Genomic DNA, 56,795 nt, shown 5'->3' with positions numbered 1-56,795 from the left:
TGCCAGCCGAGGCCCATCCGCACCTGGCTGAGGCTGCCCCCACCCTGCTTCTCCAGGCTGATGGCCTGACCCTTGGTCATGTTGACCGACACGCGTTTGCCCCTCTCGTTAGCGTTCCCCGCGCCCGCTGTTCCGGTGCGTGCGGTTGTCGAGCACATTACGCAGCACCGCTGACAGCGCGGAGGTGCGGTCCGGTTTTGTGTCGGTCTTGCAACACACCGGACCGCGCGCCGGACCCCGCACCCGGTCCCCGACCGGACCGTGTCCGGTCAGGCGAGTCCCGCCTCCTTCATCTGGCGCAACTCCTTCTTCAGCTCTCCCACTTCATCACGGAGCCGGGCGGCCACCTCGAACTGCAGCTCGGCGGCTGCGGCGCGCATCCGGTCGGTCATCTCCTCGATGATCGCGGCCAGTTCGGTGGCGGGCCGGTCGCCGAGTTCGACCGTCGAGCCCGCCTTGCCCTTGCCCTTGACGCCGTGCGCGGCGAGCGAGGGGACGGGGGCCTTGGCGCCCTTGCCCTCCTTGCCCTGGCGGTAGCCGCTGCCGAGGAGTTCCTCGGTGTCGATCTCCTCGCGCGCGATGGTCGCGACGATGTCGTTGATCTTCTTCCGGAGCGGCTGCGGGTCGATGCCGTTCTCGGTGTTGTACGCGATCTGCTTCTCGCGGCGCCGGTTGGTCTCGTCGATGGCCTGCTCCATCGCCGGGGTGATCCGGTCCGCGTACATGTGGACCTGGCCCGAGACGTTTCGCGCGGCGCGGCCGATCGTCTGGATCAGGGAGGTCCCGGAGCGCAGGAAGCCCTGCTTGTCGGCGTCGAGGATGGCGACGAGGGACACCTCGGGGAGGTCGAGGCCCTCACGGAGGAGGTTGATGCCGACCAGCACGTCGTACTCGCCGGCGCGCAGTTCGCGCAGCAGCTCGATCCGGCGCAGGGTGTCGACGTCGCTGTGCAGATAGCGCACCTGGATGCCGAGCTCCAGGAAGTAGTCGGTGAGGTCCTCGGCCATCTTCTTGGTGAGGGTGGTGACGAGGACGCGCTCGTCGCGCTCGGTGCGCAGTCTGATCTCGTGGACCAGGTCGTCGATCTGCCCCTCGGTGGGCTTGACGACGACCTCGGGGTCGACGAGCCCGGTGGGGCGGATGATCTGCTCGACGAAGCCGTCGCCGCGCGAGAGCTCGTACGTGCCGGGGGTCGCGGAGAGGTAGACGGTCTGGCCGATGCGCTCCTGGAACTCCTCCCACTTCAGCGGGCGGTTGTCGAGGGCGGACGGAAGCCGGAAGCCGTGGTCGACCAGGGTCCGCTTGCGGGAGGCGTCGCCCTCGTACATGGCGCCGATCTGCGGCACGGTGACGTGCGACTCGTCGATGACGAGCAGGAAGTCCTCGGGGAAGTAGTCGATGAGGGTGTTGGGCGCGGAGCCGGGGTCGCGGCCGTCGAAGTGCATCGAGTAGTTCTCGATGCCGGAGCAGGAGCCGATCTGGCGCATCATCTCCAGGTCGTACGTGGTCCGCATGCGCAGGCGCTGGGACTCCAGGTGCTTGCCCTGCTTGTCGAGCTCGGCGAGGCGGCCCTCCAGCTCGCGCTCGATGTCGTTGACCGCGCGCTCCATCCGCTCGGGGCCGGCGACGTAGTGGCTGGCGGGGAAAACGTACAGCTCGCGGTCCTCGCTGATGACCTCGCCGGTGAGCGGGTGGAGGGTGGAGAGGGCCTCGATCTCGTCGCCGAACATCTCGATGCGGACGGCGAGCTCCTCGTAGACCGGGAAGATCTCGATGGTGTCGCCGCGGACGCGGAAGGTGCCGCGGGTGAACGCCAGGTCGTTCCGCGTGTACTGGATGTCGACGAAGCGGCGGAGCAGCTGGTCGCGGTCGAGCTCCTCGCCGACCTTGAGCGGGACCATCCGGTCCACGTACTCCTGGGGCGTGCCGAGGCCGTAGATGCAGGAGACCGAGGCGACCACGATGACGTCCCTGCGGGTGAGCAGGGAGTTCGTCGCGGAGTGGCGGAGCCGCTCCACCTCCTCGTTGATGGAGGAGTCCTTCTCGATGTACGTGTCCGACTGCGGCACGTACGCCTCGGGCTGGTAGTAGTCGTAGTACGAGACGAAGTACTCGACCGCGTTGTTCGGCAGGAGCTCGCGGAACTCGTTCGCCAGCTGGGCGGCCAGGGTCTTGTTCGGCGCCATCACCAGGGTGGGGCGCTGGAGCTTCTCGATCATCCACGCGGTGGTGGCGGACTTTCCGGTGCCGGTGGCACCGAGGAGCACGACGTCCTTCTCGCCCGCGCGGATACGCCGCTCCAGGTCGGCGATGGCCGCGGGCTGGTCGCCGTTGGGCTGGTACTCACTGACGACCTCGAAGGGCGCCACCGAACGTTCGATCTTGGAAACGGGCCGCATGCAACCACCGTACGACCCGGCACTGACACTCGGGTGGTGATCGGCTCGGCAGCGGCCCTCCGTCACCAGTCCTGGGAGCGGTGGCCGCCCCGCGGGACGCTCCTGCGGGCCCCGCGCCCGGCGGGCCGGGCCGTCCAGTTGGCGGGCTCGCCGTAGGACGGCACGTGGCGCGGGGCGGGCACGCCGGGGCGGTGCGGGGTGCGGGCGGCGGGGCCCTGCCAGTCCGGGTCGCCCATCACGAGCAGTGGGTCGAACATGACGACGACGGCGGCGAGGATGAGGAAGACCGCCGGGCCGATCAGCATCGGCAGCAGCAGCGAGGTGGCGGTGTCGCCGGTGCCCTTGACGGGCTCCGTGCCGTGCAGGTGGACGCTGACCGCCGACATGGCGGTGTAGTGCATACCACTGACGGCGACGCCCATCACCAGGCTCGCACCGAGGCTGGCCAGAAATCCATGTACGGAGACGGCCGCCCAGAGGGCCGTCGTGGCCGCCACGACGGCGATGACCACGGACGTCGCGACGGTGAGCGTGTCGTACTCGACACGCCCCTGCAGACGCATCCCGGCCATGCCCAGGTAGTGCATGGTGGCCACGCCGAGGCCGGTGATGGTGCCGCCGGTGACCAGGGTGAGCGCGGTCGCCCCCCGGTACCCGACGATGAAGATCCCGATGCCGACCATCAGGACGGCGACGCCCAGGCTGGCGAAGGTGATGGGCAGGTCGTAGTGGATGGGCGCCTGCCGGACCGAGAAGCCCATCATGGCGATGAAGTGCATGGTCCAGATGCCGGTGCCGATCGACGTGGCGCCGAGGGCGAGCCAGCCCGCCTTGAAGCTGTCGCGGTGGCGGAGCGATCTCGTGGTGCAGCGCAGGCCGAGGGCGCCGCCCAGGCACGCCATGAGAAAGGCCGCCACCGGAGTGACGAGCCCGTAGCTGAATCCGTCGACCGTGCCCTGCATGAGCGTGTGTCCTCCACCCCTGGTGCCACGTCGTCCGAAAACAGTCGGTACCGCTGGGTAGTACTACCGGGGCGAGATTATGGCGCGCCGGGGGCCACGCGACCATGTGACCGGGGAATTTCCGCTCGTGAGACCTGAGCGAGACCGGTTCGTGATCTTGCGCCTGCTCCTGACCGGCTCCGGGCCGGCCCGCACCTGTCCCGGGCCGCCCGGTGCTACCGGGCCCCGCTGTCGGTGCCGGGTCGTACCGTGGGCGCATGGACATCGAAGCGGGGCCGGAGGGCCGCGGGCGTGCCGTCCCGGTGGAGTGGACGGTCATGGAGTGCCCCATCGGGCCGCTCTTCCTCGCCGCGACCGAGCGGGGGCTCGTGCGGGTCGAGTTCCACGCCGACGCGGCGCGGCGGGACGGGATGCTCGACCGGCTGGCGGCGCAGCTCGGCGCGGAGCCGGTGGAGCGCGCCTCGGGGCTGCTCGCGGGCGCGACAGGCCGGCTCGACCGGTACTTCGCGGGCGAGCCGGGCGATGTCGTCCTGCCCCTGGACTGGAGCCTGACGGCCGGGTTCAACCGGCAGGTGCTGCGCGAGCTGGCGAGCGGTGTGCCGTACGGCACGGTCGTCGGATACGGGGACCTGGCCAGACGCGTGGGGCAGCCGGGGGCGGCGCAGGCGGTCGGCGCGGCGATGGGATCCAATCCCCTGCCGGTCGTGGTGCCCTGCCACCGTGTGGTGGAGAGCGACGGCGGCCTCGGCGGCTTCGGAGGCGGTCTGGAGACCAAGCGGCAGCTGCTCGCGCTCGAAGGCGTGCTGCCGACGCCGCTGTTCTGAGGGGCCTCCCGGACGACGGGCCGGCGGCCTGCGGCATCGCCGGCAGCCGTTCCCATCAGGGGGGACGGCTGGCACACTCACGTAAGTGACCCGCACCCCCGGCGCCCCTGACGCCACCCTGCCCGGCCCCCTATCCGGCCCCGCCCCCGTCACCGACGCCGAGCTCCCCGCGCTGCGCCGGCGGGTCCAGGCCGTGCTGCTCGCCACCCAGATCCTCGGGGGCCTCGGCATCGCCACCGGTGTCGCGCTCGCCGCCGTGCTCGCCAGGGACGTCAGCGGTTCCGAGGCACTGTCCGGTCTCGCGTCGACGGCGACCGTGGCGGGGCCCGCGCTGCTCGCCATGCCGCTGGCCGCCCTGATGGCCTCGCGGGGCCGCCGGGCCGGTCTCGTCCTCGCGTACCTCATCGGCGCGGTCGGCGCCGGGGTCGCCGTGCTCGGGGCGGTCGCCGAGAGCTTCCCCCTGCTGCTCCTCGGCCTCGTCGGCTTCGGCGCCGGGTCCTCGGCCAATCTGGCGGCCCGCTTCGCCGCCGCCGACCTCGCCGAACCGGACCGCAGGGCGCGGGCCATCTCCACCGTCGTATGGGCGACGACGATCGGGGCGGTCCTCGGCCCGAACATCGCCGCGCCGGCCGGGAAGAGCGTGGCGGGTCTGGGGATACCCGCGACCGCGGGCCCCTTCGTCTGGGCAGCCGGAGTCTTCGTGATCGCCGCGGTCGTGGTGGCCGTGCTGCTGCGCCCCGACCCTCTCCTCACCGCCCGCGCGCTCGACGGGACGGGCGCGGGCGAGGCCGCGGAGGAACGCTCCCTGCGGGCCGGGATGCGGGCCGTACGGGAGTCCCCGAGGGCCCGCCTCGCGGTGGTCACCGTCACCGGCTCGCACACCGCGATGGTGTCGATCATGTCGATGACCCCGGTGGCCCTCACCCATCACGGGGCGGACATCCAGCTGATCGGGCTCGTCATCAGCGGCCACATCGCCGGCATGTACGCCTTCTCGCCCCTGATGGGCTGGCTGTCCGACCGGCTGGGGAGGCTCTCGGTGATCGGGCTCGCGGTCGGTCTCATCGGCGTGGCGGCGCTCGTCGCGGGCACGGCGGGGCCCAGCCACGGGCGGACCGCCCTCGGCCTGTTCATCCTCGGCCTGGGCTGGTCGGCGGGTCTGGTGTCCGGCTCGGCGCTGCTCACGGACTCGGTGCCGCAGGCCGCGCGGGCGGCGGTCCAGGGGCTCTCCGACTTCATCATGAACACCGCCGCCGGCGTCGGCGGCCTCGCGGCGGGCCTGATCGTGGCGCAGGCCGGCTACGGGCCGCTGAACGCGATCGCCGCCTGCCTGCTGCTGCCGATGGCGGCGCTCGCGATCCGCGGCTCGCTGCGGAAGGCGTGAGTCTCCGCACGGTCGGTCGGTGCGGCACCCCCGCGGGGTCGTCGGTCCGTGCGGCATCTCCGGCGGTCCGAGCGGACACCGCCGACGGTTCGTGGCGCACCGCTGTCGGTCAGTGCGGCACCGCCGGTGAGGACGCCCCGCTCGCCAGCCGGCGCGGGGTGCCCGTGCCGTCGGCCGGGACCGACCAGACCGCTCCCCCGTAGCCGTACGCGAGGGTGCTCCGGTCCGTCCACAGCGCCTGGTCGTCGATGCCGCGCCGCTCGGCGACCGCGTGTTCGCGCCCGGTGGCCAGCTCGTACACGTAGAGCCGCCAAGGCTCGCTCGGGCCGTCGGAGACGCGCTTCTTGAAGGCGAGGCGGGTGCCGTCCGGGGAGAGCGACGGGCATTCGACGTTCTCCCGCAGGGCCTTGGCGGACCAGTTCCGCATGTCGCCCTCGACGAGATGCGTGCGGCCGCCCGTGGAGACCGTCGCGTAGAAGCGGTTGTCGTCGTCGGCGAAGCTGACGCCCCAGTAGTTGACGTCGGGGGCGTGGTAGCGGCGGCCGCCGAGGGTGAGCGGGATCTGCTCGATGTTCTTCACCAGGTAACCGGTGCGGAGATCGAGGATCGAGGTCCGGGTGGAGAAGGACGACCGCGCGTAGGAGTCGCCGGTCGCGAACATCGTCCAGGCGAGCATGTTGCCGGAGGCCGAGACCCGGGCCCGGCTGGGGGTGCCCGGCAGACCGATCCGGCGCACCTCGCGCAGCCGCCGGTCGAGCACGAGGGCGTACGAGCGCGCCGGGACGCCCGGCCTGCGCTGGAGACAGAGGGCGGTGGGCCCGGCCGCGTGGAAGCGGTCGCAGGAGGGGCCGCCCACCACCCGGCCGCCGGGCGCGGACGCGTCCACGCGCGCGATGCGGCCGCTCGCGGTGTCCCGCGTGTAGAGCGCGTCGGGGGCGCGGTCGAGCGTGAAGCCGGGGTCGGCGGTCCCGGCGACCGCGGCCTCGCGGCCCGAGGCAGCGCGCAGCGTGTAGGCGGTGGCGCCGCCGCCGAGCAGCAGAAGGGCCAGTACGAGGATCCACACGCGCGTACGGGTGGACGGGCGGGCGCCGGTCAGGTCGGACATGGGTCAGTCGCTCCTCTCGGAGGGCTCGGAAGGAGTCGTGGGCAGCAGCCGCGCGGCGCAGCACAGGGCCGCCGTGAGGGCGAGCACGGCCGCGACGAGCGCGGTCTCCGGACCGCTCGCGGTCCAGACGGCGCCGAACACGACGGCGGCACCGACCCGGGCCAGCGCCTGCGCGGTCTGGACGACGGCGAGGCCGCTCGCCTGCCGGCCCTCGGTCAGGAAGGGGCCTGCCAGGGCCATGAGGACGCCGTCGGTGGCGGCGTAGAAGACCCCGAGCAGGAGGAGGACACCCAGGAGCACCACGGGGTCGGGCAGAGGGGCGAGGAGCAGTCCGTAGGCCAGGAGCAGGGCCCCGTGCCCGTACAGGAGCGGTGCTCGCCGTCCGATCCGGTCGGCGAGGCGTCCGGTGGGGACGGCGAGCAGCAGATAGACGGCGGCCGCGCCGAGCGGCAGGAACGGGAACCAGGTCGCGTCGAACGCGAGCCGTCGCTGGAGCAGCAGATAGAGGAAGGCGTCGCCGATGGTGGCGGCGCCGAGGATGCCGGCGCAGATCACGATCCGCCGGTACTCGGGTGAGCGCAGCCCGCCGAGCAGCCCGCCGAGGAACCTCCCTCGCGCCCGTGGCTCCGCGCACTCCCCCCGCGCGCGAGGCACCGCCGGAACGACGGGTGCCTCCCCGTCGCCCCGTGTCCGACCGGGGACGAGCAGCACCCACAGCAGGACGCCGAACGCCCCGACACTGAAGCTGACGGCGAAGACGGCGTCGTACGCGTCGGCCGTCGCCCACAGCAGCGCGAAGGCGGCCAGGGGGCCGAGCAGGGCGCCGGTGGTGTCCATGGCCCTGTGCGTGCCGAAGGCACGGCCCAGGTCCTCGGGCGGGCTGTGCAGGGTGATGAGGGCGTCGCGCGGGGCGGTGCGGACTCCCTTGCCGAGCCGGTCGGCGGTGATCGCGGTCGCGATCCAGCCGGTCGCGCCGCCGGCGAGGAGGAGGCCGATCCGGGAGCAGGCGGACAGGGCGTAGCCGAGCCCGCCGACCTGCTTGTGGCGGCCGCCCCGGTCGGCGGTGGCGCCGCCGAGGAGCCGTACGAGCGCGGTGGCGCCGGTCGAGAGGCCGTCGAGCAGCCCGAACTGGAGGGGGGAGAGGCCGAGTCCGAGGACCAGGTAGAGCGGCAGGACGGCGGTCACCATCTCCGAGGAGATGTCGGTGACCAGGCTGACCGCGCCGAGGGCGAGGACGGTGCCGGGGACGCGCCGCCGGACCCCCGAGGGGGCGGGCGGCGCGTCCGGGCGACCGGTGGTCGCGAGGTACATCAGTGGCAGGTGTAGGTCGGGCCGGAGTCCTTCACCTGGTTGTCGGTGCCGACGTACTGCCAGGTGTAGGTGGTGTCGGTGAGGTCCAGCTTCAGGACGCCGTACGGACCGCTGATCCGCTTCTGGCTGTTGGGCTGGACCGTCTCGATGTCGTAGGGCTCGGCGCCGCCCATGCCGCCGACGATCTCGACGATGCCGTCGGCCGTGGCCCGCCCGTTGGGGTCCTGCGGGGCGAAGCGCTCGTAGTGGTGGTCGTGTCCGTTGAGCACCAGGTCGGCCTTGGCGTTGTAGAGGATCTGCCAGACGGGCTTGGAGACGGGGTCGTTGCCGTGGCCGCCGGAGGAGTACAGCGGGTGGTGGAAGTAGGCGGCGACACAGCCCTTGGTGTTCCGTGCGAGGTCGTCCTTGAGCCACTGGATCTGGGTGGCGTCGTCGAAGGAGTTGGAGTCGAGGGCGACGAAGTGCCAGTTGCCCTGGTCGTAGCTGTAGTACGACTTGCCCTGCGGGTAGGCGATCGACCCGAAGTAGGACTTGTAGCCGGCGAGCGGGCCCGCCGGGTCGTAGGTCTCGTGGTTGCCGGGCACGGGGCGGGTCTTCGCCTTGAAGGCGCCCCAGGACTTGTCGTAGTAGTTGCGGAAGTCGGAGAGGAGGGCGTCGTCGTACTGGTTGTCGCCCATCGTCAGATAGAAGGACGGGGCGATCCGCTGGGCCAGGGCCGCGGTCTTGGGGTGGGCGCAGGAGCTGCTGGAGGCCGTGCACTGGGCGGCGATGTCGCCGGCCGCGACGACGGTGAAGGCGCCGGTGGGCGGCTCCGTGGTGCCGGTGGTGCCGTAGACCTCCACCGAGTAGAGCGAGTAGCCGTACGAGGTGCCGCGGGCGGTCCCGTACACGCGGAGGTAGCGGCCCTGGCCGGTGAGTCCGGTCCAGTCGTCCGTGGCGCCGTTGCCCGCGGTCTCGTTGGCGAGGCGGGTCCAGGTGGTGCCGTCGGCGGAGATCTCGATGCGGTAGGCCTTGGCGTACGCGGCCTCCCAGACGAGCTTGACGCGGGAGACGGTGGCCGAGGGGCCGAGGTCGACGCGGATCCACTGGGGGTCGACGCCTTCGGCGCTGGCCCAGCGGGTGGTGGAGACGCCGTCGAAGGCCTTCTCCGGGCCGAAGGTGCTGTCCTCGACGGAGGAGGAGGTGGCCGGTCGGCCCTGGGAGATCAGGACGTCGGCGGCGGCTCCGGCCCGGTCCGGGAGGGCGAGCAGGAGCCCGCCGACGAGCAGCAGCACGGCGGCGAGGACGAAGGGGAGAGGGGTGGTGGTGCGGCGTGGTGGGGCGGAGGCGTTCAGGCGCATACCTGGGCTCCCTGGCCTGGGGGTCGGCGAGAGCTGGACACCGGTGCGGCGCACCACGGACCTGCCGCGCGGCAGTGGCCGGGGCGCCCGTGCCGTGGGGTACGGGCACGGGCGGCCGGCCGGGTGGCGATTCGGGGCGCCACGCGGCGGGGTGGTGCTCGGCGGCCGGGTCAGAGCTCTCACTGAGCGCGTCACGCCCCTTGGGGTGGGGCGCCGCGCCAAGCCGCTGCCGGGGATGCTAGCCGATAGGAAGGTTTCCTACCAGACCTCGGTGCGCGGCTGCCCAGCGTGACTTCAGAGGCTGATGTGGTACGCCTTGCGCAGGGTTTCGTGCACGGTCCAGGTCGTCCTGTCGCCCTCCCGCAGCACACAGGCGTCGCCGGGCCCGATCTCCAGGGTGGCCCCGCCCTCGACGGCGACGGTCGCCCGGCCGGAGACCACCACGAAGAGCTCGTCGGCCTCGGTGTCGGTGACGACGCCGGGCGTGATCTGCCAGATGCCGCGCAGTTGCTTGCCGTCGGCGGACTCCCACAGCACCTTGCCCGTCACCTCGGGCGAACCGGAGACGATCTGGGCGGGGTCGAGCGGCTCCGCCTCGAGCTCCGCGTCGGGGATGTGCACGGCGAAGGAGGGCTGGTCATGTGTCGTCATGGGCGGTGACTGTAGCGGGGGTCCAGGGCCGTTCCGAGGCCGGGACCGGCTGGACGGAAGCCCTCCGTTTCGCCTCCCACCAGGTGTGATGCCCGGAACCCGACGCCACGACGAAATCCGCACGACCCCTTCGGCGCAGCGCCGGACGGGTGGCGCGGCCGCCCCGGACGACCCCGCGGGGCACCCCGTGACGGAATCCGAAGGCGCCCCCACGGTGTGGCCGGAGCTCGCCACCGAGGTTTGCGGGTCCCGTGGTCGCGCCAGGAATGGGACATGTCCACACAGGTGTCCGAAGAGGTACGCGAGGCGCTCCACGAGGGGCGTCCCGTCGTCGCGCTGGAATCGACGATCATCGCCCACGGCCTGCCGCGCCCGCGGAACCTGGCGGTGGCCCTGGAACTGGAGGAGCTGGTGCGGGCCGGGGGCGCCGTCCCCGCCACGATCGCCGTGGTCGACGGCACGGCCAGGGTCGGCCTGGACCGGACGGCCCTGACCCGGATCGCCGAGGACCCGGAGGTACGGAAGCTGGGGCACCGCGACCTCGCCCCGGCCCTGGCGACCGGCGTGACCGGGGCGACGACGGTGTCGGCCACGGCCTGGCTCGCGGACGCGGCCGGCATACGGGTGTTCGCGACCGGAGGCCTCGGCGGTGTCCACCGCGAGTGGACCGACACCCAGGACGAGTCCGCCGACCTGCGGCTGCTCGCCCGTGTCGGCACCACCGTGGTCTGCGCCGGCGTCAAGTCGATCCTCGACGTGCCCGCGACGCTCCAGCGCCTGGAGACGCTCGGCGTGACGGTCGTCGGGTACGGCACCGACCACTTCCCCGGCTTCTATCTCGCCTCCTCGGGCGAGCCGGTCGACTGGACCCTGCGGACCCCGGAGGCGGTGGCCGGGGTGATACGGGCCCAGGACCGACTCGGCGGGCCTCGGGCGGCGCTGATCGTGGCCAATCCGGTGCCGGTGGCGGAGCAGTTGGACCCTGCACTGCACGACCGGGTGCTCGCGGGCGGACTGGCGGCGGCGAAGGAGAAGGGGATCTCCGGGCAGGCGGTGACCCCGTTCCTGCTCGAATACCTGACGGTGCACACGGAAGGGGCATCCCTGGAGGCCAACCTGGCCGCGGTACGGGGCAATGTGCGGCTCGCGGCGAGGATCGCGCGGGCGTACGGCCCGGGCGCGGCGGCCGGCACCGAGGCCGGGCGGGGCTCCGCGACCGCGCCCGGCGCCGGGCCCTCGCACGGATCCGGATCCTCGTCCGGCGCGGGCGGCCGGTGAGCCCGGCGGCGGGTGCGCTGCTCGTCGTCGGGGACGTGGTGACGGACGTCGTCGCCCGGCACCGGACCCCGCTGGCGCCCGCGACGGACACGGCGGCGGAGATACGGACCCTCCCGGGCGGCGCCGGAGCCAACGCGGCCTGCTGGGCGGCGCGTTCCGGATGCCCCGACGTGCGGGTCCTCGGCCGGGTCGGGACGGACGCGGCCGACTGGCACGAGCGGGCGCTGCGGCGCGCGGGCGTGCGTCCCCTGCTCGTCCCGGACGCGGAGGCGGCGACGGCCACCGTGATCGCTCTCGTGGACTCCTCGGCGGAGCGCACCTTCCTCACCGACAGCGGCGCCGCCCTGCGCCTCTCCCCCGACGACTGGTCGGCAGGACTGCTCGACGGCGTGGCCCGGCTGCATCTCTCCGGCTACCTGTTCTTCGCCGCGCCGAGCCGCGAGACCGCACGGCTGGCGCTGCGGGACGCACGGGAGGCGGGAGTGCCGGTGAGTGTGGACCCGGCGTCGGCGGGTTTCCTGGCGGAGCTGGGGGCGGACCGGTTCCTCACGGCGGCGGAGGGCGCGGAGGTCCTGCTGCCCAACGCCGACGAGGCCAGGTCGCTCACCGGGCGCGCCGAACCGGAGTCGGCGGCGGCCGAGTTGAGCCGCCGGTTCCCGCTGGTCGTGGTCACCCTCGGGGCGGCGGGCGCCCTGGTCGCCGAGGACGGCTCGGTGACCGCGCGGGTGACGGCTCCCGCGGTCCGGCCGGTGGACTCGACGGGCGCGGGCGACGCGTTCACCGGCGCCTTCCTGGCGGCGCGGCTCGCGGGCGCGGACCCCGCGAAGGCCGCGGAGGCGGGCTGCCGCGCGGGCGCGGAGGCGGTCACGACGGTCGGCGGCAGACCGCAGACCGGGCCACCGGGCGACTGACACGGGGAGGCTCGCGAGCACACGTGCGGACGGTTTGCCACTCGGGCGTCCCGCCCGCGCGGCGGGCGTGCGTGCCGGGCGCGGCACGGCGGGGCAGGGGCGGGGCAAGGCAGGGCAGGGCACGGCAGGACAGGACAGGACAGGACAGGGAATGGTCAGACAGGCCCTAGCTCCCGAACCCCGTCCAGGCCGGGTGGCGCGGGTCGTCCGCGCGGACGACCACATCCGCCGCGTCGCCGGGGTCGACCTCCGTCTCGTACCGGGCGAAGGCCGGCAGGGTCCAGGCGTCCTCGGTGCGCCGGGCGAGCGCGGCGGCCGAGAGCCGCAGGTGCACGGTGAGGTCGAAGGGGAACCAGTGGCCGAGCAGGAACGGCCCGTGCAGCACGAGCACCCCGCCGGGCGGCAGCGTCACGTACGGGCTGCGGGTCGCGCGGTCCTTCACCGGATCCCAGAGGTCGGGCAGCACCCGCCCGGTGCCGCCGGGCTCCAGCGGCCCGAAGACCTCCCGCCACAGCGCCCCGGTGTCGGTCCACCCGTCGTAGTACGCGTCCGGATCCTGCTTCCCGTACTCGTACCGCAGCGAAGCGGGCCGCAGGAAGCCGCCAGTCCCCGCGACGAGGACGGAACGCCCGCGCGTCCGCAGGGCCCCGGCGAGCTGTTCGGCGAACTCGCCCCCTGGCGCGGCGGGCGGCCCGTCGACGGCGACCTTGAGCCGGCTGCTCCCGTCGGCCGGCACGGCCCCGTCGAGCCGACGGGCGAGCGCCTCCGCCAGCCGTTCCCAGGTGATCGCCTCGTATCGCATCCCGCTCATCCTGCCCGCAGCTCCCCCTGACGTGTAACGGCCGACACCCCCGGCATTACGGTGACCGGGCCGGGCGACGACCGCACGGCCCCGCAGAGAAGAGGATCCGTACCCCATGAGTAGGCGTCAGCAGCCACTGCCCTACGAGACCACGGAGGCGGCATCGCCCTTCGGCCTCGGGTTGCACCATGTACAGCTCGCCCTGCCGCCGGGCGACGAGGAGGTGTGCCGTCGATTCTACGTGGACGTGCTGGGCATGACCGAGATCCGGAAGCCTCCGGTGCTCGCGGCCCGCGGTGGCCTGTGGGTGCGCTCGGACGCGCTGGAGATCCATCTGGGGGTGGAGGAGGACTTCCGGCCGTCCCGCAAGGGACACCCGGGCATCCTGGTCGCCGACATCGACGGCGTGGCCGAGCGGCTGACCGCCCGGGGCGTCGAGGTGACGTGGGACGACAACTTCCCGGGACATCGGCGCTTCTACACCGCCGACTGCCACGGGAACCGGCTCGAGTTCCTCTCCCCCGCGCACTGACGCCGCGCACGACGGCTTGACCTTGTCACTGGCGTCACTGTTCGACCATCAGCGCCATGAACACCACCACACCCGCCAGGGTCGTCGTCGTCACCGGTGCGGGCACCGGCATCGGCCGGGCCGCCGCCCGCGCGTTCGCCCGGCAGGGGGCGACGGTCCTCGCCGTCGGCCGCAGGGCCGAGCCGCTGCGGGAGACCGCCGAGGGGCATCCCGGCATCCACCCGCACGTCGCCGACATCACGGCGGAGGGGGCGGCCGAGGAGATCGTCCGCACCGCCGTGGCCGGCCACGGCCGCCTCGACGTGCTCGTCAACAACGCCGGGATCTCCCGAGGCGGCCCGCTCGGCACCCTCGACCGCTCCGTGATCACCCCGCTCCTGGAGACCAACCTCGTCGCCCCCGTCCTGCTGACGCAGGCCGCCCTCCCCTCGCTGAAGGAGTCGCGGGGCGTCGTGGTGAACGTGACGACGACGATCGGTCAGCGCGGCTGGCCGGCCAACTCCGTCTACCCGGCGACCAAGAGCGCCCTGGAGACACTCACCCGCTGCTGGGCGGTGGAGCTCGCGCCCGACGGCGTCCGGGTGGTGGCGGTCGCCCCCGGTCCGATCGAGACCCCGATCGCGGATCACACGGGTCTCTCCCCCGAGCGGCTGCAGGCCTTGCGGGCCTGGCAGCTCGCGCACGTTCCGCTGGGCCGGATCGGCCGTCCCGAGGAGGTCGCCTGGGCGATCACGTCGCTCGCGGCGCCGGACGCCTCCTTCCTGACCGGCACCGTCCTGCCCGTCGACGGGGGTGCGCTGGTCGCGTGATAGGAGTGGGCGAGGAGGTGGCGTCCTTGCGCATCGGTGAACTGGCCCGGCGGAGCGGGGTGTCGCCGCGCGCCCTGCGCCACTACGAGGCGGCGGGCCTGATCGCGTCGACCCGCGCGGCCAACGGATACCGGGTGTACGGCGAGGGCGTCGTGACGCGCGTGGCGAACATCCGGTACCTCCTGGACGCCGGCCTCACCCTGGACGACGTGTCCGTGTTCCGTTCCTGCCTGGACGGTGACATGCCCTCGGCGCCGCCGTCCGCCCGCGGCCTGGAGATCGCCCGCGAGCGGCTGGCCGTGCTCGACGCGCGGATCGCGGCACAGACCGAAGCCCGGAACAGGCTGGCACGAAGCCTGGGCGTGGTGTCGGACCGGGGCTGATACGCCCCCGGCGGGGTGGACGTGCGCCCGGGGGCGGGCCGACGACCGGAAGCGGCGAACGCCCAGGGCGGGCCGATCCCAGGCCCTGGGACGCGGCCTGGAGATCGCCCACGAGCGGCCGGCCGTGCCGATCCCCGGGGGTCCGGCTACGACCGGGCGGCCCGTACGGGCCGTTCCAGCGCCGCGCGCCCCGTCTCGATCGCCTCGGCGAGCGTCGACTCCCCGCCCGCGAGGGCCCGGCAGGTCGCCACGTCGGTCCGCAGCCGGGCGTCGGGCACCTCGGTCGTACCGGCGCCGTACACCCCGTCCCCGTACGACACGGTCCCGTCGTCCCCGACCCGTACGAAGAACTCGCCCTCGTCCAGGGTCACCTGGATGACCCCGGCGCCCAGCTCGGCGAGCGCCCCGAGGAGCGGGATCGCGTACCAGTGGGCGCGGACGGCGTCGGTGGGCCGCGGTTCGCCCAGGTCGGGCGCCCCCCAGGCGGCGAGGGTGCGCAGCACGGGCAGCAGGTCGCGGCCGCGCGGGGTGAGCTCGTACACGAACGCGGAGGCGGGCGGCGGCAGTCGGCGGCGGGTGACCAGCTCGGCCCCCTCCATGTCCTTGAGACGGCCGGCGAGCATGTCGGTGCTGACGCCCGGGAGATCGGCGTGGAGGTCGGTGTAGCGGCGCGGCCCGGCGAGGAGTTCGCGGACGACGAGCAGGGTCCAGCGGTCGCCGACGAGGTCGAGGGCGCGCGCTGCGGCGCAGTGCTGGTCGTAGCTGCGGCGGCGTGGCTGACGTGGCATGCGACGCAGTCTAGACATGTTGTTGGACTTTCCAAGCTCGAACTTGGTAAAACCAAGCAACACTGATTCCGGGGACTTGGGGAGGTCGGACATGGAGTTCCGGCAGTCGAGCAAGCTGAGCGAGGTCTGTTACGAGATCCGGGGCCCGGTCATCGAGCACGCCAACGCGCTGGAGGAGGCGGGCCACAGCGTCCTGCGCCTCAACACCGGCAACCCGGCGCTCTTCGGCTTCGAGGCGCCCGAGGAGATCGTCCAGGACATGATCCGGATGCTCCCCAAGGCCCACGGGTACACCGACTCGCGCGGCATCCTCTCCGCCCGCCGAGCCGTCGCCCAGCGCTACCAGTCCATGGGCCTGCCGGACGTGGACGTCGACGACATCTTCCTCGGCAACGGCGTGTCCGAGCTGATCTCGATGGCCGTCCAGGCCCTGCTCGAGGACGGCGACGAAGTCCTCGTACCGGCCCCGGACTACCCGCTGTGGACGGCGGTGGTCACGCTCGCGGGCGGCAAGCCCGTGCACTACCTGTGCGACGAGTCCGCCGACTGGTACCCGGACCTCGACGACATGGCGTCGAAGATCACCGACCGCACCAAGGCCATCGTGGTCATCAACCCCAACAACCCCACGGGCGCCGTCTATCCGAAGGAGATCCTGGAGGGCATCTTCGCGCTCGCCCGGCGCCACGGCCTGATGGTCCTCGCCGACGAGATCTACGACCAGATCGTCTACGACGAGGCCGTCCACCACCCGGCCGCCACCCTCGCCCCCGACCTGGTCGTCCTCACCTTCGGCGGGCTCTCCAAGACGTACCGGGTGGCGGGCTTCCGCTCCGGCTGGCTGGTCGTCACCGGCCCGAAGGAGCACGCCAGGAACTACCTGGAGGGCCTCACCATGCTGGCCTCCATGCGGCTCTGTCCCAACGCCCCCGCGCAGTACGCCATCCAGGCCGCGCTCGGCGGCCGGCAGTCGATCCACGAGCTGACCGCGCCCGGCGGCAGGCTGCGCGAACAACGCGACCGGGCCTGGGAGAAGCTCAACGAGATCCCCGGCGTCTCCTGCGTGAAGCCGAAGGGAGCGCTGTACGCCTTCCCGCGCCTCGACCCCGCCGTGCACAAGATCCACGACGACGAGAAGTTCGTCCTCGACCTGCTCCTGCGCGAGAAGATCCAGGTCGTCCAGGGAACCGGCTTCAACTGGCCCCGCCCGGACCACTTCCGCATCCTGACCCTGCCGTACGCCGACGACCTGGACGCCGCGATCAGCCGCATCGGCCGCTTTCTGAGCGGCTACCGGCAGTGACGTGACACCCCCTCGACTGTCATGATCTGAGGGCCTGAAGATCTTCGGGCCGACGGACAGGACGGCAGGACGGGAGGGGGCGCCCGGTCATGGATGTGGCGCTGATAGCGGTGGCGGGGACCCTGTTGGGCGTCATCGCCACACACTGGTTCCAGGGGCGGGCCACCGAGCGCACCGCCTCGCTGGCCCGGACCGAACAGCTCCGCCAGGAGCGGATCGCGACGTACAGCGCCTACGCGGGCGCGGTCGTCGACTACCGGCACAGCCAGAACGACCGCTGGTTCCGGGCTGCCGAGGAGCCGGGCTCCGAGGAGGCGGAGGAGTCCCGGCACGCCTCCTACCGGCAGCGGACAGCCGCCCGGCAGGCCCTCTTCCGCGTGCAGTTGGTGTGCGACGACCCGCAGGTCCGACGGCTGGCCGAGACCGCCTTCGATCAGACCCACTGCATGCACGAGGCGCGGGGAGAGACCGAGCGCGCCCGTCGCTCGGCGGAGGCGAAGGAAGCGCTCGCCGAGTTCATCGCCGCGGCCGCGCCCGGCGTGCGCTGAGCGGGCCCGCACATGGATCTCGTCGCGCCCGTGGTCGTCGAGCCGCTCAGGCGCCGCCGCTGCTCGGAGTGCCTGCAGGGGCCCCTCGATCGGATGATCGTCGAGTTCAACGCCCCGGTCTGCCTCGACTGTGCCGACCTCGGGCATCTCGTCTTCCTGCGGCGGGGCGACACGGCGCTCACCCGCCGGGCCCGCGAGGGCAGCACACTCTGGGCCGTGGTCGTACGCCACAACCGGCGCCGTACCCGGTACGAGCGTCAGGGCCTGCTCGTCGAGGAGGCGGCGCTCGCCGAGGCGGAGCTGTCCTGCCTCGCGGACGCGGAGGCCCGGGCCAGGCGCCGGGCGCGGGACGCCGCACGGCGCGCGGCGCTCGACGTGGAGATCACCGAGGTCCTCAGGGCGGAGATCCTGCGGCTCTTCCCGTCCATCCCGGCGGACCGCGCCACGGAGATCGCCGTCCACGCCTCGGCGAAGGGCAGTGGACGGGTGGGGCGCACGGCGGCGGGCCGCTCGCTCGACCGCGGCGCCGTCACGGCCGCGGTGCGCGCCTCCGTACGCCATGTCGACACGCCGTACGACACCCTGCTGATGCAGGGTGTTCCTCGGCACCAGGCCCGGACGAGATTGGCGCCCGCCATCGAGGCGGTGCTCCGGGCCTGGCGTCGCGACGGCGCGGACGCCGACGGCCGGGGGCGCGGCTGACAGCTCGGGTGTCAGCCCACGTCGGCCCGGCCATGGGAGCGGAACCGTCAGGCCTGGTCCGCGGCGCGGCGGGCGCGACGGTACAGCAGGGCTCCACCGAGCAGCAGCGCGGCGCTCGCGGCGCCGGTGTACCCGATGCTGTCGGAACCGGTGGAGGCCAGCGCGACCGAGCTCGTCTCACCCTGCGGAGCGGGGAGCGGGACGGGCTTCGCCGTCTCGGTCTCGGTCTCCGGCTGCGGAACCGGCACGTTCCGAACGGGGGTCTGCGGGCGCGGCGTCGGCGTCTCGACCGGCGGCGTCGGCTCCGAGGGGCCGTTGACCGACGTGTTGCCGAAGACCGGGTTGAGAATGCCCACCACGTTGACCGAGTTGCCGCTGATGTTCACGGGGAGGTCGACGGGCAGCTGGAGGCCGTTCCCGGAGAGCACGCCGGGAGAGCCCGCGACGTGGGTCTCGGCCGTGGACCCGCCGCCGTTGGCGGAACCGCCGTCGGAGGACCCTCCACCGTGCGAACCGCCTGCCTGCTCTCCGCCGCGCGGGGTGCCGGGCATGTCCTTGTGGGAGCCGCCGCCGTTCTCCGAGCCGTAGCCGTCGGGCTCCTTCTCGGCGGAGCGGTTGGCGCAGCCGTTGCCGAAGGCCGGGTTGAGCAGGCCGACGACGCTGACCGTGTTGCCGCAGACGTTGACCGGCACGTGCACCGGCAGCTGAACCGTATTGCCGGAGCCGACGCCCGGCGAACCGACCGCGGCGCCCTGCGCGCCGGAGTCGGCGTGCGCGGCGCCGGCCGAGAGGGCGATCGCCCCACCCGTGACCAACAGTGTGGCCAGACCACTTCGGCGAATCTGCCTCATGGCTTCCTGCCTTCCGGAGGTGTGCGGGCAAGTGCCCGTACCGGAATCAACGCGACAAACGCACGTGCCGGATCCGGCCGTTGACGGGTTTCACTCCATCGAGTGGGACCCGTTCGAGTGTGGGTCAGCGCCCCAGAAGATCGGTGAGGGCACCGACCGGGTCGTGGTCGGGGGCGCCGCGCGGCCACCAGTCCTCGCGGCCGGCGTCCGACTCGTAGCCGTACCAGAGGCCGTCCCGGCCCAGGCGGAGCTGGAGGGACTCGGTGGAGAGCCGGTTGCGCCAGGGGCGGAAGGCGGGGAAGTCGGCGGCGATCAGGGCCGGTCTGGCCCGGTCGAACGGACCCGCCGGCGGATCCCACGGCTCCTCGAGTACGGCGAGACCGGCGGCACCGCCCTGCCGCCAGGCGGCGACGGCCCGGGCGAGGTCGGTGGGGGTGCGGTCCAGCGCGTACGCCAGATCCCGGTAGAGGGCACGGGTCGAGGCGGTGAGACCGGAACCGGGGTGCGCGGCGGCCAGCCGGACGGCGTCCTGCCACGGCGTGAGCGCGGCGACCGGATCGTGCCCGGTGGTGAGGAACGCATGGGCGCGGACGGCGGCTTCGGAGGCGAGGAGGTCGAGGGCGAGCGGGTCGGGGGCGTCGGGGTCGGGCGGGAACACGGCCGGGCGGCCGGGCCGGTCCGGGGCCGGCAGCGGAGGGGGCAGCGTGAGCCCGGCCCGCTCCGCCGCCTCGAACACCGCGCGGGCGGGAACGGTGGGCATCGGGGGTGCGGCGGCGGTCGTCTCGGCGGCGGACAGGGCGGCGTTGCGCCGGGTCAGCTCGGCAAGCAGCTCCTGCTCCCCGCGGCCCCGCATCAGGAAGAGGACGAAGGGGTCCTCGTCGAGGAGCCGGGCGGCCTGGTAGCAGAGGGCGGCTGCGTGCTTGCAGGGGTAGCCGTCGTCCGGGCAGGAGCAGTCGGGGACGAGGTCGCCCGGTGCGGGCAGCAGTCCGGTGACCGCCTCCAGGGCGTGCGGCACGTCCTTGTCGAGCAGGGCGGCGATGTGGTCGGGACGGGCGGTGGCCTCGTCGAGGAACCGCTCCCAGCCGTCGTCACCGAGGGTCCGCATCCTGATCTCGGTGCGGTACGGGCGGGGCCGGCTGCCGTGGACGTAGGCGACGACCCGGCCGGGGGTGACGGTGATCGCGTCGACATGGCCGCGCCCCGCGTACGCCTTGCCGCGGGCGAGGCGCGCCGGGTCGAGGGCGGTGTCCTCCAGGGCCTCCACCCAGGCGTTGCCCCACCAGGTGGCGGCGAACCGCCCGTCGGGGGCCTCGCGCGGCGCGACCTGCGGGAAGCTGCGGCGGCGGTCGTCGTGGCGGGGCACTGCTCCGCGCGCGCCCCGTGGCGTGGTCACGAGGGCCTCCTCAGGGACACCAGGTCGGCGAGCTCCCGGTCGGTCAGTTCGGTGAGGGCCGCCTCGCCGGAGCCGAGGACGGCGTCGGCCAGGGCCCGCTTGGCGCGGAGCATCTCGCCGATCCGGTCCTCGACGGTGCCTTCGGCGACAAGCCGGTGGACCTGCACCGGCTGGGTCTGCCCGATGCGGTAGGCCCGGTCGGTGGCCTGCTCCTCGACGGCCGGGTTCCACCAGCGGTCGTAGTGGACGACATGGCCGGCCCGGGTCAGGTTGAGGCCGGTGCCCGCGGCCTTGAGGGAGAGCAGGAAGACGGGGACCTCGCCGGCCTGGAAGCGGTCGACCATCCGCTCCCGCTCGGCCACCGGGGTGCCGCCGTGGAGGAGTTGGGCCTGGATGCCGCGCGCGGCCAGATGGTCGGCGAGGAGCCGCGCCATCGTCACGTACTGGGTGAAGACGAGCACCGAGCCGTCCTCGGCGAGGATCGTGTCCAGGAGCTCGTCGAGCAGGGCGAGCTTCCCCGAGCGGCCGGCGAGACGCGCGGTGCCGCTCCCGCGTGGCGCCTCCTCCTTCAGATACTGCGCGGGGTGGTTGCAGATCTGCTTGAGGGAGGTCAGCAGTTTCATGACGAGGCCCCGGCGGGCGATGCCCTCGGCCTCCTCGATCCGCGCCATGGTCTCGCGGACGACCGCCTCGTACAGCGAGGCCTGTTCCCGGGTGAGGGAGACGGGGTGGTCGGATTCGGTCTTGGGCGGCAGCTCGGGAACGATGCCGGGGTCGGACTTGCGGCGGCGCAGCAGGAAGGGCCGGACGAGCCGGGCGAGCCGCTCGACGGCCTCCTCGTGCTCGATCTCCTCGTGGTTCTCGACGGCGCGGGCGTGCCGTGAGCGGAAGGCCTTGAGCGGGCCGAGGAGACCGGGAGTGGTCCAGTCGAGGAGCGCCCAGAGTTCGGAGAGGTTGTTCTCCACGGGGGTGCCGGTGAGGGCGACCCGGGCGGGCGCGGGGATCTCGCGCAGTGCCTTGGCGGTCGCGGAGAACGGGTTCTTGACGTGCTGGGCCTCGTCGGCGACGACCATCCCCCAGTCCCGCCCGGCCAGTTCGGCGGCGCTCGTGCGCAGGGTGCCGTAGGTGGTGAGGACGAATCCGCCCTCGGCGCCGTCGAGGTCGCGCTCGGCGCCGTGGAAACGCCGGACGGGCACGTCGGGGGCGAACTTCCCGACCTCCCGCTGCCAGTTGCCGAGGAGCGACGCCGGGCAGACGACGAGGGTGGGGGCGCTCCGGGCGCGGCGCAGATGGAGGGCGATCAGGGTGACGGTCTTGCCGAGACCCATGTCGTCGGCGAGGCAGCCGCCGAGGCCGAGCGAGGTCATCAGGTCCAGCCAGGCGAGGCCGCGCAGCTGGTAGTCGCGGAGGGTGGCGGTGAGGCCGGGCGGGGCCTGCACGTCCTCGGGTCCGGCGAGGAGCCGGTCGCGGAGCGCGGCGAGCGCCCCCACGGGGACGGCGGGCACGGTCTCGCCGTCCACCTCCGCGGTGCCGGTGAGGGCGACGGCGAGGGCGTCGACCGGTTCGAGCAGGCCGAGTTCCCGCTTGCGTGCCTTGCGGACGAGGTCGGGGTCGACGACGACCCACTGGTCGCGGAGGCGCACGATCGGCCGGTGGGCCTCGGCGAGGTGGTCCATCTCCCGATCGGTGAGCGGGTCGCCGTCGAGGGCCAGCTGCCAGTTGAACCGCAGGAGTTCCTCGCTGTCGAAGAACGCGGTGCCGTCGGTCGCCGAGCCCGGCGCGGCGTGGGTGGCGCTGACGACGGCGGAGGCGCTGAGGGAGCGGGCGAGCTCGCGCGGCCAGTGGACGGCGACCCCTGCGTCGGCGAGCCGGGCGGCGGCCGGGCCGAGGAGCTCGTACAGCTCGTCCTCGGTGACCGCGAGGACGTCGGGCACGTCCCGCTCCAGGAGCCGGGCGAGCGGCGGCCAGACGCGGGCGGCCCGGCGCAGTGCGAGGACCGCGTCGATCCGGGCGCGGGGCCCGAAGTGCTCGCCGTCACCCGCCCAGAGGGCCGTGGCGTCGATGACGAGGGTGGGGTCGGCGAGGCTGTGGACCTGGAGGAGCGCGGCAGCCGCGTGGCGCTCACCGCGGGGAGTGCGGTCGGCATCGTCGGCGTCGGCACCGGAGGCCACGTCGAACAGTTCGAAGGGTGAGAAGTCCAGGCGGAGGGAGACCCGGACGCCCGCGTCCATCCCGGCCGCCGCCTCGGCGGCCCAGGCACGCGCGCGGGGCAGATGCTGGGGCGCACGGGCGGCGAACGGCGCGCCCACCGCGTGGGCGGCGGCCGGGGTCCTGGGCAGGATGTCGGCGACCGCGTCGAGGAAGGCGCGGACGAGCGCCTCGGGATCGGGCAGCCGCAGCGGTCCGCGCCCGGGGACGGGCACGGCGTGCGCCTCGTACGGCAGGGCCGCGGCGACGGCCCGCAGATGGGCGATGTCGTCGGCGTCCAGCGGGCCGGCCCGCCAGGCGTCCAGGTCGTCGGCGGTCAGACCCGGCAGCATGCGGCCGCGGGCCACCAGATGCAGGGCGTGCAGTGCGGCGGCGCCCCAGCCGGCGGTCGCGGGGTGGGCGGCCGGATGGTGGCGGGCCGCGACGAGAAGGGGCAGCGCGGCGTCGACCGGGAGGGCCAGGGCGGGGACGGACCGGCTCCGGGCGCCGCTGCCGTGGCGCCGGGCGACGGTCAGCTCGACGCGCTCCGCGCCGCTCTCCGCCGGGTCCGGCAGCGCACCGCCGTCGGGGGCCCAGAAAGCCACACGGCCCTCTCGGGGCAGGGCGGCCGGCAGGAAGACGGCGGCGCTGGTCGTCCAGGTGTGTGTCACGGCTCCGCGCTCCTTCCCACCGGGGTGACGAGTGTCGACTGGACCTCCGACCTTACGGCGGGGGTCTGACAACGGCCGCCACGCGGGTTCGCCCGTGCGGCCCAGCAACGGATGACACGGGCCACCGGGCGCGCGAGGGTGGCCTGAACCGGGTGCACCCGAGGTGCCGCCGGAACACCGACCCGGACTCCGACAGAAGAGGAACCGCCATGTCCGTTCGCCGGCGTCTCACGACCGTCACCGGGGCCGTGCTGCTCACCTCCGCCGTCGTCGGCTGTTCGAGCGGCCGCACCATGGTCGGCACCCTCTCGTACGAGACGGAGCGCGAGGTCGTGGTGACCGTGACGAGCCCCTCCGTGAACGGCTGCCACCGCCTTCTCGCCCCGAGAGGGGTGACCCGGGTCGAGAACAACACCCTGGTCGACATCAGGCTGTTCCCGACGCCCAACTGCACGGGGCAGCACAACATCTACCTCGCCACCAACACCAGCAACCAGGTCGCGCCGGGCGCCCTGCCGTGGCGCAGCTACAGCGTCATCCACTAGCCGGTTCCCTTCGGCCCGCCACAGGGTCCATCCTGGAAGAGCCCTTCGGGGCTGGGGGACGGGAGAGGGTGACCGTCATGCGTTCCGGGAACGAACCGGCGACCGCGCGCAGCCCCCTGCGCATGCGCTTCTGGCTGGGCCTGTGGGGACTGCTCTGGGCCGCCTTCGGCACGACCGTCTTCTCGCTGCTCGGCCGCCCGGGATGGGCCGCGGCCTGCGGCGTGCTGCTCCTGGTCGTCCTCGTCGACCTGGCGATGGTGGTGCACCACATCCACCAGGGCCCGCACTGGCAGCCGGGCCGGAACATCCCGCCGTACGAGCCGGATCACGGCGGGAGGGGCCGCTGAGCGCTCGCGCTCCTCCGCTCCCGCGCCCCCGCCGCTAGTTCTCCGGGCTCTCCCTGTTCTCCGAGTCGAACCCGGCGGCCTGGAGGTACTCCGGCTTCGGGTCCAGCGCCGCGGCGAGGCGGAAGTGCCGGGTGGCCTGGGCGGTCAGGCCGGAACGCTCGAAGGTGCGGGCGAGGGCGAAGTGCGCGAACGCGTTGTCCGGCTCGCGCTCCAGGACCAGCTCGAACTCCAGCTGCGCGGGTCGCAGCTGTGCGGCCGCGAAGAAGGCACGGGCCCGCAGCAGACGCGCCGCCGTGTTCTCGGGATGGGCGGCGATCACCGAGTCCAGGAGCTTCACGGCGCCACGAGGGTCCCGCGCGGCCAGCAGATGCTCGGCTGCGCGGAAGTCGATGACGTGTGTTTCCGGGTTTCTGTCGGCCACCCTGGCATCCTTCCCCTCGATCCGGTGGTTGAACACCGGACCCGTCACGCTCATTCCGCCGAAGCGCGGCGCTCCAGCTCGTCCCAGACCTTGCGCACCTGCGGTTCGAGCGCGTCGAGCGGCCCGTCGTTGTCGATCACGAGATCCGCGACAGCCAGCCGCTGCGCGCGCGTGGCCTGGGCCGACATCCTGGCCCGCGCCTCGGACTCGGCCATGCCCCGGAGCCGTACGAGCCGGTCGAGCCGGGTCTCCGGGGAGGCGTCCACGACCACGACCAGGTCGTACAGCGGCGCGAGCCCGTTCTCGGTGAGCAGGGGCACGTCGTGGACGACGACGTCCCCCGTGCCGGCCCGGCTCTCCAGCTCCGCCGACCTCGCCCCGACCAGGGGGTGCACGATGGCGTTGAGGGCGGCGAGACGGTCCGCGTCGGCGAACACGAGGGACCCGAGCTTCGGCCGGTCGAGCGTCCCCTCCGGGGTGAGGACGTCCTCCCCGAAGGCCTCCACGACGGCCGCGAGCCCCGGTGTGCCGGGCTCGACGACCTCGCGGGCGATCCGGTCCGCGTCGATCAGCACGGCCCCGTACGAGACGAGCAGCCGTGACACTTCGCTCTTGCCGGCGCCGATCCCGCCGGTCAGGCCCACCTTCAGCATGAGCGGCAGCTTAGGGCCTGCCCCGTGCGGGTCAGGAGTCGCCCTCCCGCTCGGCGAGGAAGCGCTCGAACTCGCGGCCCAGCTCGTCCGCCGAGGGCAGGTCGACGGGCTCGGCGACCAGGCTGCCGCGGGTCTCCGCGCCGGCTGCCGCGTCGTACTGGTGCTCAAGGCCCTGCACGAGCGCGACCAGCTCCTCGTCGCCCTCGCCGATCTGGCGGTCGATCTCGGTCTGGGTGCGACGGGCCTCGGTCCGCAGGGAGTGCGCGACCGCGGGGAGGACCAGGCCGGTGGCGGCCGTCACGGCCTCGAGCGCGGTCAGCGCCGCGTCCGGGTACGGCGAGCGGGCGACGTAGTGCGGGACGTGCGCGGCGACACCGAGGGTGTCGTGGCCGGACTCGGTGAGCCGGTACTCGACGAGGGCCTCGGCGCTGCCGGGGACCTGCGCCTCGTCGAAGGGGCTGCGGTGGCCCGGCATGAGGTCGGTACGGCTGCCGTGCGGCGTGAGGCCGACGGGGCGGGTGTGCGGCACGCCCATGGGGATGCCGTGGAAGTTCACGGAGAGGCGCACGCCGAGGCGCTCGATGATCTGCCGGACGGCGGCGGCGAAGCGCTCCCACTCGACGTCCGGCTCCGGGCCGGAGAGGACGAGGAAGGGGGCGCCGGTGGCGTCCTGCACGAGGCGGACCTCGATGGACGGCGTCTCGTACGCGGTCCAGCGGTCGCGCCGGAAGGTCAGCAGCGGGCGGCGGGCACGGTAGTCCACGAGCCTGTCGTGGTCGAAGCGGGCCACGAGCTGGTGGGGCAGGGTGTCGAGCAGGCCGTCGATGATCTGCTCACCGGTCTCGCCCGCGTCGATGTAGCCGTCGAAGTGGTACAGCATGACCAGCCCGGCCGACTCCTGCGCCAGTGCCAGGTCGACGACGGCCAGGCCCTTGGCGTCCCATTCGTACAAATCCTGGGGATCAAGCACGATTACCGCTCCTCCTCGTGTTCTCTCTGGAAACGTCTCGTGCGGCAGCGCCATTCCCGGACGGTGCGATCTTCCGTACGGGCGTGGCGCTTGGGGCGGGGAGGAGGGGCGCCGAAAGCCCCGGAACATGACCGAGGCCCGCTCCCCCGAAGGGAAGCGGGCCTCGATTCGCTAACGGCTAGCGCTCAGCGGAGAGCCTGTTCAGCTCTGGCCGCCGGCGAGCTTCTCGCGGAGGGCGGCGAGCGCCTCGTCCGACGCCAGGGCGCCGGAGTTGTCGTCCGACTCCGAGGAGTACGAACCACCCGAGATGCCCGCACCGGCGTTGCCACCGGCGGCCGGGGCGGCAGCGCCCTCGGCAGCGGCGGCCTCGTCGGCCTCGCGGGACTTGATGACCTGAGCCTGGTGCTGCTCGAAACGAGCCTGCGCCTCGGCGTACTGGGTCTCCCAGGCCTCGCGCTGGGTCTCGAAGCCCTCGAGCCAGTCGTTGGTCTCGGGGTCGAAGCCCTCGGGGTAGATGTAGTTGCCCTGGTCGTCGTAGGACGCGGCCATGCCGTACAGGGTCGGGTCGAACTCGACCGAGGCCGGGTCGGCACCGAAGGACTCGTTGGCCTGCTTCAGCGAGAGGCTGATGCGACGACGCTCGAGGTCGATGTCGATGACCTTGACGAAGATCTCGTCGTTGACCTGGACGACCTGCTCCGGGATCTCCACGTGGCGCTCGGCCAGCTCGGAGATGTGGACCAGACCCTCGATGCCCTCGTCCACGCGGACGAACGCACCGAACGGAACCAGCTTGGTGACCTTACCCGGGACGACCTGACCGATCTGGTGCGTCCGGGCGAACTGCTGCCACGGGTCCTCCTGCGTCGCCTTCAGCGACAGGGAGACACGCTCGCGGTCCATGTCGACGTCGAGAACCTCGACGGTGACCTCCTGGCCGACCTCGACAACCTCGGAGGGGTGGTCGATGTGCTTCCAGGAAAGCTCGGAGACGTGCACGAGGCCGTCGACGCCACCCAGGTCCACGAAGGCACCGAAGTTGACGATCGAGGACACGACGCCGGAGCGGACCTGACCCTTCTGGAGGGTCGTGAGGAAGGTCTGGCGAACCTCGGACTGGGTCTGCTCCAGCCAGGCACGGCGGGACAGGACCACGTTGTTGCGGTTCTTGTCCAGCTCGATGATCTTCGCCTCGAGCTCCTTGCCCACGTAGGGCTGGAGGTCGCGGACGCGACGCATCTCGACGAGGGAGGCCGGCAGGAAGCCACGGAGGCCGATGTCGAGGATGAGACCACCCTTGACGACCTCGATGACGGTACCGGTGACGATGCCGTCCTCTTCCTTGATCTTCTCGATGGTGCCCCAGGCGCGCTCGTACTGGGCACGCTTCTTCGAGAGGATCAGGCGGCCTTCCTTGTCCTCCTTCTGGAGAACCAGGGCCTCGATCTCGTCGCCGACCTTGACGACCTCGTTCGGGTCGACGTCGTGCTTGATCGAGAGCTCGCGGCTCGGGATGACACCTTCGGTCTTGTAACCGATGTCGAGCAGGACCTCGTCCCGGTCGACCTTCACGATGACGCCGTCGACGATGTCGCCGTCGTTGAAGTACTTGATCGTCTCGTCGATCGCGGCGAGGAAGGCTTCCTCGTTACCGATGTCGTTGACCGCAACCTGCGGGGTGGTGCTGGTGGCGGTGGTCTCGGTGCTGCTCGTCATGTGGGAAAGGGCTCCGGTTACGGACAGAAAGTCGTAGGTACTGCTACGCCGAGAGCCCGTATCGCACCAAGAAGCCGGACAGCCAATGAGGCCCCCTTCCCGCGAACGGGAGGAGCCTCGAAAACCGAGGGGACATACAACAGGTACGAGCGCGGCCTGCTCCGTCTGAGGCGCGCAGGCCCGCAGCGCAACCTTTAGCATACGGGGGCGGCCGGACAGGGTCAATGCGCGAAGCGCGCACCCGGGGCAGATCTACTCAACTCCGGCACCAACTCGTGTCCTTCCACGCCTCATCGGCGGGATCCGCGCACAGCGGCACTGAGCGCAAACTACATCGGCGGGCGAGATGAACCAAGAGTACGAACACGAAGTCCCCTCCGACTCGGCCGAGGAGGAGGCGGAGGCGACCCGGCGTGACGCGGGGGACGCGGAGAGCAGCCGGGCCAGCCGCGGCTGGTGGGACAGGAACGCCGACGAGTACCAGAACGATCACGGATCGTTCCTGGGCGACGACCGGTTCGTCTGGGGTCCGGAGGGCCTCGACGAGGCCGAGGCCGCGCTCCTCGGTCCGCCCGCCTCGCTGAAGGGCCTGGACGTCCTGGAGATCGGGGCGGGCGCCGCGCAGTGCTCCCGCTGGCTGGCGGCGCAGGGGGCCCGGCCGGTGGCCCTCGACCTCTCGCACCGCCAGCTCCAGCACGCGCTGCGGATCGGCGGGGACGTGCCGCTGGTGGAGGCCGACGCCGGTGACCTGCCCTTCAAGGACGGCTCCTTCGACCTGGCGTGCTCGGCGTACGGCGCGGTGCCCTTCGTCGCCGACCCGGTGAAGGTGTTCCGGGAGGTGCGGCGGGTGCTGCGGCCCGGCGGCCGGTGGGTCTTCTCGGTGACACACCCGATCCGCTGGGCCTTCCCGGACGAGCCCGGTCCCGAGGGCCTCTCGATCGCGGCCTCCTATTTCGACCGCACCCCCTATGTGGAGCAGGACGAGCAGGGGCGGGCGGTGTACGTGGAGCACCACCGGACGATCGGCGACCGGGTGCGGGACGTGGTGGCCGGCGGCTTCCGCCTGCTCGACCTGGTCGAGCCGGAATGGCCGGAGTGGAACAGCCAGGAGTGGGGTGGCTGGTCCCCGCTGCGGGGGAACCTGATCCCGGGCACGGCGATCTTCGTCTGCGAGCGCACGGAGTAGCGGCGCCGTTCGTCATATGAACAGGTGGGTCCTGTGGACAACGGGGCCCGCCTTTTTCGCGTCGCGTACGAGACTGAGTGCGTGATCCGAAACGACGCACTCGACCGTCTCCCCGTCCGCCATGCCGTCCCCGAGCTGCTCGCCGCGCTCGACCTGCGCGGCACGGCCGTGTTGTCCGCGCCCCCCGGCACCGGCAAGACGACGCTGGTGCCGCTCGCGCTCGCGGGTCTCATAGGAGAGGGACCGCGGCGGCGGGTCCTGGTGGCCGAGCCGCGGCGGATGGCGGCGCGGGCGGCGGCACGGCGGATGGCGTGGCTGCTCGGGGAGGAGGTCGGCGGCACGGTCGGCTTCTCGGTGCGTGGCGAGCGGCGGAGCGGCTCCTCGACGCGGGTCGAGGTGGTGACCACGGGCATTCTGCTCCAGCGGCTCCAGCGCGATCCGGAGCTGGCGGAGGTCGACGTGGTGCTGCTCGACGAGTGTCACGAGCGGCATCTGGACGCCGACACGGCGATGGCCTTCCTCGTGGACGTGCGGGCCACCCTGCGGCCGGAGCTGAAGCTGATCGCCGCGTCGGCGACGAGCGACGCGGCGGCCTGGGCGGACCTCCTCACGGCCCTGGACGGCGGCGGGCCCGCGCCGGTGGTGTGGAGCAGGGGCGAGGGGCACGGCAGCCGGGTCTTCTTCGAGGCGCCGCCGTCGGGCATCCGGCCGGCCCACGGCACCTGGGTGGATCCGGCGCTGCTGCGGCACGTCGCCGCGACGGTCCGGCTCGCGCTGGAGCGGCACGAGGGAGACGTCCTCTGCTTCCTTCCGGGCACGGGGGAGATCGCGCGGACGGCCGGGATGCTGGCCGATGTCGACGCGGAGGTGCTCCAGCTGCACGGGCGGGCGCCGGCGGCGGTGCAGGACGCGGTGCTGCGCGGGACGGAGCCGGGCGGGCGGCGCCGGGTGGTGCTCGCGACCTCGGTGGCGGAGTCCAGCCTGACGGTGCCGGGGGTGCGCATCGTCGTGGACTCGGGACTGGCCCGTGAGCCGCGCATGGACCACGCCCGCGGTCTTGGCTCGCTGGCGACGGTGACGGTCTCGGAGGCGACGGCGACCCAGCGCACGGGCCGGGCGGGCCGTGAGGCCTTCGGGTTCGTCTACCGCTGCTGGGCGGAGGCGAGTGACGGGGGCAGGCCGCGCTTCCCGTCGCCCGAGATCAAGGTCGCCGACCTGGCGGACTTCGCCCTGAGGGCGGCCTGCTGGGGCGACCCGACGGCGGAGGGGCTCGCGCTGCTCGACGCGCCGCCCGCCGGGGCGATGACGGCGGCCCGGTCGGTCCTCGGCTCGATCGGAGCCGTGGACGAAGCCGGGCGGGCCACCGACCGGGGCGTACGGATGTCCCGGCTCGGTCTCCATCCCCGGCTCGGCCGTGCGCTCCTCGACGGCGCGCCGGAGGTCGGGGTGCGGCGGGCGGCAGAGGTGGTGGCGCTGCTCAGCGAGGAGCCGCCGCGCGACTACGGGGACGACCTGGCGGCGGCCTGGCGCGCCGCCCGGCGGGGCGCCGACGGGTACGGCGCCCGCTGGAAGGCGGAGGCACGCCGGCTGGAGCGGTCGGCGGCGGAGGCGGTGGGCGGCGGCACCTCGGGGGCTTCGAGGGATTCGGGGTCCTCGGCGCCTTCAGGCGCTTCGCGGTCCCCGGCTACTTCGTTCGCTTCGGGAACTTCGCGGACCCCGGCCGGTTCGGGGGCCTCGGGGCACCTCGCCGACGCCGGGACTTCGGCGGGGCCCGCGACCGGGGACGACGCGGTGGCCGGTCTGGTCACGGCGCTCGCCTTTCCCGAGCGGGTGGCGAGGGCGCGGGAGCAGGGCGGCTATCTGATGGTGTCGGGGAGCGGGGCCCGGCTCGGTGAGGGTTCCGGGCTGCGGGCCACCCCGTGGCTGGCCGTGGCGGTGGCGGACCGTACGGCGCGGGACGCGACGGCTCGGGTGCGCCTGGCGGCGGTGGTGGACGAGGACATGGCGCGGCGGGCGGCCGGGCATCTGCGGTCCACCGGCGAGGAGGTCCGCTGGGAGGACGGGGACGTGGTCGCGCGGTCGGTGGACCGGCTCGGCGCGGTCGAGCTGACGGTCCGGCCGTTGGGCGCGAAGGCGGATCCCGCGCTCGTGCGGGAGGCGCTGCTCGACGGGCTGCGCCGCGAGGGGCCGGGGCTGCTGCGGTGGAGCAGGGAGGCCGGGGAGCTGCGCGCCCGGCTCGCCTTCCTGCGCCGCGAGGTGGGGGAACCCTGGCCGGACGTGGCGGACGAGGCGCTGGTCGAGCGGGCCGGGGAGTGGCTGGAGCCGGAGCTGTCCCGGGCCGCGCGGCGTGCCGATCTGGGGCGGATCGACGGCGGCGAGGCCCTGCGGCGGCTGTTGCCCTGGGCGTCGGGCGAGGCGGGCCGCCTGGGGGAGCTGGCGCCGGAGCGGATCGAGGTGCCGAGCGGCTCGCGGATCCGGGTCGAGTACGGCGGTGAGCGGCCGGTGCTCGCGGTGAAGCTCCAGGAGATGTTCGGACTCGCGGAGACTCCTCGGGTGGCGGGGGTCCCGGTGCTCGTCCACCTCCTCTCCCCCGCCGGGCGGCCGGCGGCGGTCACCGCCGACCTGGCGTCGTTCTGGCGGGACGGCTACCGGTCCGTGCGGGCGGAGCTGAGAGGGCGGTACCCGAAGCATCCGTGGCCCGAGGACCCCTCGGTGGCGGAGGCGACCCGGTTCACGAGCGCGCGGCTGAGACGGGAGGGGTGAGCGGGGCGGCGGGTTCCGGTGCCGGGCGGCGGGAGCGGGCCTCCAGCCAGAGCGCGAGGGCGAGGAGGAGCAGTGCGAGGAAGGTCAGGCTCCAGGGGACGTAGGAGACGAGCAGGAGGACCGTGAGGCGGTTGGAGGCGACCATCTCGCCGACGCTCTCGATGTAGTCCTCGCGCATCTTCACATGGCCCTCGAAGACGGTGAGGGTGTCGACGCCCATCAGCGCCCTGGCGTTGCGGAGCTCCTCCTTGTGGATCTCCTCGCCGTTGACGGGGGCGCCGGTGACGGGCTCGATCCAGAACATCCGCTTGGTGGTGTACCAGCGGGTGAGTCCGGATTCGGCGATGACCTCCGGGGGGATCTTGACCGGCATGGATTTGGGCATGGGGACCTTGGTCCAGGGGATGGTCTGCTCGAAGTAGTAGACCTCCATGCCCCGGAAGGTGCGGGTGCCCTTGTAGTGGATGGGGGACGAGGTGCGGGTCTGGGCGTCGAAGTACTGGTAGTCCCGCTTCTCGGTGAGGAAGGGCCATTTGAACTCGATGCCCTCGCGCCGGACCGGGTCGCCGTCGACGGATTCGCCGGTGGCGTTGACGGGGTCCTGGGTGTGGGCGTCGAAGATGTACCGCTCGGGGACCTGGGAGACCATCTTTCCGTCGGGGCCCGTGATGTAGGCGAGGGCGTCCCAGACGACGACGTCGCGCCCGGCGTCGCGTTCGATGCGCCGCGACTCCTCCACGTTGCCCTTGAGGGTCTGGATGATCGTGATCTTGTCGACCTTCTCCGCCTTGAGCGTGGAGTAGTTGAGCAGGGTCGCGGGCTGTGCCTCCAGGACGGTCTCCTGGTACTGGTTCGGCGGGATCTTCGCCAGGCGGGGGAAGGCGTACCAGCGCAGGGTCGGGGCCATCGCGACGCAGAAGACGGCGAGGGCGAGGAGGACGAGGCTGGCTCGGCGGCGCACGGTCGCCCCCTACTTCTTGGGGCCGGGGTCGGCGGTCAGCAGGGGCTTGGGCGAGGTGGGCCCGTCGGGCGGCAGATCGACCACGGAGACGAGGAGGATGAAGAGGAGGACTGGGGCGAGTCCGATGGCGGCGGCGACGAGGGCACGCATGGTCGGCCTCCCGGGGTGCGATCTGATAGGTCGTCAGGGCGGGGGCACCGTAGCAACGCGACCGCGAGATGAGAACACGTTGCACCGCCCTGCCCGGGGATCCCGATGCCGCTCGCGCGCTCCGGCGCCCGGAGGACCGCCCACCCGCCCGGGGAACGCGAAGCGCCGCTCCCCCGCCCGGTGGGGGCGGCGGAGCGGCGCGTGGGGAGGAGAGGGATGCGCGGGCGGGTCAGGCCGAGGGCGAGGGGGAGGCCTCGGGCGAGCCGGTGCCGGAGGAGGTCGGCTCCGGGGTCGGGCTCGGGGTCGCGGTGGGCGCGTCGACCGTCAGCTTGATCTCCGTGACGCCGCCTCCGGGAGCGGTGAGGCGGAGCACGTACTCGCCGGCCTTGTCGCCCGCGAGGATCGCCGGCAGGGAGATCAGGCCGTTCCCGTCCGTCTTCAGGACGAGCGTACGGACCCCGTCCTTGAAGGACGGGCCGTCGACGCTCTCCTTGGTGCCCGTGGAGTCCGCGATCACGGCCGTGACGAGCACGCCCGGGGCGAGCGCGCCCTTGTCGGTGGCCTTCACCTGCACGGACTGGCCGAAGGTGGTGCCGGTGGTCGCCGACAGCGGGTCGCCGCCGACCCGGGCGAGGGCGTCCGCCTGTCGTTCGGTGACGGTCGCGTTGAACACGGTCGCGTCCATGCCTCGGCCCACGACGGTGGCCTTGACCGTGAACGACCCGGTCTTCTCGCCCGCCCGCAGGGTGGGGGCGGCGGCGATACCGGCCGAGCCCGTGGTGACGGTCGCGGTCGTCGCGCCGCCGGAGAAGCGGGTGTCGGTGGTGCCGGTGATCTCGAAGCGGATGCTCACACCGGTGATCGGCGCGCCCGCGGCGTCGAGCGCCGCGACCGTCGGGGCCTTGGCGAAGGCGCTCTCGGTGGTCGCGGTGAGGGGACCGGAGGAGACGACCGCGAGGCGCGCGACCTTGACGGCCGGCGGCACGACCGGCGGTACGGGCGGCTTCGTCGGCGGCGTGACCGGGGGCTTCACCGGCGGGGTGGGCTTCGTCGGCGGCGTGGTGACCTCCGAAGGCCCGCCCGGCTTCGTCGGACCGGGCTTCGGCCCGCCCGTCTCGGACGGCTTCGGGCCGGGGGTCGTCGGGGCCGGCGTGAGAGGCGAGGTGGGGAGGGGGCGGTTGCCCTGACCCCGGCCGTCGCTGCGGTCGACCGGCAGCACACCCGTGCCGTCCGGGACCTGGTGGGTGCCGCGCTGGTAGTACTCGAACCACGAGATGACCGTGTTCAGGTACTCCGTCGAGCGGTTGTAGCTGAGGATCGCGCGGTCGAGGTCGGCCTTGAGCGCGAGGTTGCGGTCGTTGGCGCAGAGATAGAGACCGGCGGCCTGCGCGGCGTCGTAGATGTTGTTGGGGTCCTTCTTCCCGTCGCTGTTCGCGTCCTGGCCCCAGGTGGCCCAGGTGGACGGGATGAACTGCATCGGGCCGACGGCGCGGTCGTGGGTCCTGTCACCGTCATAGACGCCGTCGTCGGTGTCGGTGATTTCGGCGAATCCGTTGCCGTTGAGGGCAGGGCCGACGATCGGCTTCAGCGTCGTTCCGTTGGCGTCGACCCGACCGCCGCTCGCCTGTCCGGACTCGACCTTGCCGATGCCGGCGAGGAGCTGCCAGGGCAGGTTGCAGCCGGGGGCGGTCGAACGGATCGACTGCTCGGCGCGCTGATAGGCGGCGAGCACGGACGCGGGTATGCCGGCCTGGGCGGGCCCGGTGATCACCGGCAGCTGGACGGGCGGCACCCCGGGCTTGTTCGGCGTGTTCAGCGACGGCAGTTCCGTGTAGTACGGCGAGTTGCCGGTGGCGGAGCCGTCGCCGGACGGCGACGCGGTGTCCCCGGCGCCGATGGCCCGGTCCCCGCCGGCGTTGTCGGTGGGCGGTGGGGTCATCTCCGGCGCCTGTGAGGCGGCGAGCGCGGCGACCGCCGCAGCCACCACCGCACCGCTGGTGGCCCCCTTGCGCAGCCTGCGGCCCAAGTGCGCTGACATGTCCGTGGTCCCTTCCCCCTCGACTGAGGTCCCGCGCTCCCCGCGCGAGACCTCTGGCGACCCTATGCCAACTCCGGTCCGCCGGGCACCGGCGCCTGACCGTGTTTCACGCTTTCGCCACCTCTCGGCCGCCTGACGACCTCCCCCGCCGGACACGGAGAGCGACCGGAGCGGGAACCGGCCGGAGGGTCGAACACCTCTTGCACTGCGGCCGATGATGTACTGCGGCCGTCGTCACCGGAACCTGGGGGAAGACCCGTTGCCGTTCACGCTGAGCCATGCCGCTGCCGTGCTGCCCGGACTGCGGCGGACCGGGACCGCGCGCGGACCGCTGGTCGCGTCCGCTCTCGTCGCGGGCTCCTTCGCGCCCGACATGACCTATTTCGCGGCGACGGCCTTTCCCGGTGCGATGGTCTTCGGGGACGTCACCCACTCCCCCGTCGGGATCGTCACGGCCGACGTCCTGATCACCGGAGTGCTGGTGACCCTGTGGCTGACCGTTCGTGAGCCGCTCGTCGCGCTGCTGCCCGCCGGGTGGCGCGGGCGGGTGTACGGGTTCGTCCGGGGCGATGTCTGGCGCGACCGGCACCCGGCCCTGCTCGCCGGGTGGTTCGGGCTCTCCGCCGTCGTCGGCTCGACGACCCATGTCGTGTGGGACTCCTTCACCCATCTCGACCGCTGGGGGACCCGGACGATCCCGTTCCTCGGTGACATCGTGGCCGGGTTCCCCGTCTATCTCTATGCGCAGTACGGGGGTTCGGCGCTGGCGCTCGGGATCCTGGTCTGGTTCACGGCGCGGGCGCTCCGCTCCGCCGCGGGCGTGGAGCTGCCGGCCGGGGTACGGGTCCCGGGCCGACGCGGGCGGCTGCTCGCGGCCGGACTCATCGGCGGCTGCGTCCTCGCCGGGATGGCCCACCGGGTGCTGCGCTGGGCCGCGTACTGGGGCTGGGCCCGGATCGAGACGCCGCTGGACGTCATTCCGACGGCCTGCTTCGGGGCCGGTGCGGGGCTCGCCGTCGGGCTCGTGCTGTACGGGGCGGGGGCACGGTTCCTGGGATCGTCGCCCACCGCGGCGCCGAAGGATCCGGCCACCCCTCCCCCGGCGCCGCGGGGAGAGGACCGCCGCACGTGCGATGTGGAGTCGGGCGCCTGAGCCCAGGACCGGCAGGGGGCGCCGTGGCGCCCCCTGCCGTGGTGCGTCAGTGCGCCGCCGAGTCCCAGTCGTGGCCCACGCCTACCGAGACGTCCAGGGGGGCGCGCAGGTCGGCTGCGGCCGACATCTGTTCGCGGACCAGGGCCTCGACCTGCTCGCGCTCGCCGGGGGCGAGTTCGAGCACGATTTCGTCGTGGACCTGGAGGAGCATCCGGGAGGCGAGACCCGCCTCGGTGAGCGCCCGGTCGACGCCCAGCATGGCGACCTTCACGATGTCGGCCGCCGTGCCCTGGATCGGGGCGTTGAGCGCCATCCGCTCGGCGGCCTCGCGCCGCTGGCGGTTGTCGCTGTTCAGGTCGGGCAGGTAGCGCCGGCGGCCGAGCATGGTCTCGGTGTAGCCGGTGGCGCGGGCCTCGTCGACGACCCGGCGCAGATAGTCCCGCACCCCGCCGAAGCGCTCGAAGTAGGTGTCCATCAGGCCGCGGGCCTCGCCCGGGTCGATGTTCAGCTGCTGCGAGAGGCCGAAGGCGGAGAGGCCGTAGGCAAGGCCGTACGACATGGCCTTGATCTTGCGGCGCATCTCGGCGTCGACGGCGGACCGCTCGACGGAGAAGACCTGGGAGGCGACGGTGGTGTGGAGGTCCTCGCCGGAGGTGAAGGCCTCGATGAGTCCCTCGTCCTCGGAGAGGTGGGCCATGACGCGGAGCTCGATCTGGCTGTAGTCGGCGGTCATGAGGGCCTCGAAGCCCTCTCCGACGACGAAGCCGTGCCGGATGGCGCGGCCCTCGTCCGTCCGTACCGGCACGTTCTGCAGGTTGGGGTCGGTGGAGGAGAGGCGCCCGGTGGCGGCCACCGTCTGGCTGAAGGTGGTGTGGATGCGCCCGTCGGCGGCGATCGTCTTGATCAGGCCCTCGACGGTGGAGCGCAGCCGGGCCTGCTCGCGGTGCCGGAGCATGATCACGGGCAGGTCGTGGTCGGTCTGGCCGGCCAGCCAGGCGAGCGCGTCGGCGTCCGTGGTGTACCCGGTCTTGGTCTTCTTGGTCTTCGGCAGGTTCAGCTCGCCGAAGAAGACCTCCTGGAGCTGCTTGGGCGAGCCGAGGTTGAACTCGTGGCCGACGGAGGCGTGCGCCTCCTTCACGGCCTGCTGCACCGCGCCGGCGAACTGCTGCTCCATGGCCTCCAGGTGGTCGCGGTCGGCGGCGATGCCGTGCCGCTCCAGGCGGGCGAGGAGGGCGGAGGTGGGCAGCTCGACGTCGTGGAGGAGCTCGCGGGCGCCGACCTCGCCGAGCTTCTCCTCGAAGGCAACGGCGAGGTCGAGGACGGCTCGCGCCTGGGTCATGAGGGCCTCGGCCTCGGCGGTGTCGTCGGCGCCGAAGGCGAGCTGGCCGTCGGCCGCGGCCGCGGGGGCGAGCTCGCGGTGGAGGTACTCGACGGAGAGCGCGTCGAGCGCGAAGGAGCGCCGGCCGGGCTTCACGAGGTAGGCGGCGAGGGCGGTGTCCATGGTGACGCCCGCGATGCTCCAGCCGTGCTCGGGGAAGACCCGCATGGCGCTCTTGGCGTTGTGCATGGCCTTCGGCCGGTCGGGGTCGGCGATCCAGGCGGCCCAGGCCTGCTCGTCGGCCTCGTCGAGCGCGCTCGGCTCGAACCACGCGGCGGCGCCGCCGGCGGCGGCGAGGGCGATCTCGCCGACGTTCCCCGTGCCCAGGGCCCAGGTGTCGACGGTGGCGATGCCGAGGGGTTCGGTGCCGTGCTCGGCGAGCCAGGGGGCGAGCTCGCCGGCGCCGAGGACGGTGCCGTCGATCTCGACGCCCGCCTCGGGGGCCGGGGCGGTGTCCTCGGCGGCGCCCGGGTCGACGGCGAGGAGCCGCTCGCGCAGCGAGGGGTTGCGGATCTCCAGGGTGTCGAGGACGAGGGCGACCGCCCCGCGGTCGTACGGCTCGCGGGCGAGGTCGGTGACGCCCTTGGGCAGCTCGACGTCCGTGACCATCGCGGTCAGGCGGCGGTTGAGCTTGACCGACTCCAGGTGGTCGCGGAAGTTCTGCCCGGCCTTGCCCTTGACCTCCTCGGCGCGCTCGACGAGCTCGTCGAAGGAGCCGAACTGGTTGATCCACTTGGCGGCGGTCTTCTCTCCGACGCCGGGGATGCCGGGCAGGTTGTCCGACGGGTCGCCGCGCAGGGCCGCGAAGTCGGGGTACTGCGAGGGCGTGAGGCCGTACTTCTCCTGGACCTTCTCCGGGGTGAAGCGGGTGAGCTCGGAGACGCCCTTGGTCGGGTAGAGCACGGTGGTGTGGTCGGAGACCAGCTGGAAGGAGTCCCGGTCGCCGGTGACGATCAGGACCTCGAAGCCGGCGGCCTCGGCCTGGGTGGCGAGGGTCGCGATGACGTCGTCGGCCTCGAAGCCGTCGACGGCGAACCGCGGCGCGTTCATCGCGTCGAGGAGCTCGCCGATCAGCTCGACCTGCCCCTTGAACTCGTCGGGCGTCTTGGAGCGGTTCGCCTTGTACTCCGGGAACTCCTCGGACCGCCAGGTCTTGCGGGACACGTCGAAGGCGACCGCGAAGTGCGTGGGCGCCTCGTCGCGCAGCGTGTTCGCCAGCATCGAGGCGAACCCGTAGATCGCGTTCGTCGGCTGTCCGGTCGCGGTGGTGAAGTTCTCCGCGGGCAGCGCGAAGAACGCCCGGTACGCGAGCGAGTGCCCGTCCATGAGGAGCAGGCGGGGGCGGGTGTCTGCGGGGTTCTTCGATGCTGTCTCGGCCACATGACGATCCTGCCACGGACGACTGACAATCCCGCCCACTGTTCCCGCCGGCACCGGCGGGGTCCGGGCTGTCACCGCCGCGTGACAGGATCGGAGACGTACGCCGCAGGATTACGCTCAAGGGAGAGCGCGATGGTCAGCAAGCCGCCGGTCGGCGACCCGGTCCAGGACGCACCGCAGGTCACGCCGCCGCAGCACGCCGCCGCCGGGCTGCCCGCCATCGGGCACACCCTGCGGATCGCCCAGGAGCAGATGGGGCTGCGGCGCACCGCGCGGACCCTGCTCAAGGTCAACCAGAAGGACGGCTTCGACTGTCCCGGCTGCGCCTGGCCCGAAGGGGACAAGCGGCATGTGGCGGAGTTCTGCGAGAACGGCGCGAAGGCGGTCGCCGAGGAGGCGACGCTGCGCCGGGTGACCCCGGAGTTCTTCGCCGCGCACCCGCTGGCGGACCTGGCGGACCGCAGCGGGTACTGGCTGGGCCAGCAGGGCCGGATCACCCAGCCGATGCTGCTGCCGGAGGGCGGCGACCGGTACGAGCCGGTGACCTGGGAGCGGGCCTTCGCGATCGTCGCGGAGGAGCTCCGGGCGCTCGGCTCCCCCGACGAGGCGCTCTTCTACACCTCGGGGCGGACCAGCAACGAGGCCGCGTTCCTGCTCCAGCTCTTCGCCCGCGAGTTCGGTACGAACAACCTGCCGGACTGTTCCAACATGTGCCACGAGTCCTCGGGGTCGGCGCTGACGGAGACCATCGGCATCGGCAAGGGCAGTGTCTCCCTGGAGGACCTGCACCGGGCGGACCTGATCATCGTGGCCGGTCAGAACCCGGGGACGAACCATCCGCGCATGCTGTCGGCCCTGGAGAAGGCCAAGGCGGGCGGCGCGAAGATCATCTCCGTCAATCCGCTGCCCGAGGCGGGTCTGGAGCGGTTCAAGAACCCGCAGACCCCGCAGGGCATGCTCAAGGGCGCCGCGCTCAACGATCTCTTCCTCCAGATCCGGATCGGTGGCGACCAGGCTCTCTTCCGGCTCCTGAACAAGCTGGTCCTGGAGACGGCCGGGGCGGTCGACGAGGAGTTCGTACGCGAACACACCCATGGGTACGAGGAGTTCGTGGCGGCGGCCGGGGAGGCCGACTGGGACGAGACTCTCGCCGCGACCGGTCTGGACCGTTCCGAGATCGAGCGGGCCCTGGAGATGGTGCTCGCCTCGGAGCGGACCGTCGTGTGCTGGGCGATGGGTCTCACCCAGCACAAGCACTCGGTGCCGACCATCCGCGAGGTGGTCAACTTCCTTCTCCTGCGCGGCAACATCGGCCGGCCGGGCGCGGGGGTGTGCCCGGTGCGCGGCCATTCGAACGTGCAGGGCGACCGCACGATGGGGATTTTCGAGCGGCCCGCACCCGCCTTCCTCGACGCCCTGGACAAGGAGTTCGGGATCGTCTCGCCACGCCGTCACGGCTTCGACGTGGTCCGGTCGATCCAGGCGCTGCGGGACGGCGAGGCGAAGGTGTTCTTCGCGATGGGCGGCAACTTCGTGGGGGCGACGCCCGACACGGAGGTGACGGAGGCGGCGATGCGCCGGGCCCGGCTGACCGTCCACGTCTCGACGAAGCTGAACCGCTCGCACGCGGTGACGGGCACGCGCGCGTTGATCCTGCCCACCCTGGGCCGTACGGACAAGGACGTGCAGGCGGGTGGCAAGCAGTTCGTGACGGTCGAGGACTCGATGAGTCTGGTGCACGCCTCACGGGGCAATCTGCCGCCCGCGAGCCCGCATCTGCTGTCCGAGCCGGCGATCGTGGCGAGGATGGCCCGCGCCGTCCTCGGCGACGGATCGGCCACCCCCTGGGAGGAGTTCGAGGCCGACTACGCCACGATCCGGGACCGCATCGCGCGCGTGGTGCCCGGTTTCGAGGACTTCAACGCCCGTCTCGCGGCGGACCCCGGCGGCTTCCGGCTGCCGCACGGACCGCGCGACGAGCGCCGCTTCCCCACGAAGACCGGCAAGGCGAACTTCACGGCGGCGCCCGTGGAGTATCCGAGGGTGCCCAAGGGGCGGCTGCTCCTCCAGACGCTGCGCTCGCACGACCAGTACAACACCACGATCTACGGCCTCGACGACCGCTACCGGGGCATCAAGGGGGGCCGCCGGGTCGTCCTGGTCCATCCCGAGGACGCGGCGGCGCTGGGCTTCGCGGACGGGGCGTACGCGGATCTGGTGAGCGAGTGGACGGACGGCAGCGAGCGGCGGGCGCCCGGCTTCCGGGTGGTGCACTACCCGACGTCCCGGGGGTGCGCGGCGGCCTACTACCCGGAGACGAACGTGCTCGTGCCGCTGGAGTCGACCGCGGACGTCAGCAACACCCCCGCGAGCAAGTCCGTGATCGTCCGTCTGGAAGAATCCGCCTCCGCCTAAGCGTTTGCTCAGGCAGCTCAGGAAGACCAGCCGTACGAAGACGTACGAAAAGAACGGAGCCGGGCATGGGTGAGCAGCAGCACGTGAAGTTCCCGCAGGAGGTCCTCGACGAGTACGCGGCGCTGGGTGTCGACCTCCCGGCGCTCTTCTCGGCCGGGCACCTCGGCAACCGGATGGGCGTCCAGATCCTGGAGGCCTCCGCCGAGCGGGTCGTCGGCACCATGCCCGTGGAGGGCAACACCCAGCCGTACGGCCTGCTGCACGGCGGCGCCTCGGCGGTGCTCGCGGAGACGCTGGGCTCCATCGGCTCGATGCTGCACGGCGGGGTCTCGAAGATCGCGGTGGGCGTCGACCTGAACTGCACCCATCACCGCGGGGTGCGCAGCGGTCTGGTGACCGGTGTGGCGACGCCGGTGCACCGCGGGCGGTCGACGGCCACGTACGAGATCGTGATCACCGACGAGCAGGAGAAGCGGGTGTGCACGGCGCGACTGACGTGCCTGCTGCGTGAGGTCACCGCGAAGGACGCGTCCAGCATTCCGGACACCTCGAACGCCTGAGCGGTGACACACAGGGCCTGACCAGCCATGTACGACCAGGGGCGGCACCTGCGGGTGCCGCCCCTTCGGCGTCCCCGGACGCCTCTCCACCCCCGGATTCGTCACGCTGTGTCACATGCACACGGTGTGGCGCATACCGAAGCGGAGGGGCCGGTTCGTCCGCTCAGGTTTCTGCCGTTGTCCGATATCCGGAGAGTCCGCTGAGCGGACCGTCAGTACCAAGAATCGCTCAAGCCCCTTAGCGGAACTGCGCGTTCTCACTATGTGAACACCGCATTACAGCCCCCTATGCCCCGGTTTTCCCACCCGGCGCGCACACTCTTTCCCCGTCGGCATAACAAGACAGTCACATCCTGTCCTCGGCGCTCCCCGACCCTCCCCACCTGCGCTTAGAGTCACCGCCAGTCACCGCGCCGCCGGGCGCGTTCTACTGCACGGCCCTGTACCAACCCCAGTACGGCCCGGCGTTCCAAAACGGCACCCCTCGCTCCGCAGCTTCACGGCACCGCCTCATCCGAGGGGGCCGCGCCAGGGAAAGGACCCTTCGTGCGAAACCGTTCGATGCTCATACTCACCACCGCGGTCACCGCGGGAGCACTCACCCTCACCGCCTGTGGTTCGCGCGACGACAAGGGCGCCGCGAAGGACGGCGACAGCGGCAACGTCACCGTGACCATCGGTCTCGACGCGCCCCTCACGGGTGAGCTGTCCGCCCTCGGCCTCGGCATCAAGAACTCCGCCGACCTCGCGGTCAAGACGGCCAACAAGAAGGCCTACGTCAAGGGCGTGACCTTCAAGCTGGAGTCCCTGGACGACCAGGCGCAGCCCTCCTCGGGCCAGCAGAACGCGACGAAGTTCGTCGCCGACAAGTCCGTCCTCGGCGTCGTCGGCCCGCTGAACTCCGGTGTCGCCGAGTCCATGCAGAAGGTCTTCGACGACGCGAAGCTGGTGCAGGTCTCCCCGGCCAACACCAACCCGTCGCTGAGCCAGGGCATCAACTGGAGCAGTGGCGAGAAGAAGCGCGGCTACAAGTCGTACTTCCGCACCGCCACCACGGACGCCATCCAGGGCCCGTTCGCCGCCCAGTACGTCTTCAACGAGGCCAAGAAGACCAAGGCCTTCATCATCGACGACAAGAAGACCTACGGCGCCGGCCTCGCGGGCACCTTCAAGGGCGAGTTCGAGAAGCTCGGCGGCAAGGTCGTCGGCACGCAGCACATCAACCCCGACACCAAGGACTTCAGCGCCGTCGCCACTCAGGTGAAGAGCTCCGGCGCCGACGTCGTCTACTACGGTGGCGAGTACCCGGCCGGCGGCCCGCTGGCCAAGCAGATCAAGGCGGCCGGCGCGAAGGTCACCGTCGTCGGCGGCGACGCGATCTTCAGCCCCGAGTACGTGAAGCTCGCCAGCCCGGCCGCGGCCGACGGCGACATCGCCACCTCGGTCGGCGCCCCGATCGAGACCCTCCCCTCCGCCAAGGACTTCCTGGCCAACTACAAGGCCGAGAACTACAAGGAGGCCTACGAGGCCTACGGCGGCTACGCCTACGACTCGACCTGGGCGATCATCGAGGCCGTCAAGAAGGCCACCGAGGGCAACGGCGGCAAGGTCCCCGAGCGCGCCAAGGTCGTCGAGGCCATGCAGGGCGTCTCCTTCGAGGGCGTGACCGGCTCGGTCGCCTTCGACGAGTTCGGTGACACCACCAACAAGCAGCTGACCGTCTACAAGGTCGAGGGCGGCGCCTTCAAGCCCGTCAAGTCCGGCACCTTCGGCGGCTGATCAACCTCTCCACTCCGCATCACCAGCACCACTCAGCACCACTTTCACCGCGCGGGGGGCCGCACCTGGCTCCCCGCGCGGTGTCACATCCGTCGAAAGTCTCGGAGGACAATGCGGTGAACGAACTGCCGCAGCAGCTGGTCAACGGCCTGCTACTGGGATCCATGTACGGGCTCGTCGCCGTCGGCTACACGATGGTCTACGGCATCGTCCAGCTCATCAACTTCGCCCATGGCGAGATCTTCATGACCGGCGGCTTCGGGGCCCTCACGGTCTGGCTCATCCTTCCCGGCGGCACCACCATGTGGGTCGCTCTGCCCCTCATGATCGTCGGTGCCGTACTCGTCGCGACGACGATAGCCGTCGGAGCGGAACGCCTCGCGTACCGTCCGCTCCGCGGGGGCCCACGCCTCGCCCCCCTCATCACCGCCATCGGTCTCTCACTCGCCCTCCAGCAGGCCGTCTGGGCCTTCTACCCGGAGGCGAAGTCCGCCCGGACCTTCCCGCAGATCCCCGGCGGCCCGATCGAGCTCGGCCCGGTCACCATCCAGACCGGCGACGTCTTCCTCCTGATCGCCGCCCCCGTCTGCATGGCCTTCCTCGCCTTCTTCGTCATGCGCACCCGCACCGGGCGCGGCATGCAGGCCACGGCGCAGGACCCGGACACCGCGAAGCTCATGGGCGTCAACACCGACCGGATCATCGTGATCGCGTTCGCCCTCGGCGCCGCGATGGCCGCCGTCGGCGCCGTCGCCTACGGCCTCAAGTACGGCGTCGTCGACTACAAGATGGGCTTCCTCCTCGGACTCAAGGCCTTCACGGCCGCCGTCCTCGGCGGAATCGGCAACATCTACGGAGCCATGATCGGCGGAGTCGTCCTCGGTGTCGCCGAGACCATGGCGACGGCGTACGTCAGCCACATCCCCGGTATGGAGCAGCTCGGCGGCCAGTCCTGGGCCGACGTCTGGGCCTTCGTACTCCTCATCGTCGTACTCCTCGCCCGGCCACAAGGCCTCCTCGGCGAGCGCGTCGCGGACAGGGCGTGAGCACCATGACCACCATCTCCGAGAACTCGACGGCGCCCGCGGCGCCCGAGCCGGCCGTGGCGACCGGACTCATCGGCTTCGTGCCGGTCGGAATCGCCCGCGCCCTCACCCTGGGCGGCGGCCTCCTCACCGTCGCCAGCTGCTTCACCGCCTGGACCTGGACCGCCCGCTTCCCGGGCGACCTCACGTTCTACGGCTCCCCCGGCGGCCTCCAGATGCAGGTCCTCGTCACCGGCCTGCTCACCGCCCTCTTCGCCCTCTCCTCCTACGGCGTCAAGGGCACCCGCTGGCTGACCCCGGCCGGCGCCGACGCGGCGCTCAAGCTCGCCGCCCTCGCCAACTTCGCCATCGCCTGGTTCACCGTCGGCGCGATCAGCGTCACCCTCGGCGGACCGGTCAACCTGGAGCCGGGCGGCGCGATCGTCGCGCTCGCCAGCCTGCTCGCCCTCCTCGGCGCCCTCGCCCTCCCCTTCGAGCGGCCCAAGGTGCTGCCCGTGGACCCGGAGGACACCGGCTGGGACCAGTTCAAGCACCGCGCCGGCAACGGCTGGGACTCGTTCAAGGCCGCCTTCGCGACCGGCCCCGTGCGCCGGCTCCCCTCGATGCACTCCTCCGTCGAGATCCTGATCATCACGGGCATCCTCGCCGTGGCGCTCGGTGTCTTCACCTACGGCATCGGCACGGAGTACGACGAGCTGTTCCTCGGCTTCCTGATCACCGCGGGCCTCGGGTTCGCCGCCGTCAACAAGTCGGGCCTCATGCAGCAGGCCGCGCAGCTCACCAAGAAGCACCAGAACCTCTCCATCGCGGGCGCGTTCACGGCCGCGGCGCTCTTCCCCTTCACCCAGACCGACGACCAGTACGCGACGCTCGGCGTCTACATCCTGATCTTCGCCACGGTCGCCCTGGGCCTGAACATCGTCGTCGGCCTCGCCGGTCTCCTCGACCTCGGTTACGTCGCCTTCCTCGGCGTCGGCGCCTACGCGGCCGCCCTCGTCTCGGGCGCCCCGACCTCGCCGTTCGGCGTGCACCTCCCCTTCTGGGCCGCCATCCTGGTCGGCGCCGGAGCCTCCCTGGTCTTCGGTGTCCTCATCGGCGCCCCGACCCTGCGCCTGCGCGGCGACTACCTCGCCATCGTGACGCTCGGTTTCGGTGAGATCTTCCGCATCGCCGTCATGAACACCGACGGCACCTCCGGTCCGGACATCACCAACGGCTCCAACGGCATCGCGTCCATCCCTAACCTGAGCATGTTCGGGTTCGACTTCGGCGCCGAGCACACGATCGCCGGCTTCACGATCGGCCGCTTCGCCAACTACTTCTTCCTGATGCTGCTGATCATGGCGGTCGTCGTGCTGGTCTTCCGGCGCAGCGGCGACTCCCGTATCGGCCGCGCCTGGGTCGCCATCCGCGAGGACGAGACCGCCGCGCTCGCCATGGGCATCAACGGCTTCCGGGTCAAGCTCATCGCCTTCGCGCTCGGCGCCTCGCTCGCCGGCCTCGCCGGCACCGTGCAGGCCCACGTCACCTACACGGTGACCCCGGAGCAGTACCTCTTCGCCGGACCGATCCCGCCCAACTCCGCCTTCCTGCTCGCGGCCGTCGTCCTCGGCGGCATGGGCACGATGAGCGGTCCGCTGGTCGGTGCCTCGCTGCTCTTCCTCATCCCGAACAAGCTCCAGTTCATGGGCGAGTACCAGCTCCTCGCCTTCGGCGTCGCGCTGATCCTGCTCATGCGCTTCCGCCCGGAGGGCATGATCGCCAACCGGCGCAACCAGCTGGAGTTCCACGAGAAGGACGAGACGCCCGCCACGCTCGCCAAGGCAGGTGCCTGAACCATGACGACCACCACCACGAAGGCCGCGGACTCCACCGAGCCCGTCGCCCGCGAGACCGTGCTCGACGCCCGCGGGGTCACGATGCGCTTCGGCGGCCTCACCGCCGTGCGCAACGTCGACCTCACCGTGAACAGCGGCGAGATCGTCGGTCTGATCGGCCCCAACGGCGCCGGCAAGACCACCTTCTTCAACTGCCTCACCGGCCTCTACGTCCCCACCGAGGGTGAGGTCCGGTACAAGGGCAAGGTCCTGCCGCCCACCTCGTTCAAGGTCACCGACGCCGGCATCGCCCGCACCTTCCAGAACATCCGTCTGTTCCACAACATGACGGTCCTGGAGAACGTCCTCGTCGGACGCCACACCCGGATGAAGCAGGGCCTCTGGTCGGCGCTGCTGCGTCTGCCCGGCTTCAAGAAGGCCGAGGCGGAGGCGACGGAGCGGGCCATGGAGCTCCTGGAGTTCATCGGCCTCCAGGACAAGGCACAGCACCTCGCCAAGAACCTCCCGTACGGAGAGCAGCGCAAGCTGGAGATCGCCCGCGCCCTCGCGAGCGACCCCGGACTGATCCTGCTCGACGAGCCCACCGCCGGCATGAACCCGCAGGAGACGCGGGCGGCGGAGGAACTCATCTTCGCCATCCGGGACATGGGCATCGCCGTGCTCGTCATCGAGCACGACATGCGGTTCATCTTCAACCTCTGCGACCGGGTCGCCGTGCTCGTCCAGGGCCAGAAGCTGATCGAGGGCGACAGCCAGACCGTCCAGAGCGACGAGCGGGTCATCGCCGCGTACCTGGGCGAGCCCGTCGCGGAGGCCGCACCGGCGGAGGAGGCCACCGCCGAGGAGGCCACCGCCGAGGAGGCGCCGTCCGAGGACGCCCCGGCGAAGGAGGCTCCGTCCGAGGACGAGGCCTCCGACGAGGCGTCCGACGACGAAGCCTCCGACGACACCCCGGAGACCCCCGAGGCCCCCGCCGACGAGGCGTCGGCTGCCGAGGAGACCTCCTCGGAGGACACCCCGCAAGACCCCGGTTCGGGCAAGGAGAACGACGCATGACCGCACTGCTCGAAGTCGAGGACCTGCGCGTCGCCTACGGAAAGATCGAGGCCGTCAAGGGCATCTCCTTCTCCGTCAACGCCGGTGAGGTCGTCACCCTCATCGGCACCAACGGCGCCGGGAAGACCACCACCCTGCGAACCCTCTCCGGGCTCCTCAAGCCGGTCGGCGGCCAGATCAAGTTCGAGGGCAAGTCCCTCCGCAAGATCCCCGCACACAAGATCGTCTCGCTGGGTCTGGCCCACTCCCCCGAAGGCCGGCACATCTTCCCCCGGATGACGATCGAGGAGAACCTCCTCCTCGGCGCCTTCCTCCGGAAGGACACCGCGGGCATCGCCAAGGACGTCCAGCGCGCCTACGACCTCTTCCCGATCCTGGGCGAGCGTCGCAAGCAGGCGGCCGGCACGCTCTCCGGCGGTGAGCAGCAGATGCTCGCCATGGGCCGGGCGTTGATGTCCCAGCCGAAGCTGCTCATGCTCGACGAGCCCTCGATGGGTCTCTCGCCGATCATGATGCAGAAGATCATGGCGACCATCGCCGAGCTGAAGGCCCAGGGAACCACGATCCTGCTCGTCGAGCAGAACGCCCAGGCCGCGCTCGCCCTCGCGGACCAGGGTCACGTCATGGAGATCGGCAAGGTCGTGCTCTCGGGCACCGGCCAGAACCTGCTCCACGACGAGTCCGTCCGCAAGGCGTACCTCGGCGAGGACTGAGCCCCGCTCGGTCCGCACCAAGAACGGAAGGCCCGCCCCACAGTGACGTGGGGCGGGCCTTCTTCGTACGGTACGGCTGCCGCTACTGCTGGCCCTTGGCCGCCTTCTTCTCCTCGGCGTCCTCGATCACGGCCTCGGCGACCTGCTGCATGGACATGCGCCGGTCCATGGACGTCTTCTGGATCCAGCGGAACGCGGCCGGCTCCGTCAGCCCGTACTGGGTCTGCAGGATGGACTTGGCGCGGTCGACCAGCTTGCGGGTCTCCAGGCGCTGGGAGAGGTCGGCGACCTCCTGCTCCAGGGCGCGGAGTTCGGAGAAGCGGGAGACGGCCATCTCGATGGCCGGCACCACGTCGCTCTTGCTGAACGGCTTCACCAGGTACGCCATGGCGCCGGCGTCCCGGGCCCGCTCGACGAGCTCGCGCTGCGAGAAGGCGGTGAGCATGAGGACCGGGGCGATGGACTCGCCGGCGATCTTCTCCGCGGCCGAGATGCCGTCGAGGACGGGCATCTTCACGTCGAGGATGACGAGGTCGGGGCGGTGCTCGCGGGCGAGCTCGACGGCCGTGGCGCCGTCACCTGCCTCGCCGACGACCGTGTAGCCCTCTTCCTCCAGCATCTCTTTGAGATCGAGGCGGATGAGGGCCTCGTCCTCTGCGATGACGACGCGGGTCGTCAGCGGCGGGACGTGCGACGCGTCGGCGTCGTCGGCGGGCTGGGGCGACTCGGGGGCGGTCACGGGGGCTCCTCGTTGCGGGGCAAGTACTGCTCCCCTGAGCCTACCTAGCTCCTGTAATGTGGTGCCCCACAGGGGCGGCAATGCCCTGGCTTTCCAAGGCCCCAGTACTCCAACTGGTCAGAGAGGCCGCTCTCAAACAGCGGACAGTGTGGGTTCGAATCCCACCTGGGGCACTTTTCCTTCGATTCGAAGGCCGACGAGCAGTCAGCGATCGTCACCCACATGCGTGAACTCTGTCGATCCGCACTCAGCCCCGCCGCCACAGCAGGCACCGTCGGCCACATGTACGACATCGGAACGCGCCAACGGGCACTCAGCCTGCTACGAAGCGGCGCGAAGAACGCGACCGTCTCCCGGACACTGAACGTCCCACCCGGCACGATCAGCTCCTGGAAGCACGAGGACCGCGCGAAGCGTGGCGAGAGCCCGGGCAGGTGCCACCGCCCGCTCTGCCCACGGTGCGACGGACGCGAGCTCGACGAGGCCGCGTACGCGTACCTTCTCGGGCTGTACCTCGGCGACGGGCACATCAGTCATCCCCGGCAGCACCGGGTGCCGAGCCTGCGGATCACGCTCGACGACGCCTGGCCCGGAGTACAGCGGGAAGCCATGGCGGCCGTGCGTACGGTCTTCCCCGACAACACGGCCTCCTGGGCGCGGAAGACCGGGTGCCGCGACGTCAAGGTGTACTCCAAGCACCTCGTCTGCCTCTTTCCGCAGCACGGACCCGGCAGGAAGCACGAGCGGGCCATCGTCCTCGAACCGTGGCAGCAGGAGATCGTCGACGCCCACTCGTGGCCATTCATCCGAGGGCTGATCCACTCCGACGGGTCGCGCATCCTCAACTGGACGGAGAAGACCATCGGTGGACGGATGAAGCGGTACGAGTACCCCCGCTACTTCTTCACCAACACCTCGGACGACATAGTGCGGCTGTACACCGACACGCTGGACCGTGTCGGTGTGTCCTGGCGGAGCAGGCGCCGGGCGACCGGGGCACACGATGTCTCCGTGGCACGGCGTGACGACGTCGCCCTCATGGACCAGTACGTCGGCCCCAAGCACTGACCCCTACGTCAGCGGATCCCCGATGTGGTGGACCCGTACCAGGTTCGTCGAGCCCGCGACCCCCGGCGGAGAGCCGGCCGTGATCACCACGATGTCGCCCGGCCTGCAGCGGCCGATCCGGAGGAGCTCCTCGTCCACCTGGGCCACCATCGCGTCCGTCGAGTCGACGTGCGGGCCGAGGAAGGTCTCGACGCCCCAGGTGAGGTTGAGCTGGGAGCGCGTCGCCGGGTCCGGCGTGAAGGCGAGCAGGGGGATCGGCGAGCGGTAGCGGGAGAGCCGCTTGACCGTGTCGCCGGACTGCGTGAAGGCGACGAGGAACCTGGCGCCGAGGAAGTCGCCCATCTCGGCGGCCGCGCGGGCCACCGCGCCGCCCTGGGTGCGGGGCTTGTTCCGGTCGGTCAGCGGCGGCAGGCCCTTGGCGAGGACGTCTTCCTCCGCGGCCTCGACGATGCGGCTCATGGTGCGCACGGTCTCGATCGGGTAGCGCCCGACGCTGGTCTCGCCGGAGAGCATGACGGCGTCGGTGCCGTCGATGACCGCGTTCGCCACGTCGCTCGCCTCGGCTCGCGTGGGGCGGGAGTTGTCGATCATCGAGTCGAGCATCTGGGTGGCGACGATGACCGGCTTGGCGTTCCGCTTGGCGAGCTTGACGGCGCGCTTCTGGACGATCGGGACCTGCTCCAGGGGCATCTCGACGCCCAGGTCGCCGCGGGCGACCATGATGCCGTCGAAGGCGGCGACGATCTCCTCGATGTTCTCGACGGCCTGCGGCTTCTCGATCTTGGCGATGACGGGCAGCCGGCGGCCTTCCTCGTCCATGATCCGGTGGACGTCGTCGATGTCCCGGGCGCTGCGGACGAAGGAGAGCGCGATGACGTCGGCGCCGATGCGCAGCGCCCAGCGCAGGTCCTCGATGTCCTTCTCGGAGAGGGCGGGGACGGAGACGGCGACGCCGGGCAGGTTGAGGCCCTTGTTGTCGGAGACCATGCCGCCCTCGATGACCACGGTGTTGACCCGGGGTCCGTCGACGGAGGTGACCTCGAGGGTGACGCGGCCGTCGTCGACGAGGATGCGCTCACCGGGGGTGACGTCGGCGGCGAGGCCCGAGTAGGTCGTTCCGCAGCAGTGGCGGTCGCCCTCCATCGGCTCGACGGAGATGGCGAACTCGTCGCCGCGTTCAAGGAGTACGGGGCCTTCGCGGAAGCGGCCGAGGCGAATCTTCGGGCCTTGAAGGTCGGCGAGGACTCCGATGCTGCGGCCGGTCTCGTCGGAGGCTTTGCGTACGCGCTGGTAGCGCTCCTCGTGCTCGGCGTACGAGCCGTGGCTGAGGTTGAAGCGGGCCACGTCCATTCCGGCCTCGATCAACGCCTTGATCTGGTCGTATGTTTCGGTGGCGGGCCCAAGGGTACAAACGATTTTCGCTCGGCGCATGCTTCGAGCCTAGGCCTTACCCACCAGTAGCGAGTTGGCAAGACATGACTACTCAACAACCTTTCCGTGAAAGGCTGTTGACAAGTCTTGAATCTGTGCGCCGGGGTGCTCCGATGAGCGATTTTCGCGCCTCGGCGCCCCTTGTCTCAGAGTGCGGGCGGCCGCATCGTGAAGCGCGCCACGACCTCGGCGGTCACGGTCTGACGCTGCGGTTCGAGGTCGAGCGGCGGGGCCTCGCCGACCCCTTCCGCCGAGTACGCCACGGCCGCCGAGCCGAAGGCCGCCCGCCGCGACATCAGCGGCTCCGCGGCGCCCGCGTCCGACAGTTCGAGGAGTGAGGAGAGCGAGGTGCCGAGCGCCTCCGCGTAGGCCCGCGCCCGCTGCACCGCCTCCGTCACCGCGAGCCTGCGGGCCTCCGCGTATGCCGGGGAGGCCGGGCGCAGGGACCACCACGGGCCGTCGACGCTCGTCAGCTCCAGGTCGGCGAGCCGGGTCACCAGCTCCCCGAGCACGGTGAAGTCGGTCAGCTCCGCCGTGACCCGCACCCGTCCGTGGAAGGCGTGCACCCGCTCCCCCCGCCCCTTGCGGGTGAGCTCGGGGGAGATCGAGAAGCTGCCCGTCTCCAGCTTCTCCACGGCGGAGCCCTGCGCCTTGACCAGGTCGAGCACCAGGGCGTTGCGCCGGGTGAGGTCCGCCAGCGTCGCCGACCGGTCGGGCCCGCGGGCGGAGACGGCCACCCAGATCCGGGCGAGCTCCGGGTCGACCTCGAGACGCCCTTCCCCACGAACCGTCACCTGGGGCGCTTCCGGGGTCGCGTGTTCCTGCGTCACGTCCTGACTCCTCCGTGTTCGGCAGCGATCGTCCACCGAACACTTTCCCACTCCGTAACCGGAAAGCTCTGTTGCCGACGTGGCTGTCCGGGTCAGAATCTACGCGCGTTGTGCGCCACGGTCGGCGCCGACGGCACAGAACCACAAGGGGAGAAACACATGCCGCTGAACCGCAGGACGTTCCTGGAGCGCTCGGCCGCCGCCGGGGCCGGAGTGGCCGTCGCCGGAGCCGTCGCCGTTCCCGCCGAGGCCCACGGCGGCCACGGCCGCCCGCGTCCGCGGAAGCGGTACTCGTTCACCGTGATGGGCACCACCGACCTGCACGGCAACGTCTTCAACTGGGACTACTTCACGGACAAGGAGTTCGACGACAAGGCCCACAACGACGTCGGCCTCGCCAAGATCTCCACCCTGGTCGACCAGGTCCGCAAGGAGAAGGGCCGCCGCAACACCCTCCTCATCGACGCCGGCGACACCATCCAGGGCACCCAGCTGTCGTACTACTACGCCAAGGTCGACCCGATCACCGCTCGCCGCGGCCCGGTCCACCCGATGGCCCAGGCGATGAACGCCATCGGCTACGACGCCGCCGCGCTCGGCAACCACGAGTTCAACTACGGCATCCCGGTGCTCCGCAAGTTCGAGGAGCAGTGCGACTTCCCGCTGCTCGGCGCCAACGCGCTCGACGCCAAGACGCTCCGCCCGGCCTTCGCCCCGTACAGCATGCACCGGCTGCGCACCCCGCACGGCAAGGACGTCAAGGTCGCGATACTCGGCCTGACCAACCCCGGCATCGCCATCTGGGACAAGGCGAACGTCAGCGGCAAGATGGTCTTCCCGGGGCTTGAGGAGCAGGCCGCGAAGTGGGTGCCGAAGCTGCGCTCCATGGGCGCGGACGTGGTCGTCGTCTCGGCGCACTCCGGCTCCAGCGGCACCTCCTCGTACGGTGACCAGCTCCCCCACATCGAGAACGCGGCCGGGCTCGTCGCCGAGCAGGTGCCGGGCATCGACGCCATCCTCGTCGGCCACGCGCACACCGAGATCCCCGAGTACCGGGTGAAGAACAAGGAGACCGGCAAGGACGTCGTCCTGTCCGAGCCCCTGAAGTGGGGCCAGCGCCTCACCCTCTTCGACTTCGACCTGGTGTGGGAGAGGGGCTGCTGGACGGTCGAGAAGGTCGCCGCCCAGGTCCTCAACTCCAACACGGTGGCGGAGGACCCGGAGATCACCGGGCTGCTCGGGGACGAGCACAAGAAGGTCGTGGAGTACGTCAACCAGATCATCGGCACCTCCACCGCCGCCATGACCACGGCCGACGCGCCGTGGAAGGACGAGCCGATCATCGACCTGATCAACGTCGTCCAGGCCGAGACCGTGAAGGCCGCCCTCGCCGGCGGCGCCCACGCGGCCCTGCCGGTCCTCTCGCAGGCCTCCTGCTTCTCCCGCACGGCCCGCATCCCGGCCGGCCAGGTCTCCATCAAGGACGCCGCCGGTCTGTACCCCTTCGAGAACACCCTGGAGGCCCGTCTGATGACGGGCGCCCAGCTGAAGGACTACCTGGAGTTCTCGGCGCGGTACTACGTCCAGACCCCGGCGGGCGCTCCGGTCGACACCGCGAAGCTGACCAACGCCGACAACACCCCGGACTACAACTACGACGCCGTCTCCGGGCTCACGTACGACATCGACATCGCCAAGCCGGCCGGTTCCCGGATCGTGAACCTGTCCTTCGAGGGCAAGCCCCTCGACCCGGCGGCGAAGTTCGTCCTCGCGGTCAACAACTACCGGGCGAGCGGCGGCGGCGCGTTCCCGCACGTCGCCGGAGCCCAGCAGCTGTGGGCCAACTCGGACGAGATCCGCAACACCATCATCCAGTGGGTGAAGGCGAAGGGGACGGTCGACCCGTCCCTGTTCGCCTCGGTGGGCTGGAAGCTGACGCGGGACGGGGTCCCCGTCTTCTAGGACTCAACCGGTTCTCACTGCTGCACGAGAGGCGTCAGCTTCCGGCCCTGGGCCGGAACGCTCGGCGCCTCTCGTGTCTCCAGGCCGAAGCTGGTGAAGGCCGTGCGGCGCGGCAGCGGGTACGGCTCCTTGCCGGTGACCGAGTTGAGGATGGTCGCGCTCCGCCAGGCCGCGAGACCGAGGTCGGGGGCGCCGACGCCATGGGTGTGCCGCTCGGCGTTCTGTACGTGCACGGCGCCGGTCACCGACGGGTCGAGGACCAGCCGGTACCGCTCGTCGACACGGGCGCGCCCCGTGGAGTCATGGCGGAGGTAGGGGTCGAGCCCGGCGAGCATCCGGTCCACCGGACGCTCGCGGTAGCCGGTCGCGAGGACGACGGCGTCGGTGGTGAGCCGGGAACGGGTGCCCTGCTGGAGGTGCTCCAGGTGCAGCTCGACCTGGGTGGTGGCGACCCGGCCGGCCGTACGGACCCGGACGCCGGGGGTGAGGACGGCGTCCGGCCAGCCGCCGTGCAGGGTCCTGCGGTACAGCTCGTCGTGGATGGCGGCGATCGTGTCGGCGTCGATGCCCTTGTGCAGCTGCCACTGCCGGGGCACGAGTTCGCCGCGGACGTGCTCGGGCAGGGCGTGGAAGTAGCGGGTGTAGTCGGGGGTGAAGTGTTCGAGCCCCAGCTTCGAGTACTCCATCGGCGCGAAGGCCTCGGTGCGGGCCAGCCAGTGGATTCGCTCGGCCCCGGCGGGGCGGGCCCGGAGCAGGTCGAGGAAGATCTCGGCGCCGGACTGGCCGGATCCGATGACGGTGACGTGGCCGGCGGCGAGGAGTGTCTCGCGGTGCGCGAGGTAGTCGGCCGAGTGGAAGACGGGGACGCCGGGGGCGTCGGCGAGCGGTTTGAGCGGCTCGGGGACGTACGGCTCGGTGCCGACGCCGAGGACGACGTTCCGGGTGTACGCGCGGCCCAGGGCCTCGGCCTGGCCGTCCGGTTCGATCTGGGTGAAGTCGACCTCGAACAGGCGCCGTTCGGGGTTCCAGCGGACCGAGTCGACCTGATGGCCGAAGTGCAGACCGGGGAGCCGCTCGCTGACCCAGCGGCAGTAGGCGTCGTACTCGGCGCGCTGGATGTGGAACTTCTCGGCGAAGTAGAACGGGAAGAGGCGTTCTCGGCTCTTCAGGTAGTTGAGGAAGGTCCACGGGCTGGTCGGGTCGGCCAGGGTCACCAGGTCGGCGAGGAACGGGACCTGGAGCGTGGCGCCCTCGATGAGGAGGCCCGGGTGCCAGTGGAAGGCGGGCTTCTGCTCGAAGAAGGCGGTGGCGAGCCCGCCGGGGAGACCGTGCGCGAGAGCGGCGAGCGAGAGGTTGAAGGGGCCGATGCCGACGCCCACGAGGTCGTGGGGGCGGTCGGGGTCGTCCTGGGGGGTGCTGCCGGTGCTGCCGGTCATCGGTGCGCGCTGCCTTCCACGAGGGTGATGAGCTGAGCCAGGTCGCCGGGGGTGGCGTGGGGGTTGAGCAGGGTGGCCTTGAGCCAGAGACGGCCGTCCGCCTCGGCGCGGCCGAGGACGGCGCGGCCCTCGGTCAGGAGGGTGCGGCGGACGGCGGCGACGGTCCTGTCGGTGACGCCGGGGCCGTTCGGCCGGAACAGGACGGTGGTGAGGGTGGGGCGGGCCTGCAGGTCGAGGCCCGGCGCCTTCTCCACGAGGTCGGCCAGCTCCTGCGCGCGGTCCATGCAGGTGTCGACGAGCTCGCCGAGGCCGGTGCGGCCGAGGGCCCGGAGGGTGACGGCGCTCTTGAGGACGTCCGGGCGGCGGGTGGTGCGCAGGGAGCGGCCGAGGAGGTCGGGGAGACCGGCCTCGGTGTCGTCGTCGGCGTTGAGGTACGCGGCGGTGTGCCCGAGCGCGGCGAGGTCGGCCGGGTCCCGTACGGCGAGGAGTCCGGCGGCGGCCGGCTGCCAGCCCAGTTTGTGCAGGTCGACGGTGACGGTGCGGGCGCGGGCCAGGCCGTCGAGGAGGGAGCGGTGCCGGCGGCTGAAGAGGAGGGGGCCTCCGTAGGCGGCGTCGACGTGGAGGTCGGCGTGCCGCTCCTCGCAGAGGTCCGCCAGGGCCGGGAGCGGGTCGATGAGGCCCTCATCGGTGGTTCCCGCCGTGGCCGCGACGAGGATCGGGCCGGTGAGGGTGGTCAGCGCCTCGCGCAGGGCGGCCGGGTCGAGGGTGCCGCGCGGGGTGGGCACCACGGACGGCTCCGGGAGGCCGAGGAGCCAGGCGGCCCGCTGGAAGGAGTGGTGGGCGTTGGCGCCGACGACGGTGCGGACGGCGGGGCCGAGGCGCTCCCTCGCGAGGAGCAGGGCGAGTTGGTTGGACTCGGTGCCGCCGGTCGTGACGAGCGCGTCGGGGTGCGGGGCGTCCGGGTAGACCTCGGCGGCGAGGGCGGCCGTGACCCGGCCCTCGATCGCGGAGGCGGCGGGGGCCTGGTCCCAGGAGTCCATGGACGGGTTGAGTGCGGAGGCCGCGAGGTCGGCGGCGGCGGCGAGGGCGAGGGGCGGGGTGTGGAGGTGGGCGGCGCAGAGGGGGTG

Annotated in this window: 49 protein-coding genes and 1 tRNA gene (1 of these 50 running past the window's edge); 25 read left to right on the top strand and 25 right to left on the bottom strand. The window is 72.0% G+C overall.

Features of this window, described 5'->3' with window-relative positions; translation table 11 throughout:
- The 3 genes from IF00_RS0135320 to IF00_RS0135310 all read right to left on the bottom strand — a co-directional run.
- Positions 1–92, bottom strand: partial view of a TerD family protein gene (locus IF00_RS0135320; protein ID WP_030325289.1) — the beginning only. It extends 487 nt beyond the left edge of the window; only the first 92 of its 579 coding nucleotides appear in the window; the start codon lies at positions 90–92; its stop codon lies beyond the left edge, outside the window.
- A 177-nt stretch (positions 93–269) separates the two neighbouring features.
- Entirely contained in the window at positions 270–2,399 is a 2,130-nt protein-coding gene (gene uvrB / locus IF00_RS0135315) for an excinuclease ABC subunit UvrB (RefSeq protein WP_030325287.1), read from the bottom strand.
- A gap of 62 nt (positions 2,400–2,461) precedes the next feature.
- Positions 2,462–3,361 (bottom strand): MHYT domain-containing protein, encoded by a 900-nt coding sequence (locus tag IF00_RS0135310; protein ID WP_030325285.1) that lies wholly within the window; start codon positions 3,359–3,361, stop codon positions 2,462–2,464.
- Between the two features lie 257 nt (positions 3,362–3,618).
- On the opposite strand from IF00_RS0135310, the gene IF00_RS0135305 reads away from it, so the two are divergent.
- Both IF00_RS0135305 and IF00_RS0135300 read left to right on the top strand, forming a co-directional pair.
- Positions 3,619–4,185 carry a methylated-DNA--[protein]-cysteine S-methyltransferase gene (locus IF00_RS0135305; protein WP_051820777.1) on the top strand — a complete coding sequence of 189 codons (567 nt, stop codon included), beginning with the start codon at positions 3,619–3,621 and terminating at the stop codon, positions 4,183–4,185.
- Positions 4,186–4,270: 85 nt separating this feature from the next.
- Entirely contained in the window at positions 4,271–5,569 is a 1,299-nt protein-coding gene (locus tag IF00_RS0135300) for an MFS transporter (protein ID WP_388304255.1), read from the top strand.
- 109 nt (positions 5,570–5,678) lie between these two features.
- Here IF00_RS0135300 and IF00_RS0135295 read toward each other — a convergent pair whose 3' ends face one another.
- The 4 genes from IF00_RS0135295 to IF00_RS0135280 all read right to left on the bottom strand — a co-directional run bounded on the left by IF00_RS0135295 (position 5,679) and on the right by IF00_RS0135280 (position 9,976).
- A complete protein-coding gene (locus tag IF00_RS0135295; protein WP_030325280.1) occupies positions 5,679–6,674 on the bottom strand; it encodes a TolB family protein in 996 nt (331 codons plus the stop codon).
- 3 nt (positions 6,675–6,677) lie between these two features.
- Entirely contained in the window at positions 6,678–7,985 is a 1,308-nt protein-coding gene (locus tag IF00_RS0135290) for an MFS transporter (protein WP_030325278.1), read from the bottom strand.
- Entirely contained in the window at positions 7,985–9,325 is a 1,341-nt protein-coding gene (locus tag IF00_RS0135285; RefSeq protein ID WP_030325277.1) for a discoidin domain-containing protein, read from the bottom strand. Before IF00_RS0135285 ends, IF00_RS0135290 begins: the two co-directional genes overlap by 1 nt.
- Before the next feature lie 294 nt (positions 9,326–9,619).
- A complete protein-coding gene (locus IF00_RS0135280) occupies positions 9,620–9,976 on the bottom strand; it encodes a cupin domain-containing protein (RefSeq protein ID WP_030325275.1) in 357 nt (118 codons plus the stop codon).
- A gap of 273 nt (positions 9,977–10,249) precedes the next feature.
- Between IF00_RS0135280 and IF00_RS0135275 the strand changes: the two genes are divergently transcribed.
- Positions 10,250–11,254, top strand: a complete 1,005-nt coding sequence (locus IF00_RS0135275) for a pseudouridine-5'-phosphate glycosidase (RefSeq protein ID WP_167346902.1) — start codon at positions 10,250–10,252, stop codon at positions 11,252–11,254.
- Positions 11,251–12,165, top strand: a complete 915-nt coding sequence (locus tag IF00_RS0135270; protein WP_030325271.1) for a carbohydrate kinase family protein — start codon at positions 11,251–11,253, stop codon at positions 12,163–12,165. The genes IF00_RS0135275 and IF00_RS0135270 overlap by 4 nt, the downstream gene beginning before the upstream one ends.
- 166 nt (positions 12,166–12,331) lie before the next feature.
- On the opposite strand, the gene IF00_RS0135265 is transcribed toward IF00_RS0135270, so the two are convergent.
- Positions 12,332–12,967, bottom strand: coding sequence for a nucleoside/nucleotide kinase family protein (locus IF00_RS0135265; protein ID WP_030325269.1), 636 nt, complete (start codon positions 12,965–12,967; stop codon positions 12,332–12,334).
- A gap of 115 nt (positions 12,968–13,082) precedes the next feature.
- On the opposite strand from IF00_RS0135265, the gene IF00_RS0135260 reads away from it, so the two are divergent.
- From IF00_RS0135260 to IF00_RS0135250, 3 genes are read left to right on the top strand one after another with little or no spacing between them, the layout of a single operon-like run.
- On the top strand, positions 13,083–13,499 hold the full coding sequence (locus tag IF00_RS0135260; RefSeq protein WP_030325267.1) for a VOC family protein: 417 nt from the start codon (positions 13,083–13,085) through the stop codon (positions 13,497–13,499).
- Between the two features lie 56 nt (positions 13,500–13,555).
- Complete coding sequence (locus IF00_RS0135255; RefSeq protein WP_030325265.1) at positions 13,556–14,308, top strand: SDR family NAD(P)-dependent oxidoreductase; 753 nt, start codon at positions 13,556–13,558, stop codon at positions 14,306–14,308.
- A 26-nt stretch (positions 14,309–14,334) separates the two neighbouring features.
- The gene (locus IF00_RS0135250; protein WP_037639813.1) at positions 14,335–14,691 is read left to right on the top strand and encodes a MerR family transcriptional regulator; all 357 of its coding nucleotides are present in this window, start codon (positions 14,335–14,337) and stop codon (positions 14,689–14,691) included.
- 146 nt (positions 14,692–14,837) lie between these two features.
- Here the strand turns inward: IF00_RS0135250 and IF00_RS0135245 are convergent, their stop codons facing one another.
- Positions 14,838–15,479, bottom strand: coding sequence for a winged helix-turn-helix transcriptional regulator (locus tag IF00_RS0135245; RefSeq protein WP_030325260.1), 642 nt, complete (start codon positions 15,477–15,479; stop codon positions 14,838–14,840).
- Between the two features lie 91 nt (positions 15,480–15,570).
- Between IF00_RS0135245 and IF00_RS0135240 the strand changes: the two genes are divergently transcribed.
- The 3 genes from IF00_RS0135240 (at position 15,571) to IF00_RS0135230 (ending at position 18,032) form a co-directional block, all read left to right on the top strand.
- Positions 15,571–16,782, top strand: coding sequence for a pyridoxal phosphate-dependent aminotransferase (locus IF00_RS0135240; RefSeq protein ID WP_030325258.1), 1,212 nt, complete (start codon positions 15,571–15,573; stop codon positions 16,780–16,782).
- 89 nt (positions 16,783–16,871) lie between these two features.
- Positions 16,872–17,330, top strand: coding sequence for a hypothetical protein (locus IF00_RS0135235; protein ID WP_030325256.1), 459 nt, complete (start codon positions 16,872–16,874; stop codon positions 17,328–17,330).
- A gap of 12 nt (positions 17,331–17,342) precedes the next feature.
- Positions 17,343–18,032: a DUF2293 domain-containing protein gene (locus IF00_RS0135230; RefSeq protein ID WP_030325254.1), complete on the top strand. Its 690-nt coding sequence runs from the start codon at positions 17,343–17,345 to the stop codon at positions 18,030–18,032.
- Between the two features lie 47 nt (positions 18,033–18,079).
- Here the strand turns inward: IF00_RS0135230 and IF00_RS0135225 are convergent, their stop codons facing one another.
- From IF00_RS0135225 to IF00_RS0135215, 3 genes are all read right to left on the bottom strand, one after another.
- Positions 18,080–18,883 carry a chaplin gene (locus tag IF00_RS0135225; protein ID WP_030325253.1) on the bottom strand — a complete coding sequence of 268 codons (804 nt, stop codon included), beginning with the start codon at positions 18,881–18,883 and terminating at the stop codon, positions 18,080–18,082.
- A 124-nt stretch (positions 18,884–19,007) separates the two neighbouring features.
- The gene (locus tag IF00_RS0135220; protein WP_030325251.1) at positions 19,008–20,276 is read right to left on the bottom strand and encodes an SWIM zinc finger family protein; all 1,269 of its coding nucleotides are present in this window, start codon (positions 20,274–20,276) and stop codon (positions 19,008–19,010) included.
- Positions 20,273–23,134, bottom strand: coding sequence for a DEAD/DEAH box helicase (locus tag IF00_RS0135215; RefSeq protein ID WP_030325249.1), 2,862 nt, complete (start codon positions 23,132–23,134; stop codon positions 20,273–20,275). The genes IF00_RS0135220 and IF00_RS0135215 overlap by 4 nt, the downstream gene beginning before the upstream one ends.
- Positions 23,135–23,343: 209 nt before the next feature.
- Between IF00_RS0135215 and IF00_RS0135210 the strand changes: the two genes are divergently transcribed.
- A complete protein-coding gene (locus tag IF00_RS0135210; RefSeq protein ID WP_030325247.1) occupies positions 23,344–23,679 on the top strand; it encodes a hypothetical protein in 336 nt (111 codons plus the stop codon).
- Between the two features lie 77 nt (positions 23,680–23,756).
- The gene (locus IF00_RS0135205; RefSeq protein WP_030325245.1) at positions 23,757–24,026 is read left to right on the top strand and encodes a DUF6343 family protein; all 270 of its coding nucleotides are present in this window, start codon (positions 23,757–23,759) and stop codon (positions 24,024–24,026) included.
- A 34-nt stretch (positions 24,027–24,060) separates the two neighbouring features.
- On the opposite strand, the gene IF00_RS0135200 is transcribed toward IF00_RS0135205, so the two are convergent.
- The 4 genes from IF00_RS0135200 to rpsA all read right to left on the bottom strand — a co-directional run bounded on the left by IF00_RS0135200 (position 24,061) and on the right by rpsA (position 27,786).
- Entirely contained in the window at positions 24,061–24,447 is a 387-nt protein-coding gene (locus IF00_RS0135200; RefSeq protein ID WP_030325243.1) for a tetratricopeptide repeat protein, read from the bottom strand.
- 50 nt (positions 24,448–24,497) lie between these two features.
- Entirely contained in the window at positions 24,498–25,100 is a 603-nt protein-coding gene (gene coaE, locus IF00_RS0135195; protein WP_030325242.1) for a dephospho-CoA kinase, read from the bottom strand.
- Between the two features lie 31 nt (positions 25,101–25,131).
- Positions 25,132–26,070, bottom strand: a complete 939-nt coding sequence (locus tag IF00_RS0135190; RefSeq protein WP_030325239.1) for a PAC2 family protein — start codon at positions 26,068–26,070, stop codon at positions 25,132–25,134.
- 201 nt (positions 26,071–26,271) lie between these two features.
- Positions 26,272–27,786, bottom strand: coding sequence for a 30S ribosomal protein S1 (gene rpsA, locus IF00_RS0135185; protein ID WP_030325237.1), 1,515 nt, complete (start codon positions 27,784–27,786; stop codon positions 26,272–26,274).
- 346 nt (positions 27,787–28,132) lie between these two features.
- Between rpsA and IF00_RS0135180 the strand changes: the two genes are divergently transcribed.
- Together IF00_RS0135180 and IF00_RS0135175 are read left to right on the top strand one after the other, a co-directional pair.
- A complete protein-coding gene (locus IF00_RS0135180) occupies positions 28,133–28,972 on the top strand; it encodes a class I SAM-dependent methyltransferase (RefSeq protein WP_030325235.1) in 840 nt (279 codons plus the stop codon).
- An 81-nt stretch (positions 28,973–29,053) separates the two neighbouring features.
- Complete coding sequence (locus tag IF00_RS0135175) at positions 29,054–31,735, top strand: ATP-dependent RNA helicase (protein WP_030325234.1); 2,682 nt, start codon at positions 29,054–29,056, stop codon at positions 31,733–31,735.
- Here the strand turns inward: IF00_RS0135175 and pgfA are convergent.
- The 3 genes from pgfA to IF00_RS0135160 all read right to left on the bottom strand — a co-directional run bounded on the left by pgfA (position 31,704) and on the right by IF00_RS0135160 (position 34,884).
- Entirely contained in the window at positions 31,704–32,696 is a 993-nt protein-coding gene (pgfA, locus tag IF00_RS0135170) for a cell envelope lipid trafficking protein PgfA (protein WP_030325232.1), read from the bottom strand. The genes IF00_RS0135175 and pgfA overlap by 32 nt on opposite strands.
- Positions 32,697–32,705: 9 nt before the next feature.
- Positions 32,706–32,846, bottom strand: a complete 141-nt coding sequence (locus IF00_RS45345) for an SPW_0924 family protein (RefSeq protein ID WP_106975930.1) — start codon at positions 32,844–32,846, stop codon at positions 32,706–32,708.
- Positions 32,847–33,075: 229 nt separating this feature from the next.
- Entirely contained in the window at positions 33,076–34,884 is a 1,809-nt protein-coding gene (locus IF00_RS0135160; protein ID WP_030325230.1) for a lytic transglycosylase domain-containing protein, read from the bottom strand.
- A 259-nt stretch (positions 34,885–35,143) separates the two neighbouring features.
- On the opposite strand from IF00_RS0135160, the gene IF00_RS0135155 reads away from it, so the two are divergent.
- Entirely contained in the window at positions 35,144–36,037 is an 894-nt protein-coding gene (locus tag IF00_RS0135155) for a DUF4184 family protein (protein WP_051820776.1), read from the top strand.
- Positions 36,038–36,083: 46 nt separating this feature from the next.
- On the opposite strand, the gene polA is transcribed toward IF00_RS0135155, so the two are convergent.
- Entirely contained in the window at positions 36,084–38,795 is a 2,712-nt protein-coding gene (gene polA, locus IF00_RS0135150; protein ID WP_030325227.1) for a DNA polymerase I, read from the bottom strand.
- A gap of 132 nt (positions 38,796–38,927) precedes the next feature.
- Between polA and IF00_RS0135145 the strand changes: the two genes are divergently transcribed.
- From IF00_RS0135145 to IF00_RS0135115, 7 genes are all read left to right on the top strand, one after another.
- A complete protein-coding gene (locus IF00_RS0135145; protein WP_030325225.1) occupies positions 38,928–41,210 on the top strand; it encodes an FdhF/YdeP family oxidoreductase in 2,283 nt (760 codons plus the stop codon).
- A gap of 65 nt (positions 41,211–41,275) precedes the next feature.
- Positions 41,276–41,770, top strand: coding sequence for a PaaI family thioesterase (locus IF00_RS0135140; RefSeq protein WP_030325223.1), 495 nt, complete (start codon positions 41,276–41,278; stop codon positions 41,768–41,770).
- A gap of 561 nt (positions 41,771–42,331) precedes the next feature.
- Positions 42,332–43,549 (top strand): branched-chain amino acid ABC transporter substrate-binding protein, encoded by a 1,218-nt coding sequence (locus IF00_RS0135135; protein WP_388305341.1) that lies wholly within the window; start codon positions 42,332–42,334, stop codon positions 43,547–43,549.
- A 116-nt stretch (positions 43,550–43,665) separates the two neighbouring features.
- Positions 43,666–44,595, top strand: a complete 930-nt coding sequence (locus IF00_RS0135130) for a branched-chain amino acid ABC transporter permease (RefSeq protein WP_030325219.1) — start codon at positions 43,666–43,668, stop codon at positions 44,593–44,595.
- Between the two features lie 5 nt (positions 44,596–44,600).
- A complete protein-coding gene (locus tag IF00_RS0135125; RefSeq protein WP_030325217.1) occupies positions 44,601–46,430 on the top strand; it encodes a branched-chain amino acid ABC transporter permease in 1,830 nt (609 codons plus the stop codon).
- A gap of 3 nt (positions 46,431–46,433) precedes the next feature.
- A complete protein-coding gene (locus IF00_RS0135120; protein ID WP_030325216.1) occupies positions 46,434–47,489 on the top strand; it encodes an ABC transporter ATP-binding protein in 1,056 nt (351 codons plus the stop codon).
- Positions 47,486–48,202, top strand: coding sequence for an ABC transporter ATP-binding protein (locus tag IF00_RS0135115; protein WP_030325214.1), 717 nt, complete (start codon positions 47,486–47,488; stop codon positions 48,200–48,202). The genes IF00_RS0135120 and IF00_RS0135115 overlap by 4 nt, the downstream gene beginning before the upstream one ends.
- Positions 48,203–48,284: 82 nt before the next feature.
- Here the strand turns inward: IF00_RS0135115 and IF00_RS0135110 are convergent, their stop codons facing one another.
- Positions 48,285–48,941 carry an ANTAR domain-containing response regulator gene (locus IF00_RS0135110; protein ID WP_030325212.1) on the bottom strand — a complete coding sequence of 219 codons (657 nt, stop codon included), beginning with the start codon at positions 48,939–48,941 and terminating at the stop codon, positions 48,285–48,287.
- Between the two features lie 98 nt (positions 48,942–49,039).
- On the opposite strand from IF00_RS0135110, the gene IF00_RS0135105 reads away from it, so the two are divergent.
- Together IF00_RS0135105 and IF00_RS0135100 are read left to right on the top strand one after the other, a co-directional pair.
- Positions 49,040–49,114: transfer RNA gene (locus tag IF00_RS0135105), tRNA-Leu, on the top strand.
- 109 nt (positions 49,115–49,223) lie between these two features.
- A complete protein-coding gene (locus IF00_RS0135100; RefSeq protein ID WP_030325211.1) occupies positions 49,224–50,009 on the top strand; it encodes a hypothetical protein in 786 nt (261 codons plus the stop codon).
- Positions 50,010–50,012: 3 nt separating this feature from the next.
- Here the strand turns inward: IF00_RS0135100 and pyk are convergent, their stop codons facing one another.
- Positions 50,013–51,440: a pyruvate kinase gene (gene pyk / locus IF00_RS0135095; RefSeq protein ID WP_030325210.1), complete on the bottom strand. Its 1,428-nt coding sequence runs from the start codon at positions 51,438–51,440 to the stop codon at positions 50,013–50,015.
- 146 nt (positions 51,441–51,586) lie between these two features.
- Positions 51,587–52,270 carry an SIMPL domain-containing protein gene (locus IF00_RS0135090; protein ID WP_030325209.1) on the bottom strand — a complete coding sequence of 228 codons (684 nt, stop codon included), beginning with the start codon at positions 52,268–52,270 and terminating at the stop codon, positions 51,587–51,589.
- 159 nt (positions 52,271–52,429) lie between these two features.
- On the opposite strand from IF00_RS0135090, the gene IF00_RS0135085 reads away from it, so the two are divergent.
- Positions 52,430–54,232: a bifunctional metallophosphatase/5'-nucleotidase gene (locus tag IF00_RS0135085; protein ID WP_030325208.1), complete on the top strand. Its 1,803-nt coding sequence runs from the start codon at positions 52,430–52,432 to the stop codon at positions 54,230–54,232.
- 14 nt (positions 54,233–54,246) lie between these two features.
- On the opposite strand, the gene IF00_RS0135080 is transcribed toward IF00_RS0135085, so the two are convergent.
- On the bottom strand, positions 54,247–55,668 hold the full coding sequence (locus IF00_RS0135080; RefSeq protein WP_030325207.1) for a lysine N(6)-hydroxylase/L-ornithine N(5)-oxygenase family protein: 1,422 nt from the start codon (positions 55,666–55,668) through the stop codon (positions 54,247–54,249).
- A partial coding sequence (locus IF00_RS0135075) for a pyridoxal phosphate-dependent decarboxylase family protein (protein WP_030325206.1) occupies positions 55,665–56,795 on the bottom strand: 1,131 nt, incomplete at its 5' end. The genes IF00_RS0135080 and IF00_RS0135075, both read right to left, overlap by 4 nt.

The sequence above is a fragment of the Streptomyces flavochromogenes genome (genome assembly GCF_000717595.1).
Classification (GTDB): domain Bacteria; phylum Actinomycetota; class Actinomycetes; order Streptomycetales; family Streptomycetaceae; genus Streptomyces; species Streptomyces flavochromogenes.
The sequence above is the reverse complement of the archived record's forward strand: the minus strand, read 5'-3'. Positions and strand labels throughout refer to the sequence as shown.

Excerpts from the sequence above, each read along its gene's own strand:
- uvrB (WP_030325287.1), bottom strand. The coding sequence starts at position 2,399 with ATGCGGCCCGTTTCCAAGATCGAACGTTCGGTGGCGCCCTTCGAGGTC.
- IF00_RS0135310 (WP_030325285.1), bottom strand. The coding sequence starts at position 3,361 with ATGCAGGGCACGGTCGACGGATTCAGCTACGGGCTCGTCACTCCGGTG.
- IF00_RS0135305 (WP_051820777.1), top strand. The coding sequence starts at position 3,619 with ATGGACATCGAAGCGGGGCCGGAGGGCCGCGGGCGTGCCGTCCCGGTG.
- IF00_RS0135295 (WP_030325280.1), bottom strand. The coding sequence starts at position 6,674 with ATGTCCGACCTGACCGGCGCCCGCCCGTCCACCCGTACGCGCGTGTGG.
- IF00_RS0135290 (WP_030325278.1), bottom strand. The coding sequence starts at position 7,985 with ATGTACCTCGCGACCACCGGTCGCCCGGACGCGCCGCCCGCCCCCTCG.
- IF00_RS0135285 (WP_030325277.1), bottom strand. The coding sequence starts at position 9,325 with ATGCGCCTGAACGCCTCCGCCCCACCACGCCGCACCACCACCCCTCTC.
- IF00_RS0135280 (WP_030325275.1), bottom strand. The coding sequence starts at position 9,976 with ATGACGACACATGACCAGCCCTCCTTCGCCGTGCACATCCCCGACGCG.
- IF00_RS0135275 (WP_167346902.1), top strand. The coding sequence starts at position 10,250 with ATGTCCACACAGGTGTCCGAAGAGGTACGCGAGGCGCTCCACGAGGGG.
- IF00_RS0135265 (WP_030325269.1), bottom strand. The coding sequence starts at position 12,967 with ATGCGATACGAGGCGATCACCTGGGAACGGCTGGCGGAGGCGCTCGCC.
- IF00_RS0135260 (WP_030325267.1), top strand. The coding sequence starts at position 13,083 with ATGAGTAGGCGTCAGCAGCCACTGCCCTACGAGACCACGGAGGCGGCA.
- IF00_RS0135255 (WP_030325265.1), top strand. The coding sequence starts at position 13,556 with ATGAACACCACCACACCCGCCAGGGTCGTCGTCGTCACCGGTGCGGGC.
- IF00_RS0135245 (WP_030325260.1), bottom strand. The coding sequence starts at position 15,479 with ATGCCACGTCAGCCACGCCGCCGCAGCTACGACCAGCACTGCGCCGCA.
- IF00_RS0135240 (WP_030325258.1), top strand. The coding sequence starts at position 15,571 with ATGGAGTTCCGGCAGTCGAGCAAGCTGAGCGAGGTCTGTTACGAGATC.
- IF00_RS0135235 (WP_030325256.1), top strand. The coding sequence starts at position 16,872 with ATGGATGTGGCGCTGATAGCGGTGGCGGGGACCCTGTTGGGCGTCATC.
- IF00_RS0135230 (WP_030325254.1), top strand. The coding sequence starts at position 17,343 with ATGGATCTCGTCGCGCCCGTGGTCGTCGAGCCGCTCAGGCGCCGCCGC.
- IF00_RS0135225 (WP_030325253.1), bottom strand. The coding sequence starts at position 18,883 with ATGAGGCAGATTCGCCGAAGTGGTCTGGCCACACTGTTGGTCACGGGT.
- IF00_RS0135210 (WP_030325247.1), top strand. The coding sequence starts at position 23,344 with ATGTCCGTTCGCCGGCGTCTCACGACCGTCACCGGGGCCGTGCTGCTC.
- IF00_RS0135205 (WP_030325245.1), top strand. The coding sequence starts at position 23,757 with ATGCGTTCCGGGAACGAACCGGCGACCGCGCGCAGCCCCCTGCGCATG.
- coaE (WP_030325242.1), bottom strand. The coding sequence starts at position 25,100 with ATGCTGAAGGTGGGCCTGACCGGCGGGATCGGCGCCGGCAAGAGCGAA.
- rpsA (WP_030325237.1), bottom strand. The coding sequence starts at position 27,786 with ATGACGAGCAGCACCGAGACCACCGCCACCAGCACCACCCCGCAGGTT.
- IF00_RS0135180 (WP_030325235.1), top strand. The coding sequence starts at position 28,133 with ATGAACCAAGAGTACGAACACGAAGTCCCCTCCGACTCGGCCGAGGAG.
- IF00_RS45345 (WP_106975930.1), bottom strand. The coding sequence starts at position 32,846 with ATGCGTGCCCTCGTCGCCGCCGCCATCGGACTCGCCCCAGTCCTCCTC.
- IF00_RS0135160 (WP_030325230.1), bottom strand. The coding sequence starts at position 34,884 with ATGTCAGCGCACTTGGGCCGCAGGCTGCGCAAGGGGGCCACCAGCGGT.
- IF00_RS0135145 (WP_030325225.1), top strand. The coding sequence starts at position 38,928 with ATGGTCAGCAAGCCGCCGGTCGGCGACCCGGTCCAGGACGCACCGCAG.
- IF00_RS0135140 (WP_030325223.1), top strand. The coding sequence starts at position 41,276 with ATGGGTGAGCAGCAGCACGTGAAGTTCCCGCAGGAGGTCCTCGACGAG.
- IF00_RS0135135 (WP_388305341.1), top strand. The coding sequence starts at position 42,332 with ATGCTCATACTCACCACCGCGGTCACCGCGGGAGCACTCACCCTCACC.
- IF00_RS0135125 (WP_030325217.1), top strand. The coding sequence starts at position 44,601 with ATGACCACCATCTCCGAGAACTCGACGGCGCCCGCGGCGCCCGAGCCG.
- IF00_RS0135120 (WP_030325216.1), top strand. The coding sequence starts at position 46,434 with ATGACGACCACCACCACGAAGGCCGCGGACTCCACCGAGCCCGTCGCC.
- IF00_RS0135115 (WP_030325214.1), top strand. The coding sequence starts at position 47,486 with ATGACCGCACTGCTCGAAGTCGAGGACCTGCGCGTCGCCTACGGAAAG.
- IF00_RS0135100 (WP_030325211.1), top strand. The coding sequence starts at position 49,224 with ATGTACGACATCGGAACGCGCCAACGGGCACTCAGCCTGCTACGAAGC.
- pyk (WP_030325210.1), bottom strand. The coding sequence starts at position 51,440 with ATGCGCCGAGCGAAAATCGTTTGTACCCTTGGGCCCGCCACCGAAACA.
- IF00_RS0135085 (WP_030325208.1), top strand. The coding sequence starts at position 52,430 with ATGCCGCTGAACCGCAGGACGTTCCTGGAGCGCTCGGCCGCCGCCGGG.
- IF00_RS0135080 (WP_030325207.1), bottom strand. The coding sequence starts at position 55,668 with ATGACCGGCAGCACCGGCAGCACCCCCCAGGACGACCCCGACCGCCCC.